The sequence below is a fragment of the Pseudomonas sp. PSE1(2024) genome (assembly GCF_050990555.1).
Lineage (GTDB): Bacteria > Pseudomonadota > Gammaproteobacteria > Pseudomonadales > Pseudomonadaceae > Aquipseudomonas > Aquipseudomonas aphyarum.
In genome coordinates this window covers 3,007,588-3,065,258 of the sequence record NZ_CP158967.1, presented here as the reverse complement: position 1 = coordinate 3,065,258, position 57,671 = coordinate 3,007,588, and the positions used below count along the sequence as shown (strand labels likewise).

47 protein-coding genes (1 of these 47 running past the window's edge) are annotated in these 57,671 nt (G+C 61.3%); 15 read left to right on the top strand and 32 right to left on the bottom strand.

All coding sequences use genetic code 11. The annotated features are described in order from the left end of the window. A protein-coding gene (locus ABTV87_RS13860; protein ID WP_433899776.1) for an autotransporter outer membrane beta-barrel domain-containing protein crosses the window boundary here: on the top strand, positions 1 to 289 show its 3' portion. The gene continues 782 nt to the left of window position 1, outside the view; 289 of the gene's 1,071 nt are visible here — the last part of the coding sequence; its start codon lies off the left edge, out of view; the stop codon is at positions 287 to 289. Between the two features lie 102 nt (positions 290 to 391). On the opposite strand, the gene glgB is transcribed toward ABTV87_RS13860, so the two are convergent. The 3 genes from glgB to ABTV87_RS13845 form a co-directional block, all read right to left on the bottom strand. Continuing rightward, positions 392 to 2,623 (bottom strand): 1,4-alpha-glucan branching protein GlgB, encoded by a 2,232-nt coding sequence (gene glgB, locus ABTV87_RS13855; RefSeq protein WP_433899775.1) that lies wholly within the window; start codon positions 2,621 to 2,623, stop codon positions 392 to 394. A 2-nt stretch (positions 2,624 to 2,625) separates the two neighbouring features. Continuing rightward, positions 2,626 to 5,967, bottom strand: coding sequence for a maltose alpha-D-glucosyltransferase (treS, locus tag ABTV87_RS13850; RefSeq protein WP_433899774.1), 3,342 nt, complete (start codon positions 5,965 to 5,967; stop codon positions 2,626 to 2,628). A 70-nt stretch (positions 5,968 to 6,037) separates the two neighbouring features. Continuing rightward, positions 6,038 to 8,035, bottom strand: a complete 1,998-nt coding sequence (locus tag ABTV87_RS13845; protein ID WP_433899773.1) for an alpha-1,4-glucan--maltose-1-phosphate maltosyltransferase — start codon at positions 8,033 to 8,035, stop codon at positions 6,038 to 6,040. 218 nt (positions 8,036 to 8,253) lie between these two features. Here ABTV87_RS13845 and ABTV87_RS13840 point away from each other — a divergent pair, with 218 nt between their 5' ends. Continuing rightward, positions 8,254 to 8,412, top strand: a complete 159-nt coding sequence (locus tag ABTV87_RS13840; protein ID WP_165369575.1) for a hypothetical protein — start codon at positions 8,254 to 8,256, stop codon at positions 8,410 to 8,412. Here the strand turns inward: ABTV87_RS13840 and ABTV87_RS13835 are convergent, their stop codons facing one another. Continuing rightward, complete coding sequence (locus tag ABTV87_RS13835; RefSeq protein ID WP_127798000.1) at positions 8,413 to 8,949, bottom strand: MgtC/SapB family protein; 537 nt, start codon at positions 8,947 to 8,949, stop codon at positions 8,413 to 8,415. Between the two features lie 122 nt (positions 8,950 to 9,071). On the opposite strand from ABTV87_RS13835, the gene ABTV87_RS13830 reads away from it, so the two are divergent. From ABTV87_RS13830 to mapR, 3 genes are all read left to right on the top strand, one after another. Beyond that, entirely contained in the window at positions 9,072 to 9,320 is a 249-nt protein-coding gene (locus ABTV87_RS13830; RefSeq protein ID WP_433899772.1) for a DUF3203 family protein, read from the top strand. Positions 9,321 to 9,515: 195 nt separating this feature from the next. Further along, positions 9,516 to 10,946 carry a cytochrome c oxidase accessory protein CcoG gene (gene ccoG, locus ABTV87_RS13825; protein ID WP_433899771.1) on the top strand — a complete coding sequence of 477 codons (1,431 nt, stop codon included), beginning with the start codon at positions 9,516 to 9,518 and terminating at the stop codon, positions 10,944 to 10,946. 132 nt (positions 10,947 to 11,078) lie between these two features. Then, on the top strand, positions 11,079 to 12,488 hold the full coding sequence (gene mapR / locus ABTV87_RS13820; RefSeq protein WP_039772397.1) for a GntR family transcriptional regulator MpaR: 1,410 nt from the start codon (positions 11,079 to 11,081) through the stop codon (positions 12,486 to 12,488). Between the two features lie 153 nt (positions 12,489 to 12,641). Here the strand turns inward: mapR and ABTV87_RS13815 are convergent, their stop codons facing one another. Next, the gene (locus tag ABTV87_RS13815) at positions 12,642 to 13,388 is read right to left on the bottom strand and encodes an SDR family oxidoreductase (RefSeq protein WP_258713508.1); all 747 of its coding nucleotides are present in this window, start codon (positions 13,386 to 13,388) and stop codon (positions 12,642 to 12,644) included. An 85-nt stretch (positions 13,389 to 13,473) separates the two neighbouring features. Continuing rightward, positions 13,474 to 15,555 (bottom strand): putative bifunctional diguanylate cyclase/phosphodiesterase, encoded by a 2,082-nt coding sequence (locus ABTV87_RS13810; protein ID WP_258713507.1) that lies wholly within the window; start codon positions 15,553 to 15,555, stop codon positions 13,474 to 13,476. A 536-nt stretch (positions 15,556 to 16,091) separates the two neighbouring features. Between ABTV87_RS13810 and ABTV87_RS13805 the strand changes: the two genes are divergently transcribed. After that, on the top strand, positions 16,092 to 17,735 hold the full coding sequence (locus ABTV87_RS13805; RefSeq protein ID WP_433899770.1) for a hypothetical protein: 1,644 nt from the start codon (positions 16,092 to 16,094) through the stop codon (positions 17,733 to 17,735). A 110-nt stretch (positions 17,736 to 17,845) separates the two neighbouring features. Here ABTV87_RS13805 and ABTV87_RS13800 read toward each other — a convergent pair whose 3' ends face one another. The 5 genes from ABTV87_RS13800 to tpx form a co-directional block, all read right to left on the bottom strand. Continuing rightward, positions 17,846 to 19,321 carry an efflux transporter outer membrane subunit gene (locus tag ABTV87_RS13800; RefSeq protein WP_007955050.1) on the bottom strand — a complete coding sequence of 492 codons (1,476 nt, stop codon included), beginning with the start codon at positions 19,319 to 19,321 and terminating at the stop codon, positions 17,846 to 17,848. Continuing rightward, positions 19,318 to 22,425 (bottom strand): efflux RND transporter permease subunit, encoded by a 3,108-nt coding sequence (locus ABTV87_RS13795; RefSeq protein ID WP_085604095.1) that lies wholly within the window; start codon positions 22,423 to 22,425, stop codon positions 19,318 to 19,320. Before ABTV87_RS13795 ends, ABTV87_RS13800 begins: the two co-directional genes overlap by 4 nt. Further along, positions 22,422 to 25,526 (bottom strand): MdtB/MuxB family multidrug efflux RND transporter permease subunit, encoded by a 3,105-nt coding sequence (locus ABTV87_RS13790; protein ID WP_433899769.1) that lies wholly within the window; start codon positions 25,524 to 25,526, stop codon positions 22,422 to 22,424. The genes ABTV87_RS13795 and ABTV87_RS13790 overlap by 4 nt, the downstream gene beginning before the upstream one ends. Further along, positions 25,523 to 26,830 carry an MdtA/MuxA family multidrug efflux RND transporter periplasmic adaptor subunit gene (locus ABTV87_RS13785; RefSeq protein ID WP_258713505.1) on the bottom strand — a complete coding sequence of 436 codons (1,308 nt, stop codon included), beginning with the start codon at positions 26,828 to 26,830 and terminating at the stop codon, positions 25,523 to 25,525. Before ABTV87_RS13785 ends, ABTV87_RS13790 begins: the two co-directional genes overlap by 4 nt. A 175-nt stretch (positions 26,831 to 27,005) precedes the next feature. Then, positions 27,006 to 27,506, bottom strand: coding sequence for a thiol peroxidase (tpx, locus tag ABTV87_RS13780; RefSeq protein WP_007955056.1), 501 nt, complete (start codon positions 27,504 to 27,506; stop codon positions 27,006 to 27,008). Between the two features lie 270 nt (positions 27,507 to 27,776). On the opposite strand from tpx, the gene ABTV87_RS13775 reads away from it, so the two are divergent. The 3 genes from ABTV87_RS13775 (at position 27,777) to ABTV87_RS13765 (ending at position 30,990) form a co-directional block, all read left to right on the top strand. After that, positions 27,777 to 28,202: a YciI family protein gene (locus tag ABTV87_RS13775; RefSeq protein WP_129974200.1), complete on the top strand. Its 426-nt coding sequence runs from the start codon at positions 27,777 to 27,779 to the stop codon at positions 28,200 to 28,202. A gap of 149 nt (positions 28,203 to 28,351) precedes the next feature. Next, positions 28,352 to 29,998, top strand: a complete 1,647-nt coding sequence (locus ABTV87_RS13770; RefSeq protein ID WP_433899768.1) for a J domain-containing protein — start codon at positions 28,352 to 28,354, stop codon at positions 29,996 to 29,998. Beyond that, a complete protein-coding gene (locus ABTV87_RS13765) occupies positions 29,995 to 30,990 on the top strand; it encodes a DUF3829 domain-containing protein (RefSeq protein ID WP_433899767.1) in 996 nt (331 codons plus the stop codon). Before ABTV87_RS13770 ends, ABTV87_RS13765 begins: the two co-directional genes overlap by 4 nt. A 49-nt stretch (positions 30,991 to 31,039) precedes the next feature. Here the strand turns inward: ABTV87_RS13765 and ABTV87_RS13760 are convergent, their stop codons facing one another. From ABTV87_RS13760 to ABTV87_RS13745, 4 genes are all read right to left on the bottom strand, one after another. Further along, positions 31,040 to 31,711: a DUF3313 domain-containing protein gene (locus ABTV87_RS13760; RefSeq protein WP_064596259.1), complete on the bottom strand. Its 672-nt coding sequence runs from the start codon at positions 31,709 to 31,711 to the stop codon at positions 31,040 to 31,042. A 156-nt stretch (positions 31,712 to 31,867) separates the two neighbouring features. Then, a complete protein-coding gene (locus ABTV87_RS13755; RefSeq protein WP_064381826.1) occupies positions 31,868 to 32,842 on the bottom strand; it encodes a hypothetical protein in 975 nt (324 codons plus the stop codon). A gap of 129 nt (positions 32,843 to 32,971) precedes the next feature. Beyond that, positions 32,972 to 33,451, bottom strand: coding sequence for a DUF934 domain-containing protein (locus ABTV87_RS13750; protein WP_433899766.1), 480 nt, complete (start codon positions 33,449 to 33,451; stop codon positions 32,972 to 32,974). After that, positions 33,448 to 35,121, bottom strand: coding sequence for a nitrite/sulfite reductase (locus tag ABTV87_RS13745; RefSeq protein ID WP_433899765.1), 1,674 nt, complete (start codon positions 35,119 to 35,121; stop codon positions 33,448 to 33,450). Before ABTV87_RS13745 ends, ABTV87_RS13750 begins: the two co-directional genes overlap by 4 nt. A 329-nt stretch (positions 35,122 to 35,450) precedes the next feature. Between ABTV87_RS13745 and ccoN the strand changes: the two genes are divergently transcribed. Further along, positions 35,451 to 36,878 (top strand): cytochrome-c oxidase, cbb3-type subunit I, encoded by a 1,428-nt coding sequence (gene ccoN, locus ABTV87_RS13740; protein WP_433899764.1) that lies wholly within the window; start codon positions 35,451 to 35,453, stop codon positions 36,876 to 36,878. 15 nt (positions 36,879 to 36,893) lie between these two features. Continuing rightward, a complete protein-coding gene (locus tag ABTV87_RS13735; RefSeq protein WP_433899763.1) occupies positions 36,894 to 37,115 on the top strand; it encodes a cbb3-type cytochrome c oxidase subunit 3 in 222 nt (73 codons plus the stop codon). An 85-nt stretch (positions 37,116 to 37,200) separates the two neighbouring features. Here the strand turns inward: ABTV87_RS13735 and ABTV87_RS13730 are convergent, their stop codons facing one another. The 15 genes from ABTV87_RS13730 to ABTV87_RS13660 all read right to left on the bottom strand — a co-directional run bounded on the left by ABTV87_RS13730 (position 37,201) and on the right by ABTV87_RS13660 (position 51,968). After that, the gene (locus ABTV87_RS13730; protein ID WP_433899762.1) at positions 37,201 to 37,692 is read right to left on the bottom strand and encodes a hypothetical protein; all 492 of its coding nucleotides are present in this window, start codon (positions 37,690 to 37,692) and stop codon (positions 37,201 to 37,203) included. Positions 37,693 to 37,807: 115 nt separating this feature from the next. Beyond that, on the bottom strand, positions 37,808 to 38,317 hold the full coding sequence (locus ABTV87_RS13725; protein WP_433899761.1) for a GNAT family N-acetyltransferase: 510 nt from the start codon (positions 38,315 to 38,317) through the stop codon (positions 37,808 to 37,810). 247 nt (positions 38,318 to 38,564) lie between these two features. Beyond that, positions 38,565 to 39,542: a LysR family transcriptional regulator gene (locus ABTV87_RS13720; protein ID WP_433899760.1), complete on the bottom strand. Its 978-nt coding sequence runs from the start codon at positions 39,540 to 39,542 to the stop codon at positions 38,565 to 38,567. A 39-nt stretch (positions 39,543 to 39,581) separates the two neighbouring features. Then, on the bottom strand, positions 39,582 to 40,529 hold the full coding sequence (locus tag ABTV87_RS13715; protein WP_433899759.1) for a peptidylprolyl isomerase: 948 nt from the start codon (positions 40,527 to 40,529) through the stop codon (positions 39,582 to 39,584). Then, on the bottom strand, positions 40,526 to 40,993 hold the full coding sequence (locus ABTV87_RS13710; RefSeq protein WP_007955105.1) for a YbjN domain-containing protein: 468 nt from the start codon (positions 40,991 to 40,993) through the stop codon (positions 40,526 to 40,528). Before ABTV87_RS13710 ends, ABTV87_RS13715 begins: the two co-directional genes overlap by 4 nt. Before the next feature lie 29 nt (positions 40,994 to 41,022). After that, complete coding sequence (locus tag ABTV87_RS13705; RefSeq protein WP_433899758.1) at positions 41,023 to 41,652, bottom strand: DNA repair protein; 630 nt, start codon at positions 41,650 to 41,652, stop codon at positions 41,023 to 41,025. Between the two features lie 16 nt (positions 41,653 to 41,668). Beyond that, positions 41,669 to 43,366 carry a putative porin gene (locus ABTV87_RS13700; RefSeq protein WP_433899757.1) on the bottom strand — a complete coding sequence of 566 codons (1,698 nt, stop codon included), beginning with the start codon at positions 43,364 to 43,366 and terminating at the stop codon, positions 41,669 to 41,671. 39 nt (positions 43,367 to 43,405) lie between these two features. Continuing rightward, positions 43,406 to 44,110 carry an energy transducer TonB family protein gene (locus ABTV87_RS13695; RefSeq protein WP_433899756.1) on the bottom strand — a complete coding sequence of 235 codons (705 nt, stop codon included), beginning with the start codon at positions 44,108 to 44,110 and terminating at the stop codon, positions 43,406 to 43,408. A 3-nt stretch (positions 44,111 to 44,113) separates the two neighbouring features. Beyond that, complete coding sequence (locus ABTV87_RS13690) at positions 44,114 to 44,539, bottom strand: ExbD/TolR family protein (RefSeq protein ID WP_007955109.1); 426 nt, start codon at positions 44,537 to 44,539, stop codon at positions 44,114 to 44,116. Between the two features lie 11 nt (positions 44,540 to 44,550). Then, positions 44,551 to 46,350, bottom strand: coding sequence for a DUF2341 domain-containing protein (locus ABTV87_RS13685; RefSeq protein ID WP_433899755.1), 1,800 nt, complete (start codon positions 46,348 to 46,350; stop codon positions 44,551 to 44,553). A 14-nt stretch (positions 46,351 to 46,364) separates the two neighbouring features. Then, positions 46,365 to 47,960 carry a ShlB/FhaC/HecB family hemolysin secretion/activation protein gene (locus ABTV87_RS13680; RefSeq protein ID WP_433899754.1) on the bottom strand — a complete coding sequence of 532 codons (1,596 nt, stop codon included), beginning with the start codon at positions 47,958 to 47,960 and terminating at the stop codon, positions 46,365 to 46,367. Positions 47,961 to 48,015: 55 nt separating this feature from the next. Beyond that, positions 48,016 to 48,642 carry a transposase gene (locus ABTV87_RS13675; RefSeq protein ID WP_074690888.1) on the bottom strand — a complete coding sequence of 209 codons (627 nt, stop codon included), beginning with the start codon at positions 48,640 to 48,642 and terminating at the stop codon, positions 48,016 to 48,018. A 284-nt stretch (positions 48,643 to 48,926) separates the two neighbouring features. Next, positions 48,927 to 50,135: a DSD1 family PLP-dependent enzyme gene (locus tag ABTV87_RS13670; RefSeq protein WP_433899860.1), complete on the bottom strand. Its 1,209-nt coding sequence runs from the start codon at positions 50,133 to 50,135 to the stop codon at positions 48,927 to 48,929. A 74-nt stretch (positions 50,136 to 50,209) separates the two neighbouring features. Beyond that, the gene (locus ABTV87_RS13665) at positions 50,210 to 51,538 is read right to left on the bottom strand and encodes a D-arabinono-1,4-lactone oxidase (RefSeq protein WP_433899859.1); all 1,329 of its coding nucleotides are present in this window, start codon (positions 51,536 to 51,538) and stop codon (positions 50,210 to 50,212) included. Between the two features lie 76 nt (positions 51,539 to 51,614). After that, entirely contained in the window at positions 51,615 to 51,968 is a 354-nt protein-coding gene (locus ABTV87_RS13660; RefSeq protein ID WP_085604195.1) for a c-type cytochrome, read from the bottom strand. Positions 51,969 to 52,322: 354 nt separating this feature from the next. On the opposite strand from ABTV87_RS13660, the gene ABTV87_RS13655 reads away from it, so the two are divergent. Continuing rightward, a complete protein-coding gene (locus ABTV87_RS13655; protein WP_433899753.1) occupies positions 52,323 to 53,948 on the top strand; it encodes an NADP-dependent glyceraldehyde-3-phosphate dehydrogenase in 1,626 nt (541 codons plus the stop codon). 46 nt (positions 53,949 to 53,994) lie between these two features. Beyond that, positions 53,995 to 55,035, top strand: coding sequence for an FUSC family protein (locus ABTV87_RS13650; protein WP_433899858.1), 1,041 nt, complete (start codon positions 53,995 to 53,997; stop codon positions 55,033 to 55,035). Between the two features lie 3 nt (positions 55,036 to 55,038). On the opposite strand, the gene ABTV87_RS13645 is transcribed toward ABTV87_RS13650, so the two are convergent. Further along, positions 55,039 to 55,932 carry a DMT family transporter gene (locus tag ABTV87_RS13645; RefSeq protein WP_085604204.1) on the bottom strand — a complete coding sequence of 298 codons (894 nt, stop codon included), beginning with the start codon at positions 55,930 to 55,932 and terminating at the stop codon, positions 55,039 to 55,041. A 138-nt stretch (positions 55,933 to 56,070) separates the two neighbouring features. Between ABTV87_RS13645 and ABTV87_RS13640 the strand changes: the two genes are divergently transcribed. Beyond that, positions 56,071 to 56,508, top strand: a complete 438-nt coding sequence (locus ABTV87_RS13640) for an Lrp/AsnC family transcriptional regulator (protein ID WP_007955121.1) — start codon at positions 56,071 to 56,073, stop codon at positions 56,506 to 56,508. Between the two features lie 40 nt (positions 56,509 to 56,548). Next, positions 56,549 to 56,875 (top strand): YceK/YidQ family lipoprotein, encoded by a 327-nt coding sequence (locus ABTV87_RS13635; protein ID WP_433899752.1) that lies wholly within the window; start codon positions 56,549 to 56,551, stop codon positions 56,873 to 56,875. 72 nt (positions 56,876 to 56,947) lie between these two features. Here the strand turns inward: ABTV87_RS13635 and ABTV87_RS13630 are convergent, their stop codons facing one another. Beyond that, positions 56,948 to 57,619, bottom strand: a complete 672-nt coding sequence (locus ABTV87_RS13630) for a Bax inhibitor-1/YccA family protein (protein WP_433899751.1) — start codon at positions 57,617 to 57,619, stop codon at positions 56,948 to 56,950. Between the last annotated feature and the right edge of the window lie 52 nt (positions 57,620 to 57,671).

Genomic DNA, 57,671 nt, shown 5'->3' with positions numbered 1-57,671 from the left:
GGTCGGTGCACGCTTGAAAGGTAGCTACGATCTGAACGGCCTGCCGGTCGAACCCTACGTGCGCACGAACTTGTGGCACACGGTGTACACCGGCAACACGGTGACGCTGGATCAAGTGGACAAGATCAGCAGCAGCCGCAAATCCTCGACCGTTGAAGTCGGACTGGGGCTGGTGGCGAGAATGACGCCGACGGTCAGCCTGTACGTCAGCGCCGATTACAGCAGCGACGTGGATGACAATGACCTGAACGGGTTGATTGGCAGCCTGGGGGTCCGGATGCGGTGGTGAAGACGATATCGCTAGCAGGCTAGCTCCCACGGTAGATTGTCAGCGTCGACTGATTATTTGTGGGAGCCAGCCTGCTGGCGAAAGCAGCGACTCGGTTATGGATCAGGCTTCCGGTTTAAGGATCAACACCGCCAGCGGCGGCAAATTCAGTTCCAGCGACAACGCCTGCCCATGGCTGGCCACCTCTTCGGTGAACGCCCCGCCCCCGTTGCCATAATTGGAACCGGCATAGGTGTCGGCGTCACTGTTGAGCAATTCCTTCCAGCGCCCGGCGAACGGCACACCGACGCGATACGACTGGCGTGGCACCGGGGTGAAGTTGGCCACCACCAGCACCGGCGTTCCGTCCTTGCTCCAGCGCAGCCATGCGTAAACGCTGTTGATCGCATCGTCACCGATCAACCACTGGAAGCCTTGCGGCGCATCGTCCTGCTCGTGCAGCGCCGGCTCTTCGCGGTAGAGCCGGTTGAGGTCGCCGACCAGCTTCTGCACGCCTTTGTGCTCCGAGTATTGCAGCAGATACCAGTCGAGCTGCTGATCGTGATTCCACTCGCGCCACTGGCCGAACTCGCAGCCCATGAACAGCAGCTTCTTGCCCGGATGGGTCCACATGAAACTCAGATAAGCCCGCAGGTTGGCGAATTTCTGCCAACGGTCGCCGGGCATCTTGTCGATCAGCGAATGCTTGCCGTGCACCACTTCGTCGTGGGAAATCGGCAGGATGAAACGCTCGGACCAGGCGTAGACCAGACCGAAACTCAACTCGTTGTGGTGATGGGCGCGGTACACCGGATCCTGCTGGATGTAATGCAGCGAATCATGCATCCAGCCCATGTTCCATTTATAGGCAAACCCGAGACCGCCCTGCTGGGTGCTCTGGCTGACGCCCGGCCACGCCGTGGATTCCTCGGCGATCACCAGCGCGCCCGGTGCTTCCAGCGCCACCACATCGTTCAAGTGCCGCAGGAAGTCGATGGCTTCCAGGTTCTCGCGACCGCCATGGCGGTTCGGCACCCACTCGCCAGCCTTGCGCGAATAGTCGCGATAGAGCATCGACGCCACCGCGTCGACTCGCAGACCGTCTACGTGGAAATGCTTCAACCAGTGCAGCGCCGACGCCAGCATGTAGCCGTGCACTTCGGTGCGGCCGAGGTTGTAGATCAGCGTGTCCCAATCCTGGTGGAAGCCTTCCAGCGGGTTGCCATATTCGTACAGCGCCGTGCCGTCGAACTGCGCCAGACCGTGGGTATCGGTCGGGAAATGCGCCGGCACCCAGTCGAGAATCACACCGATGTCGGCCTGATGGCAGGCGTTGATGAACGCCGCGAATTCATCCGGCGTGCCATAACGGGCGCTCGGGGCGAATTGCGACAGCAACTGATAACCCCAGGAACCGCCGAACGGGTGCTCCATGATCGGCATCAGTTCGATGTGGGTGAAACCCAGCTCCTTCACATACGGAATCAAACGCTCGGCCAGCTCCGGCCAGGTGTACTGGCGGGCCACTTCGCCGAGGTCGTCGAGTTCGCATTGCCAGGACCCGGCGTGCAATTCATAGATCGACAGCGGCGCATTGTGCTGCTGGCGCTCACGACGACCAGTCATCCAGTCCTGATCCTGCCAGTCGATCTGCAACGGCGAGGCGACTTTCGACGCGGTGTCTGGCGGCAGGCTGGTGGCCAGCGCCATCGGGTCGGCCTTGAGCGGCAGGATGCCGTGGGCGCCGAGGATTTCGTATTTGTACAGCTCGCCCGCCTGCAAGCGCGGAATGAACAATTCCCAGACGCCGGACGGATGCCGCAGGCGCATCGGATGTCGCCGGCCGTCCCAGACGTTGAAATCGCCGACCACCGACACCCGCCGGGCATTCGGCGCCCACACGGCAAAGCGCACACCGTCGACGCCATCGACGGTTTTCAGTTGCGCGCCGAGGCAGCTGCTGAGGTCGCGGTGATTGCCTTCGGCGAACAGGTACAAGTCCATTTCCCCGAGCAACTGGCCAAAACTGTAGGGATCTTCCGCGACCTGTTCACCACCGGCCCAGCGGGTGCGCAACAGGTACGGCCGTGAGCCTTCGAAATGCCCGACAAACAACCCCGGCGTTTCGGTGGCCTCCAGCGGACCGAGCTCTTCGCCACTGTTTTTATCGACGACAGAAACACTCAACGCGCCGGGCAGATACGCCCGGATGAACTGCCCGCCGGCGCCATCGCCGTGGGGGCCAAGAATGGAAAACGGGTCGTGATGTTCTGCGCGCACCAAGGCATCAATGTCTTTTGCAGTGGGCAGCAATCTTTCTTTAGCGTGACCCTGTTCCCTGTTCGAGAAACTCATGACTACTCTCCACCAAGATCGGAAAAGGGTTTGAGCCCCGTCAATAACCCATACAGACCGTGCAGCGGCACGGGCAGCCAGGTGGGGCGATTTTCGGCTTCATAGGCCACTTCGTAGGCCGCTTTCTCCAGACCGAACAACGCCAGTGCGGCGTCGGCACCTTCAGGATCTTGCCAGGCATGATCAAGACTAGCTGCCGCTTGGCGATATGCCTGGAGAAATGCTGCCCGGGCTTCACGCAGGTAACGCTCCGTGACCCGCCGACGCGCGGCTTCGGCCTCGGGGCTGTTGTCGACGTTGTGCACATTCAGGGCCATGGCGGCGGCATAGTCGAAGGAACGCAGCACCCCGCTGACGTCCTTGTACGGACTGTGCTTGCCTCGGCGTTCGGCCAGTGGCCGCGCCGGTTCGCCTTCGAAGTCGATCAGGTAGGCGTCGCCCTTGATTACCAGCACTTGTCCCAAATGCAGATCGCCGTGGACGCGGATCCGCAAGCCGCCAGCGGATTGCCTGGCCAGTTCCTGAACGTGGGCGAGGATGGTTTTCTTGTTGTCGAGCAACCGAGCAACAAGCTTCTGATCCGCCCCGTCGAGTTCGCCCTGATGCTGTTTGAGCAGCTTCAGCGCATGCTCGACCTGCGCCGCGACATCCTTGCCGCTGGCCTGCGCATCCTTGGCCGAACTGACCTGCGGCGCGAAGTCCTTGTTGTCGCTCGGCGCTGCCAGCACCTGATGCATTTCCCCCAGACGCTGGCCGAGCATCCCGGCGAAATCCTTCAGTTCACCCAAGGCGTTGTAGTGCTGCGCCTGTTCGGACACGGCATCGGCCAGTTCATCGCGCAGCGCCCGTTCGAGGTTGTTCTGCGTCCATTCCCAGGCATCGCCCTGATTGCTCAGATAACCCTGCGCAATCATCAGCAGGTTGTCTTCGCCCTTCCCGTCGCTGCGAATCACCGAACCGAGCAGTGGAGAGATATTGGCAAATCCGGCAGCGGTCAGGTAAGCGCTCATCTCCAGTTCCGGGTGTACGCCAGAAGCGACTTTGCGGATCAGCTTAAGTACCAGACTGTTGCCGATCACCACCGAGCTGTTGGATTGCTCGGCGGACAGATAGCGCACTTCGGACTCCGCGCCGAGGCCGAGTTTTTCCAGTTGTGGCGTTGCCTCGAATCGGATCTCGCCCTCACTGGATTCCAGCACCGTCCCGCTCTGCATGCCTTGCAACACCGCGCGAATAAACGCTTCAAGACTGAAGGCATCGGTAATCAACCCGACCTGACGAACCCGACGTACCCGCGCCAAGGCCAATTGTTGCGGCAACGCCGGCCCGACCTGATCTTCGGCAATGAAGCCGAACGGCAATTGATAACGGCTGGTCTGCCCACCGCTCTGCACTTCGATTTCGCTGAACAGCACCGGATGCTGGGCATCGCCGAAGCGCACGCCGTAGGCCAGTTTGACCTGGTCGATGGCGGCGTCCTTGCCGGCGAACCAGCGGCGGTTCTGCAGCCAGCTCGGCAGGATCGCCTGCTCGAGGGTGGCGCGGGACGGTGCTTCGAGCAGTTCTTCCATGCGTTTTTTCAGCACCAGCGTGGTGAAGTCCGGCAGGCTCTGCGCCGGCTCGACGTGCCAGCTCGGCATCTGGTTTTCCGCCGCGAGGCCGAACCAATAGAAACCGTAGGGCGGCAGGGTCAGCAGGAAACTCAACTGGCCGATGGGCGGGAACGCGTTACCGCCGAGCATCTCCACCGGCACCATGCCGACGTAGGCCGACAGGTCGAGCTCCACGGCCTGAGCGCTGCGCGACACGTTGGCCACGCACAGAATGGTTTCGTGCTTGCCGTCCGGCCCGGTGTATTCACGGGTGTAGGCCAGCACGCGGCGGTTGGCCGGCGAGAGCATTTTCAGCGTGCCGCGACCGAACGCCTTGGACTGCTTGCGCACGGTCAGCAAGCGTCGGGTCCAGTTCAGCAGCGAATGCGGATCGCCGGCCTGGGTTTCGACGTTGACCGACTGATAGCCGTATTGCGGGTCCATGATCGGCGGCAGTACCAGACTGGCCGGGTCGGCGCGGGAGAATCCGCCGTTGCGGTCGATCGACCATTGCATCGGTGTACGCACGCCGTCGCGGTCGCCGAGGTAGATGTTGTCGCCCATGCCAATTTCATCGCCGTAATACAGGGTCGGCGTGCCGGGCATCGACAGCAGCAGGCTGTTGAGCAGTTCGATACGACGGCGATCGCGTTCCATCAACGGCGCCAGACGTCGGCGAATGCCAAGGTTGATCCGAGCGCGACGGTCGGCGGCGTAGTAGTTCCACAGGTAGTCGCGTTCCTTGTCGGTGACCATTTCCAGCGTCAGTTCATCGTGGTTGCGCAGGAAGATCGCCCATTGGCAGTTGGCCGGGATCTCCGGGGTCTGGCGCAGGATGTCGGTGATCGGGAAGCGATCTTCCTGGGCCAGCGCCATGTACATGCGCGGCATCAGCGGGAAGTGGAACGCCATGTGGCATTCATCGCCATTCACACCCTCGGCGTCTGTGTCGCCGAAGTACAGCTGGGTGTCTTCCGGCCATTGGTTGGCTTCGGCGAGCAGCATGCGATCCGGGTAGTTGGCGTCGATCTCGGCGCGGATCTGCTTGAGGACGTCATGGGTTTCCGGAAGGTTTTCGTTGTTGGTGCCGTCGCGCTCGATCAGATACGGAATCGCGTCCAGCCGCAGGCCGTCGATGCCCATGTCCAGCCAGTAACGCATCACCGACAGCACGGCTTTCATGACCTGCGGGTTGTCGAAGTTGAGGTCCGGCTGGTGCGAATAGAAGCGGTGCCAGAAGTACTGGCCGGCCACCGGATCCCAGGTCCAGTTGGACTTTTCGGTGTCGAGGAAAATGATCCGGGTGCCGTCGTATTTCTGGTCGTCATCCGACCACACGTAGAAATCCCGCGCCGCCGAGCCGGGCTTGGCCTTGCGCGCCCGCTGGAACCACGGGTGCTGATCGGAGGTGTGGTTGATGACCAGCTCGGTGATCACCCGCAGGCCACGTTTGTGCGCCTCGGCAATGAATCGCTTGGCGTCGGCCATTGTCCCGTAATCGCTGTGCACGCCACGGTATTCGGCGATGTCGTAACCGTCGTCGCGACGTGGCGAGGGATAGAACGGCAACAGCCAGATGGTGTTGACGCCGAGTTCGGCGATGTAATCGAGTTTGGCGATCAGGCCGGGAAAGTCGCCGATCCCGTCGTTGTTGGAGTCGAAAAAGGATTTGACGTGAACCTGATAGATAACCGCGTCCTTGTACCAGAGCGGATCCTTGATGAAGGTGGCTGCCTTGGGTTTCTTCGCCATGTGAAACTCCTGTTCAATTCGTTGAAGCCAAACCTGCTACTGATCGTTCCCACGCTCTGCGTGGGAACGATCAAGGGGAAGTAATGCGCCAGATTCCAAACGGCTGATAAGCCGGGTCGATCCGCATGAACTGGTACTTGCCGTGCCAGTCCCAGCGATGGCCATTCATCAGGTCTTCGCCGTGGGTGGTGGCGTCGTCCGGCAGACCCATTTCCCACAGCGGCAGCTCGAAATTCGCTTCCTGAACGTTATGCGGATCGAGGCTGACGGCCACCAGAATGAAGTTGCTGCCGTCCGCGCTGCGCTTGCCGAAATACAGAATGTTGTCGTTCCAGGCGTTGTAGATCTTCAAGCCCAGATGGCTGTGCAGCGCCGGGTTCTGGCGGCGGATGCGGTTGAGCTGGGCGATCTCGGCAATGATGTTGCCGGGCTGGTTGAAGTCGCGGACGCGGATCTCGTATTTCTCGGAATCGAGGTATTCCTCCTTGCCCGGCACCGGCGCCGATTCGCACAGTTCGAACCCCGAATACATGCCCCACAGGCCCGAGCCCATGGTCGCCAGCGCCGCGCGAATCAGAAATCCGGAACGTCCCGATTCATGCAGGAACGCCGGGTTGATGTCCGGCGTGTTGACGAAAAAATTCGGCCGGTAGCACTCGCGCCACGGCGATTCATTGAGTTCGCTGAAATAGGTCGCCAGTTCGGCCTTGGTGTTGCGCCAGGTGAAATAGGTGTAGCTCTGGGTGTAACCGACCTTGCCCAGCCGCGCCATCATCGCCGGGGTGGTGAAGGCCTCGGCTAGGAAGATCACTTCCGGGTACAGCGTGCGCACATCGGCGATCAGCCATTGCCAGAACGGCAGCGGCTTGGTGTGCGGGTTGTCGACGCGAAAGATCTTCACGCCCTCCTGCACCCAGCCGACCACGATGTCGCGCAGCTCGACCCACAGGCTCGGAATCGCTTCCGGCGCATAGAAGTCGACGTTGACGATGTCCTGGTATTTCTTCGGCGGGTTCTCGGCGTATTTGATCGTGCCGTCCGGCCGCCAGTTGAACCAGCCCGGATGCTGCTTGAGCCACGGGTGATCCTGGGAACACTGGATCGCGAAGTCTAGGGCGATTTCCAGACCATGGTCAGCGGCAGCAGCCACCAGCCGGCGGAAGTCCTCGCGGGTGCCGAGTTGCGAGTGAATCGCTTCGTGGCCGCCCTCCTCGCTGCCGATCGCATACGGGCTGCCGGGATCATCCGGGCCGGCGGTCAGGGAATTGTTGCGGCCCTTGCGATGGCTGCGGCCAATCGGGTGAATCGGCGTGAAGTACAACACGTCGAAGCCCATGTCCTGGATCATCGGCAGGCGCGAGTGCACGTCATTGAAGGTGCCGTGGCGGGCGGGATCGTCGGTGATCGAGCGGGGAAACAGTTCGTACCAACTGGCGAATTCCGCCAGTTCGCGCTCGACGTCCACCGGGAATTCCGGGCTGAGGCTCAAGTAGGCGCGGTGATCGGCCTCGGCCATCAGTTGCGCACTGCGCGAGTGCAGAAACAACGCGACCTGCTCGGTTTCGAGCAGGCCGGACAATTCGTGGTGCAGGCCGGCGAGTTGTTCGCTGAGCTGACCTTCGCTGCGCTCGGCGGCCTGTTGCACCATGGTGCGCCCCTCTTGCAGCTCGAGACTGACCGGGACGGCGGCGGTGTGCTTTTTCTCCAGTTCGTACTGAAAGCTGGCGAACTGGTCGATCCACGCCTCGATCAGGAACAGATAGCGGCCCATGCGCTGCGGCTGAAACACCCCGCGCCAGCCGTTGTTGCCCTGATCGCTCATGACTTCGGTCTGCCAGGTCTCATCGCCCTCTTCGCGCCAGCGGATGCGCACCGCCAGCTTGTCGTGACCGTCGGCGAACACCTTGCTGGTGACCACTATTTCCCGGCCGGCAATTGCCTTGACGGCAAACTGTCCGCCGTCGAGGGTCGGCGCGGTGTTTTCAATGACGATGCGCGGCAGCAGCAGAGCCTGCGACAGCGGCATGTGCGGGTTGTAGCTCAGTTCGGAGGGTTTTTCAGCAGTCATTGAGCATCTCTCCTTAACGCCCCAAGGACGCTCGTTTGCCTGTTTGGCGGTCACGACCGGGCCTGCGCCCGGCGATGAACTCTCTCAGGTTCCGAGCGACCGTTGCCGGGAAAAGTTCACAGGGATTTGCCCCGCCACAAAATCGGATCGATTTCGCAGTGAAGTGGTCAACCCACTTAAGCACGTCCCACGCCAAGTGCCACACGGAGGTTCACCCGATGACTATTCCGATTCCCGCTGAAACACCCGATCCGAACATCGATAAACCGACGCTGCCCGAGACCGAGCCGCAGCCGATCCCCGAACAGGAACCGCCTGGCACCACGCCGCCGCCCAAGGAGGAACCGCCGACGACCATGCCGCCGGTGATTGTCTGATCAGCGTGGGTCGTTGTGGTCCTTTTCGATGCGATCCTTATCCAGATGATCGTTTTCGAAGACTCTGACGATCCTCGGCATCACGCTGAAAATCCCCAACGCCAGCAACGTACTGAGTACCGCCGTCGCTTCGCGGCCCAACCCGGCCGCGACGCCGATGGCGGCAGTCATCCACAAACCGGCGGCGGTGGTCAGGCCCTTGACGTGGCCTTCGTCGCCTTCATGATTTTTCAGGATGGTGCCGGCCCCGAGAAAGCCGATCCCGGCAATCACCCCCTGCACCACCCGGCTCATCGCGTCGGCCTGGGAACCGGACAATTGCGGCACCAACACAAACAGCGCCGCACCGAGGGCCACCAGCATGTGCGTTCGCACCCCGGCAGCCTTGCCCTTGTGCTCGCGCTCGAACCCGAGAATCCCGCCCAATATCGCCGCCATCAGCAAGCGCACGGTGATCCGCGTCAGCTGCGATGCATCGCCGATGTCGGCGAATTCGGCTTGCAGGGTTTCCCACACTTCATGCCACCAGGCGTTCATCGTGCAGTCCTTGTGAAGGGGCGATAAAGGGTGGACAGCGGCGACCATTAATCGGTTGCGTAGAACGATCTGCTAAACCGCGCACCCTAACTGTCAGATCCCCTGTGAAAAAGGACAGCCCCATGCCCCTTCGTATCGATGAAAGCAATCCGGATTCCAAAGTCTGTTTTTTCACCGTTGAGAATGGTGAGGAAATCCGGATCTGCGACACGCTGGAAGTCAGGACAGATAGCGAAAAAGCCATGTCGTTCGTCGAAGTGGAAGGACGGCGCATCTACGTCACAGAGGCGGAAGCTGATGCATTGACCGGCGCAGGCGCCCGGGATGGACGCAAACACCTGAAGGCCGACGACAGTGATTCGGTGATTTGACTGACCTCGATCAACAACCGGCGCAGGCGCCTGGGATAGGCATCTGCGCCTTGGCCTGCGGGCTGCTTCAAGTTGTCGCAGGCTTTGTCACAAAACCCATCTGATACGCTTTTTATTGAAATACCTGAGTCTGTTATGCAAACAGATCGGCGCTCATAGTTCCCTGGCCTGATGGAGGCTGATGAGCGAACGACCATGAGCGAACGAATCCCCGTCCGAACCGTAGAAGCATCTCCCCAGATAAAAAAAGTACCGGCGCGCCCAATGAAGGCGAAACACGCCACCAGCGACAACCAGATCTTCACCCGCAGCTTCACCGGCCTGTTCCGCACCTTGCGCATGAGCGGCGCGGGGTTTCTGTTCCTGTTGTTCTTCGGCACGGTGTGGCTGAACTGGGGCGGTCGTCAGGCGGTGCTCTGGGACCTTTCCGAAAGCAAGTTCCATATCTTTGGCGCGACCTTCTGGCCGCAGGATTTCATTCTGCTGTCGGCGCTGCTGATCATCGCTGCATTCGGCCTGTTCGCCATTACCGTGTTCGCCGGCCGGGTCTGGTGTGGTTACACCTGCCCGCAGAGTTCGTGGACGTGGATCTTCATGTGGTGCGAGAAGATCACCGAGGGCGAGCGCAATCAGCGGATCAAGCTGCAAGCGGCGCCCTGGAGCCTGAACAAACTCGCCCGGCGCGCGGCCAAGCACACGCTGTGGCTGGCGATCAGCGTGCTGACCGGTCTGACTTTCGTTGGCTACTTCACCCCGATCCGGCCGCTGGCCGAAGAACTGCTGACCTTGCAGATCGGCGGCGTCAGCCTGTTCTGGGTGCTGTTCTTCACCGCCGCCACCTACATCAATGCCGGCTGGCTGCGTGAGGCGGTGTGCATGCACATGTGCCCGTATGCGCGATTCCAGAGCGTGATGTTCGACAAGGACACGCTGGCGATTTCCTACGACGTGGCCCGTGGCGAAAACCGTGGCCCGCGCAAACGCGAGGTGAAACCGGCCGAAGCCGGACTTGGCGATTGCATCGACTGCCAATTGTGCGTGCAGGTCTGCCCGACGGGCATCGACATCCGCGACGGCTTGCAAATGGAATGCATCGGCTGCGCGGCGTGCATCGACGCCTGCGACTCGATCATGGACAAGATGAATTACGCCCGTGGCCTGATTCGCTATACCTCCGAGCGTGAATTGCAGGGTGGCAAGACACACCTGCTGCGTCCGCGACTGATCGGCTACGTCGCGGTGCTGGTGGTGATGATCGGCGCCCTCGCCCTCGCGTTGGTCGAGCGACCGATGGTGTCGCTGGACGTGACCAAGGACCGTGGCCTGTTCCGTGAAAACGGTCAGGGCCAGATCGAAAACATCTACACCCTCAAGGTCATCAACAAGACCCAGCAGCGCCAGGACTACAACCTGACGTTGGTCGATGGTGAAGGTTTCCAGCTGCAAGGCAAGACCGAACTGAGCCTGGCACCTGGCGAGATCGTCGATGTGCCGGTGTCGGTGGCGATGACCACGGAACGCCCGGCCAGCAGCTCGCAGACCTTGAGCTTCAAGATTGCCGACAGTGATGAGCCAGAGATTTATAGCGTGGCGAAGAGCCGGTTTGTTGCGCCGATGAATCGCTGATCCCTTAGACTGCGGCGCAGCCATTCGCGAGCAAGCTCGCTCCCACAGGGGAATGCGGTCAACTGTGGGAGCGAGCTTGCTCGCGAATGAAGGCGAAACGGTCTTTCAGAATGAAATCAATCCGGACCCAAGATGAAACGCTACGAAAAATTCGCCGACGACATCGCTGAACTGATCCGCTCCGGCGTCCTCGGCCCCGGTCAGCGGGTGCCGTCGGTGCGCTACGCGAGCCAGACTTACGGCGTCAGCCCGTCCACGGTATTCCAGGCCTATTACTTGCTGGAACGCCGAGGCCTGATCCGCGCCCGGCCGCGCTCCGGCTACTTCGTCAACACCCACGCCCCGAGCCCGTTCTCGGAGCCGGTGATCAGCAGCCAGGTCAACGAGTCCACCAAGGTCGACGTCAGCGAGCTGGTGTTCTCTGTGCTCGAGTCGATCAAGGACCCGAGCACCGTGCCGTTCGGCTCGGCGTTCCCCAGCCCGACCCTGTTCCCGCTGCAACGCCTGTCACGTTCACTGGCCAGCGCCGCCCGGGAGATGGACCCGCGCATGGTGGTCACCGACATGTCGCCGGGCAACCCGCAACTGCGGCGGCAGATCGCCCTGCGCTACATGGTCGGCGGCCTGATGCTGCCGATGGAAGAACTGCTGATCACCAACGGCGCCCTCGAGGCCCTGAACCTGTGCCTGCAAGCGGTCACCGAACCCGGCGATCTGGTGGCCATCGAAGCCCCGGCGTTTTACGCCAGCCTGCAAGTGCTCGAACGCCTGAAACTCAAAGCCGTGGAAATCCCCGTGCACCCGCGCGACGGCATCGACCTCGGCGTGCTCGCCCAGACACTCGAGCGGCACCCGATCAAGGCGTGCTGGTGCATGACCAGTTTCCAGAACCCGATGGGCGCGACCATGCCCGAGGCCAAGAAACAGGAACTGGTGGAACTGCTGAAACAGCATCAGGTGCCGCTGATCGAAGACGACGTCTACGCCGAACTCTATTACGGCCAGCAGGCGCCGAAACCGGCCAAGGCCTTCGACACCGAAGGTCTGGTGATGCATTGCGGCTCGTTCGCCAAAAGCCTGGCCCCCGGCTACCGTATCGGCTGGGTCGCCGCCGGGCGCTACGCGCAGAAAATCGAACGGTTGAAACTGATGACCTCGCTGTGCGCTTCGATGCCGGCCCAAGCAGCCATCGCCGACTACCTGCAACACGGCGGCTACGACCGCCATCTGCGCAAACTGCGCTACGCCCTCGAAGAACAGCAAAGCGCCATGCTCGCCGCCATCGCCCGCTACTTCCCTGCACAGACGCGTGTGAGCCAACCGGCCGGCGGTTACTTCCTGTGGCTGGAACTGCCACCGCAAATGGATTCGTTGAAGTTGTTTCAGATGGCGTTGGCACAGGGGATCAGCATTGCGCCGGGGCCGATTTTTTCGCCGACCCAAAGATTCAGGAATTGCATCCGATTGAACTACGGCAGCCCGTGGACCGAGGATGCGGAGAAAGCGATGGAGACGTTGGGGCGGATTGTGCGGTCGTTCTGACAATCACTTTCCGTGTTGATCGTTCCCACGTCGAGGCGTCGAACCGTCCGCGTGGGAATGCCTCAAGGGACGCTCCGCGTTCCAGCTCTCGAATGGGACGCGGAGCGTCCCGGGCTGCATTCCCACGCGGAGCGTGGGAACGATCATAGAGGTTTAACGCCCGCCGCCGAGATCGACAAAAGTCCCCGTCGCATACGAAGCCTTATCCGACAACAACCAGACAATCGCCTCCGCCACCTCATCCGGCCGCCCGCCCCGGGCCATCGGGATTGCCGACTCCAGCTTGCTGACCCGATCCGGGTCGCCGCTCAACGCGTGGAAATCGGTATAGATGTAACCCGGACGCACCGCATTCACCCGAATCCCCTCGCCCGCCACTTCCTTGGACAGACCGATGGTGAACGTATCCAGCGCACCTTTAGACGCGGCGTAATCGACGTACTCATTGGGCGAGCCCAGCCGTGCGGCAACCGAGGACACGTTGACGATGCTCCCGCCCTGCCCGCCATGTTTTGGCGACATGCGCAGGATCGCGTGCTTGGCGCAGAGGATCGGCGCCAGCACGTTGGTTTTCATGATTTTGAGAATGCGGAATTCGGACATTTCGTCGACCCGGGATTTTTGCCCCACGGTGCCGGCGTTGTTGACCAGGGCGGTGACCCGGCCCAGTTCGCTGTCGACCCGGCTGAACAGCGCGATCACTTCGTCTTCGATACTGACGTCGGCGCGCACGGCGATCGCCGTGGCGCCGCGCTCACGGACCTGGTCGAGCACGTGGTGAGCGGCCTGTTCGTCCGTCTGGTAATTGATGCAGATCCGGTAGCCTTGCTCGGCAGCCAACAACGCAGTGGCGGCGCCGATTCCACGACCGCCGCCGGTGATCACAATGACTTTATCCATGCTGGCCTTTCCCCCGATGCACACGTAACAGTCGGGGCAAGAATAACCGTCATTGCAGGGTTTTGCATGACCTGCGATTAGCGGCTCAGCTCACCGCCAATGGTTTGCCGCGCACGATGTCCTGCAGGAAGCGATCCGCCGGCATCGGGTGACCGAGCAGATAACCTTGCAGCGAATCGCAGCCCAGTTGCGTCAGGAAATCCTGCTGCGAATCGGTCTCCACACCTTCAGCCACGATGCGCAGGCCCAGCGCCTGACCGAGGGCGACGATCGCCGAGACGATGGCCGCGTCATCGCTGTCGTGCTCCAGATCGCGGACAAAACCGCGATCGATCTTCAGCTCGTTGGCCGGCAGACGCTTGAGGTACATCAGGCTCGAATAACCGGTGCCGAAGTCGTCGATGGACAGGTCGACGCCCATGTCGGACAGCTCCTGCAACACCGTCATGCTCGCGTCGGCGTCGCTCATGGCGGTAGTTTCGGTGATTTCCAGGGTCAGGCTGTTGGCCGGCAGATGGTGAGTCGCCAGGGCTTTGGCGACGCTGCGCACCAGCCCTGTATGGCAGAACTGCAACGCCGACAGGTTCACCGCGATCCGCCAGTCGGTGTAGCCCAGCACATACCACTCGCGCATCTGCCGGCAGGCTTCGTTGAGCACCCACTCGCCAATCGGAATGATCAGCCCGGTCTTCTCCGCCAGATCGATGAACTTGTCCGGCATCAGCATGCCGTGGGTCGGATGTTCCCAGCGCAACAGCGCCTCGGCACCGACCGGACGACCGTCAGCCGCATGGAATTTGGGTTGGTAATGCAGGCTGAACTCACTGTGTTCCAGCGCTGCGCGCAAGTCCTGCAGTAATTGCAGTTGCTTGCGCGCGTTGCTGTTCATCGAAGCGTCGAAGAAGCTGTAGCCGTTCTTGCCGCCGCCCTTGGCGTGATACATCGCGGCGTCGGCGTTCATCAGCAGTTCCTGGGCGCTCTGGCCGTTGCCCGGGTACAGGGCGATGCCGACGCTGGCGGAAATCTGCAGCTCATGTTCGGCGACCCGGAACGACTGCGCGATCAGGCCGACCTGACGCGCGGCCAGGCTCAATGCATCGTTGGGTTCGGTCAGGCGCACCAGCAGGACAAACTCATCGCCGCCGATCCGCGCCAGCGTGTCGAGACTGCGCAAATCTTCACGCAGACGTATTCCCACTTCGCGCAGCAACTGGTCGCCCATGTGGTGACCGAAAGCGTCATTGACCGGTTTGAAGCCGTCCAGATCGATGAACATCAGCGCAAAACAGCCGCCCTGCTCGTTGACCTTTTTCATCGCCTGATTGATCCGGTCGTCCAGCAGCATGCGGTTCGGCAGGCCGGTCAGGGTGTCGTGCAAAGCCAGTTGGGTGAGTTCGCGGTTGGCCACGGTCAACGAATGGGCCAGATCAGCCGTGCGGGCTTCGAGGCGGGCGTCGAGAATCGAGGTCAGCAGCGCGATGGCCAGCACCGCCAGCGTGGTGATCAGCACCAGATTGTCGAGGCCGTTGCCGTTCAGGCCGCTGAGTGCCGCACCGCAAAAACTGCCATCGGGAAACCGCGCCGCCGCCATGCCGGTGTAGTGCATGCCGACAATCGCCACGCCCATGACAATCGCTGCCCCGGCACGGAACAATCGCACGTAAGGCGACTGCTGACGCAGACGAAAGGCGATCCACAACGCTGCCGCCGAAGCGCCGACGGCGATCAACAGCGAGGCGCCGAACAGTGTCGGATCGTAGTCGATGCCCGGCTGCATGCGCATCGCGGCCATGCCGGTGTAGTGCATGGCGCTGATGCCGGCGCCCATGATCAACGCGCCAAAGGCCAGTTGCCAGGCCGGCAGTTTCGGCTGGCTGACCAGCCACAGCGCAAAACCGCAGGACAGCACGGCGATCAACAATGAGAGCGCCGTGATCGAAATGTCGTAACCGAGGCTGATCGGCAGCTTGAACGCCAGCATGCCAATGAAGTGCATCGACCAGACGCCGATGCCCATGGCAAACGCCCCGCCGGCCGTCCATAAATGCACGGCGCGGCCCTTGGCAGTGGCAATGCGCCCGGTGAGATCGAGCGCGGTGTAGGAAGCGAGGATCGCCACACACAGCGAAATGAAAACCAGCGTGAAGGAATAGCTACCGATGAGCATGAGAATTCTCGTGACCACCCCGCCGTACTGCGTCCGTTCTCAGCGGGGCCAAATGCGCCGATTGTACTGATTGCACAGAAGAACGCACTGACAAAGTAATCAAATGGCCATCAACCCGATGAAACGCTTGTTTGATCGTCTTACAAGGCTCTGGCACGGCAATCGGGATTGAACATCTTTCCGGTGTGAGCAGCAGAACTCGAGCATTTAAGGAAAGCACCGAGCAGGCTCGGAAGTACGTGCCGTGTGCGTTTTTATTCTGATGGAAGCCCCCCGAAGTTAAGACCGTTTATCGGAATGGCCCTGCTACCTGTAAGTTCTGACAGTTGTGCGCGGTCGTCACTGGATATCTGATAACTCATCGGCCCATTACTCGCCCACAGAGGGATCAGTCCATGCCTAGCTCAACGCCCCCTTCGCAATCCACGTTGGTACTGTATCCGGCACGTATTTCACTTGCGACCGCTCCCATAATCGGGGCTCACTACGGTGTACTCCGGGCTATCTACGATTTGATGCCCAAGGGCTGTGAGGTAGTGGTTGACGCGTTTTGGGGGCAACAGCAAGGTGACGAAGTTCGTTTAAACCTGAACGGCCAGACCAATATCGCCCGTGCCACGACTCAGGGAACCAGTGATTCGGTCAAGCTTTACATTCTCCATGGCCTGCTAATTCCAGGCATCGTCAATCGATTGACCTACACCGTGATGCGCGGCAGTTCAAACCAGGGAACCTCTGAGCCACCTGTAGAAATCATTTATAACAAGGAGGGACCCGGTAAACAGGACGTCACACCCGGCGACGGTGCAAATTCTTCTTTGAAGCTGCTGCTGCCGAAAGAAATCACGGACGGTGTCGGTCCGGGATTCACCGGAGCCATCGTGTGTGTGGAATATGCATGGTGCCGTGCGCATGACCGTATTCGGCTCAATTGTAATGGCCATGATGTATTTCACACGGTCACTGAAAATCAGGCCCCGCCTCCACCCGCTCATGGTTCAGCCACTCCCACCCGGATCTGCTTCAAAGTCACCAGCGCCGATTTGAAAGACGATCCTGAGTTCATGTTTTCCTTTACGGTAAATGATCAACTCAAAAATGGTCCGGATTCTGATGCACCATGGTCAGCCGTCGAGAAAGTAGTTGTAGATCAGGCGGGCACACTGCTGGCAGCGCCTATCCCTCGAGAAATCCCCAGTGATACGAGCGATGACAAAACCACCATCAGTTTGAAGAAACTGGGAGCCAACCCGCTATCTCTGATCATTTTGACGCAACACCAACGTTTTGAGGCGGGTGACACAATCAAAGCGAAATACATCACCCGATTAGATGGCGTGCCGGATGAAATAACCGATGCAACTGGCGTTGTGGAAGAGGATGAACTGGGGCAGAAAAAGGCCTGCGTACTCAAGATTCCAAACGAGAAAGTCATCCCCAAAAGTACTGCACTGATGACCTACGAGTTGTTCAGAAATAACGTTTCGCAGGGGACTTCCAGAATCGCATCGGCAATTGTCGAAGCCTTTGTACCGCTGTCCGTTGACACTTCACTACTTCGGCTGAAGGGGTTAAAGGTCGTAGGCTCTTACCTAGGGACACCGAATGGTGTTGACGCAATTGATACCACCGCAACACGACTCCCGGTTGGTGGTGTTGAACCGTACACGTTCGAATCAACCTCCAATGCGTTTCAAGCAGCGGCTGATGGCAAGGTGACTGCCGTGTGGAATGGTACAGGCGAGATCGTCATACGTGACAAGGTTGGCAGTGAAGTCAGATACTCCGCGCATGCTGAGAATATCCATGCACTCCGTGTCTTCCATGGCGGATACCCGTGGACTTACCCGAAATATTCGGCTTGGATCAATCAGAATGGACATTTTGGGCTGACCGCCAACTTACGTGCAGTATTGCAACGGTGCTATTCATACCCATGGATCAAATGGGATCAACCTCAGCATCCCGAAGCCTGGACAGGCGCCGCTGCGGGCGAAGTTTACAATGACACGTCGAAAACTTTTTATACCGCGGACATTAACTCAAGCAAAGACTATGGGCTGGGTTTTTATAAAGTGCCTGCGATACCGGATACGGGATCGATGGGTGCGATGGGTGCGATGGGAATCGAGGAGCAAGATCAGGACATGTCGATTATTCAAGCACCTTTGCCAGAGTAAACCTCAAGGTCAGAGGAGTAACCCAAGCAGCGGTAGACCAATCTTCAATGGTCTACCGCAAAAGGCAGGGTGCCTGCTACATCCTGATAACAGCCCTGAGGGAGGTCAGATCACTGCACGCTATTCGCCGGGGTTTCCAGCTGCCCGTCCCAACCACCGCCCAACGCCGCGATCAACTGCACACTGGCGATCAAACGGCTCTGCAGGATATTCAGGACAGTGCGTTCATTGCTCAGCGCCGTCGCCTGAACCACCACCACATCGAGATAAGCAATCACTCCGGCCTTGTACTGGTTTTCGGTCAGGCGCAACGAATCCCGTGCTGCATCAAGGGCTTCCTGGCGCACGGCCGCTTCGTCTTCGTACACCTTCAACTGCACCAGATAGTTTTCCACTTCGCGGAAGCCATCGAGCACGGTCTGGCGGTATTTGGCCACGGTCTGGTCGTACACCGCTTCGGTGCGGTCGACTTCGGCCGAGCGAATGCCGCCGTCGAACAGCGGCAAGGTCATTTTCGGCCCCACCGACCAGAAGCGGTTCGGCAGGCTGATCAGATTCTGCGAGGTACTGCTGCTGTAGCCGCCGCTCATGCTCAGGCTGAAGTCCGGGTAGTACGCAGCCTTGGCCACGCCGATGTTGGCGTTGGCGGCGATCACCGAACGCTCGGCCGAGGCGATGTCCGGGCGGCGTTCGAGCAATTGCGACGGCAGGCTCAGCGGGATCTGCGGCAGTTTGGGAATGTCCTGGGTTTCGGCAATGTTGAATTCGGCAGGCGGCTGACCAGTCAGCACCGCGATGGCGTTTTCGAACTGCGCCCGTTGCCAGATCAGGTCAACCAGATCGCCCTGAGTGGTTTTCAGCTGGGTCTGCGCCTGCGCCACCGCGTCCCGCCCGGAAACCCCGGCGTTGTACTGGTTCATGGTCATTTTCAGCGAGCGCTCGTAAGCCGCCACGGTCGATTCGAGCAAGCGTTTCTGCTGATCGATCACCCGCAATTGCAGGTAGTTCTGAACCAGCTCGGACTGCTGGCTCAGACGCATCGCCGCCAGATCGGCGTAGCTCGCCTGGGCACTGGCCTCATTGGCTTCCAGGCCACGACGCAATTTGCCCCAGACGTCCGCTTCCCAACTCACGCCCAGTTGCGCGTTGTAAGTGTCACGGATACCGCTGGAGGAACTGCTCAGGCTCGAACTGCTGCTGCCGGTGCCCTGGCTGGAGCGGGTCTTGCCGGCGCTCAGATCGACGCTCGGATAAAACGCCCCCCGTGCGCTGCGCACCAGGGCCTGAGCCTGACGGTACTGCGCTTCGGACTGAGCGACGGTCTGGTTCGAGCTGTTGAGTTTCTCGATCAGCTCGTTGAGCTGACGGTCGCCATACAGCTCCCACCAGGCACCACGCGCCAGGGAATCGCTCGGGTTGGCCTGACGCCAGCCTTCGGCTTCCTTGTACTGGGCGATTTCGGCGGTCTGCGGGCGCTGGTAGTCCGGGCCGACGGCACAGGCACTGAGCATCGCCACGCACAGCGACAGGCTCAGCAGACGCGAGCCGCGAACGGTAGCCAGATTGATAAGCGAACGGTCAGTCATAGCGGAGTTTCCAGAGCGGCATCGGTGCGCACGCCACGCCATTTGTTGAAACGATGGCGCAGCTTGTCGAGATAGAGGTAAACCACAGGCGTGGTGTAAAGGGTCAGCACCTGGCTGAAAACCAGCCCGCCGATGATGGTCAGGCCCAGCGGCTGGCGCATTTCCGCGCCTTCGGCCCGGCTCAGCAGCAACGGCAAGGCGCCAAGGATCGCCGCCAGCGTGGTCATCAGGATCGGCCGCAAGCGTTGCAGACAGGCGCTGCGGATCGATTCCAGCGGCGCCATGCCTTGATGACGTTCAAGTTGCAGCGCCAGGTCGATCATCAGGATCGCGTTCTTCTTCACCACGCCAATCAGCAGGAACAGCCCGAGCAGCGAGATCAGGCTGAACTCGCCGCCCAGCACATAGATCGACAGCAACGCGCCGACCCCGGCCGATGGTAGCGTCGACAGGATCGTCAGCGGGTGAATGTAGCTTTCATACAGCACGCCCAGCACCAGATACACCGCCAGCAGCGCGCCAAGGATCATGAACGGCTGGCTCTTCTGGGTGGCGGCGAACGCATCGGCGGTGCCGGCCATTTTCACAATCACGTCTTCCGGCAGGCCAAGTTTGGCAATCGCCCGCTCGATGGCGGCGCTGCCCTGCTCCACCGTCACACCTTCGGCCATGTCGAAGGAAATGCTCTCGGAGGCGAACTGGCCTTCGTGGCTGACCCGGTCGTCTTCCAGGCTGTTTTCATAATGAGCGAAGGTCGACAACGGAATCCGCGCACCGTCAGCCGTGATCACCTGAACCTGCTTGAGCGTCACCGGATCCTGGGCGTATTTCGGATTGACCTCCATCACCACCTGATACTGGTTGAGGCTGTCGTAGATCGTGGAGATCTGCCGCTGGCTGTAGGCGTTGTTGAGCACCGCCGTAACCATTTCCATATCCACACCCAGGCGCTTGGCCTGATCGCGGTCGACGATCAACGTCACTTGTTGCGCACCCGCGCCTTCGCGGGCGTCAATCGCGGTCAGCTCGGGCAAGGCCCGCAGCGCGGTGACTACTTTCGGGTACCACTCGCGCAAGGCGCCCAGATCACCACTTTGCAGGATGTAGCTGTACTGCGAAGTGGTCTGCTCGCGACCACCGCCGAATTGCAGGTCCTGGTCGGCCATCAGCATCAACTGCGCACCGGCCACCTTGGGCATTTCCTTGCGCAGGCGCTCGATGACTTTCTGCGCCGACAGGTTACGTTCCTTGATCGGTTTCAGGCGTACCAGCATGAACGCGTTGTTGGTGCCGTTGGTGCCACCGATGAACCCGGCGACACTCTCGACCGCTTCGTCCTTGAGCACGGCGCGGCGGAAAATCTCCATTTTCGGCTGCATCACGCTGAACGACAGACCGTCGTCACCGCGCACAAAACCGATCAACTGGCCGGTGTCCTGCTGCGGCATGAAGGTTTTCGGCACCACCACATAGAGAGCGACGTTTACCCCGACGGTGATGATCAGGCTCAGCAACGTCAGGCGACGGTGGCGCAACACCCAGTCGAGGCTGGTGGCGTATTTGCCGACCATCCAGTCGTTGGTGCGGCGGCTCCAGCGTTGCAGGCGGTTTTCCTCGCCCGGCGTATGGGGTTTGAGCCAGCGGGCGCAGAGCATCGGGGTCAGCGTCAGGGAAACCACCAGCGACACCACGATGGCCGCGGCCAGGGTGATGGAAAACTCGCGGAACAGACTTTCGATGATCCCGCCCATGAACAGGATCGACAGGAACACCGCCACCAGCGAGACGTTCATCGACAGCAAAGTAAACCCGACTTCCTTGGCCCCGAGGTACGCGGCCTTCATCGGTTTGACGCCTTCGTCGATGTGCCGGGAAATGTTCTCCAGCACCACGATGGCGTCGTCCACCACCAGCCCGGTGGCGAGAATCAGCGCCATCAGCGACAGGTTGTTCAGCGAGAAGCCGTAGAGGTACATCACCGCAAAGGTGCCGACCAGCGACACCGGCACCGCCAACGTCGGAATCAGGGACGCGCGGAAATTGCCGAGGAACAGGAACACCACTAGGATCACCAGCGCCACGGCGATCAGCAGGGTCATTTCCGCTTCGTGCAGGGTGGCCTTGATCACCGGCGAGCGATCCATCGCCAGGTTGAGTTTGACGCTGGCCGGCAGCACCGCCTGCAACGCCGGCAACTGCGCCTTGATCTCGTTGACCGTCTCGATGATGTTGGCGCCGGCCTGGCGGTTGATCACCAGCAGCACCGCCGCGTCATCGTTGAAGAAACCGCTGTTGTAGCGGTCTTCCACGCCATCGCTGACCTTGGCCACGTCTTTCAGACGCAGGGCCGCGCCGCCGTTGTAGTGGATGATCAGCGATTCGTAATCCTTGGCTTTCTCCAACTGGTCGTTGGCCTGAATCTGCCACAGACGCTGGTCGTCCTCGACCGAACCCTTGGGCCGGCGCACGTTGGCTTCGGCAATGGTCTTGCGCACATCGTCCAGTGCCACGCCGTACTGGTTCAGTGCCTGGGGTTCGAGTTCAATGCGCACCGCCGGCAGGGAGCTGCCGCCAATCTGCACTTCGCCGACGCCCTGCACCTGGGACAGGCTTTGGGACAGGATGGTCGAAGCCAGGTCATAGAGCTGGCCTTTTTCCAGCACGTCCGAGGTCAGCGACAGCACCATGATCGGTGCCTGCGACGGGTTGACCTTCTTGTAGGTCGGCATGCTGCGCATCCCGCTCGGCAGCAGGTTGCGCGAGGCGTTGATCGCCGCCTGCACTTCCCGCGCCGCGCCGTTGATGTCGCGGTCGAGGTCGAATTGCAGAATCACCCGGGTCGAGCCCTGGCTGGAACGGCTGCTCATGGTATTGACGCCGGCAATAGCACCGAACGAGCGCTCCAGCGGCGTGGCCACGGTGGACGCCATGACTTCCGGGCTGGCGCCGGGCAGGCTCGCCTGCACCACGATCACCGGGAAATCCATTTGCGGCAGCGGCGACACCGGCAGCAGACCGAAGCTCACACCGCCCAGCAGCATGATCGCCAGGCTCAGGAGCATAGTCGCCACCGGGCGTTTGATGAAAGGACCGGACAGGTTCATGGATGTTCCACCGGCTCCACGGCCGAAGGAGCACGGCCCCAGCGCCGGCCGAGACGATCGAAGTACAGGTAGATCACCGGCGTGGTGAACAGCGTCAGCACCTGACTCACCAGCAACCCGCCGACCATCACCAGACCCAGCGGCTGACGCAATTCAGCGCCGGAACCGGTAGCCAGCATCAGCGGTACCGCACCGAACAGCGCAGCGAGCGTGGTCATCAGAATCGGCCGGAAGCGCAACAGCGCCGCCTGATAGATCGCCTGCTCCGGCGCCATGCCCTGAGTGCGTTCGGCGTCGAGGGCGAAGTCGATCATCATGATCGCGTTTTTCTTAACAATACCGATCAGCAGAATGATGCCGATGATCGCGATCATGCCCAGGTCATTGCCACTGAGCAGCAACGCCAGCAACGCCCCCACCGCCGCCGACGGCAAGGTCGAGAGGATGGTGATCGGGTGAATGTAGCTCTCGTAAAGCACGCCGAGCACGATGTACATGGTCACCACCGCCGCCAGAATCAGCAGCAAGGTGCTCGACAACGACGCCTGGAACGCTTCGGCCGCGCCCTGGAACTGGGTCTGCACGCCGATCGGCATGCCGATGTCCTTCTGCACCTGCTCGATGATGTCCACCGCATGCCCCAGCGCCACGCCGGGTGCGAGGTTGAACGACATCATCACCGCCGGGAACTGGCCGATGTGGGTGATCGCCAGTTGCGCCTGACGTTCCTCGACGTGGGCCAGACTCGACAACCGTACCTGCCCGCCATCGGTGGTCTTGACGTGAATCTGATCCAGCGCCTGCGGGCCGATCTTCTCCCCGGCCTGAGCCTGAAGCACCACGCGGTACTGGCTGGCCTGGGTGTAGATGGTCGAGATCTGCCGCTGACCGAACGCGTCGTACAGCGCATCGGTGATGTTCGAGACCGACACGCCCAGCCGTGAAGCGGCGTCGCGGTCGATCACCAGGAACACCTGCAATCCCTTGTCCTGCAAGTCGCTGGCAACGTCGGTCAGCTCCGGACGCTGAGCCAGGGCCTCGACCAGACGGCCGCTCCACAGGCTGAGCAATTCGGAATCCGGCGACGACATGCTGAACTGGTACTGGGTGCGGCTGACGCGGTCTTCGATGGTCAGGTCCTGCACCGGCTGCATGAACAGTCGGATGCCGACAAGCTTGTCCAGTTGCGGTTGCAGGCGGGCAATCACTTCGGTCGCCGTCAGATCACGCTGACCATGGGGTTTGAGGTTGATCAGCAGCCGGCCGCTGTTGAGCGTGGCGTTGTCACCGTCGACACCGATGTAGGACGACAGGCTTTCGACCGCCGGATCTTCGAGAATCACCTTGGCCAGCGCCTGCTGACGCTCGCCCATCGCCGCGAAGGAAATCGACTGCGGCGCTTCGGAAATGCCCTGAATCACCCCGGTGTCCTGCACCGGGAAGAAGCCCTTGGGCACCACCATATAAAGGAACACGGTCAGGGCCAGTGTGCCGATGGCCACCAGCAGGGTCAGCGGCTGGTGCTTGAGCACCCACTGCAACTTGCGGCCGTAAGCGGCGATCATCCAGTCGATGAACGCGCCACTGGCACGGTAGAAGCGGCCCTGCTCATGTGCTTCCGGCTCACGCTTGAGCAGACGCGCGCACATCATCGGTGTCAGGGTCAGCGAGACCACCAGGGAAATCAGGATCGCTACTGCCAGAGTGATGGCGAATTCGCGGAATAACCGCCCCACGACGTCGGCCATGAACAGCAACGGAATCAGTACCGCGATCAGCGACAGGGTCAGGGAAATCAGGGTGAAACCGATCTGCTTCGCGCCCTTGAGCGCCGCCTGCATCGGGCTGTCGCCCTCCTCGATGAAACGCGCGATGTTTTCCAGCATCACGATCGCATCGTCGACCACGAAACCGGTGGCGATCGTCAGGGCCATCAAGGTCAGGTTGTTGACCGAGAACCCGGCCAGGTACATCACGCCGAACGTACCGATCAGCGACAGCGGCACAGCCACCGACGGAATGATCGTGGCACTGGCGCGGCGCAGGAACAGGAACGTCACCATCACTACCAGTGCGATGGCGATCAGCAGTTCATGTTGCACGTCGGTGACCGAGGCACGGATGGTCTGGGTGCGGTCGGTCAGCACGACCACATCGAGACCGGCCGGCAGGTTGTCGGTGATGCTCGGCAGCAGTGCCTTGATCCGGTCGACCACCTCGATCACGTTGGCGCCCGGCTGACGCTGGATGTTCAGAAGCACGGCCTGATTCTGGTTGGCCCACGCCGCCAGACGCTCGTTCTCGGCGCCGTCGACGATCTGTGCGACATCCTTGAGCCGCAGCGGCGCGCCGTTGGCGTAGGCCAGGATCAGGTTGGCGTAATCCTTGGGCGAGGTCAGCTGGTCGTTGGCGTCGAGCATCGACACCCGGGTCGGGCCGTCAAAGTTACCCTTGGGCTGGTTGACGTTGGACGCACTGATCAGCGTGCGCACGTCCGACAGGTTCAGGCCGTTGGCTGCAAGCGCCTCCGGGTTGACCTTGATCCGCACCGCCTGACGCTGGCCGCCGGCAATGCTGACCATGCCGACGCCGCTGATCTGGGCGATCTTCTGCGCCATGCGCGTATCGACCAGATCATTGAGTTTGGGCAGCAGCATGGTTTTCGAGGTGATGGCCAGGGTCAGCACCGGGGTGTCCGCCGGGTTGACCTTGTTGTACACCGGCGGCGCCGGCAAGTCGGTCGGCAACAGGTTGGTCGCAGCGTTGATCGCGGCCTGCACCTGCTGTTCGGCGACGTCCATGTTGATGTCGAGGCTGAAACGCAGGGTCAGCACCGACGCACCGCCGGAACTGGTCGAGGCCATTTGCGTCAGTCCCGGCATCTGCCCGAACTGGCGCTCCAGCGGCGCGGTGACGGCGCTGGTCATCACGTCCGGACTGGCGCCCGGATACAGGGTCATGACCCGGATGGTCGGGTAATCGACCTGCGGCAAGGCCGAGACCGGCAGCAGGCGATAGGCGATCAGACCGGCCAGCACGATGGCCAGCATGCTCAGCGTGGTGGCGACCGGACGGAGGATGAACAGACGCGAAATGTTCATGCGCCCTTCTTGGCCTTGTCAGTGACGGTGGCGTCAGGCGCGGTGGCGGCGGACTTGCCTTGCAGGTGTTCGGTCGGGGTGGTCGGCACATCCTTGCTGTCGTTGACCACTTCCACTTCGCTGCCTTCCTTCAGACGGTCAGTGCCTTCCAGCACCACGCGGTCGCCGGCGGCCAGGCCTTCGGTGATCACGGTGTTTTCACCATCGCTGGCGCCGATCTTCAATTGGCGGATGGTGACTTTCTTGTCGCCGTCCAGCGCGTAGACAAAGGTGCCGTTGGTGCCGAACTGAATGGCGGCCGACGGAGCCAGCACCACACCTTTCAGGGTGTCAGCCAGCAAATGAACGTTGACGAACTGGTTGGGGAACAGCGACTGATCGCGGTTCTCGTATCGCGCCTTGAATTTCAGGGTGCCGGTGGTCACGTCGATCTGGTTGTCGAGGCTTTGCAGTACACCGGTGGCTTGCAGTTTGGTGTCGCCACGATCCCAGGCCTCGGCCGGCAGTTTGGCGCCGCTGCGGTAGCGGGCGAGTACGGTTTCCAGGCTGTTTTCCGGCAAGGTGAAGGCGACGCTGATCGGCTGGGTCTGGGTGATGACTGCGAGGAACGTGGTGTCGTTGGCCGCTACGAGGTTGCCAACGTCGAGCTGACGCAGGCCGACGCGACCGGCAATCGGTGCGCGGATCTTGGTGAATTCGAGATTGAGCTTGGCGTCGTTGACCGCCGCTTGATTGGTTTTCACGGTGCCGAGGTATTGGCCGACCAGCGCTTCAGCGGTGTCCAGGGTCTGCTTGGCGATGCTGTCTTCCTTGTAAAGACCGCGATAACGCTCCACATCGACCTGGGCATTCTTCAACTGCGCCTGATTCTGCAGCAAGGTGCCTTCAGCCTGGAGCAAGGCGTTCTGGTACGGGCGCGGGTCGATCTCCGCCAGCAGGTCGCCGGCCTTGACCATCTGCCCTTCCTCGAAATAGATCTTCACCAGCTCGCCGCCGACCCGACTGCGCACATTGATGGTGTTGAGCGCCGTCACCGTGCCCAGCGCCTTGTAGTACAGCGGGAAGTCCCCGGTGACTGCCGGCGCCACGCGCACCGGAATCGGCCCGCCCGCCCCGCCAAAGCCCGGACGCATCATCCCCGAACGGCCGGTATGGCCGGCCTGCGCCTTCTCGCCGCCCTCCTTGTGGGTCGAACCGGCGGGCCAGAATTTCCAGCACAGACCGGCAATGACCAGCAGGACAAGCAGGCTCAACAGCCAGCGACGGGAGTTACGGGAGGAGGATTGCATGGAGTGATTAACCATTGGGCGCGTGGGCTTCTTTTACGGGAGGCTGAACGATAAGCACTGGTGGGGATTTAGCAAAGCAGCTTTACCGGCAATTTACCTTCCACTTACGTTTTAAGGTGTGAGGCAAAACACTGATACACAAATGAAAACGGCCTGGACAGAGCCAGGCCGTTAACAATTGTAAAAGCGCTTACTTGAGAACGGACAGCGCCGCTTCGTAGTTAGGCTCTTCGGCAATTTCCTTGACCAGTTCGCTGTGCAGGACGTTGTCGTTTTCGTCCAGTACAACCACCGCACGGGCGGTCAGGCCTTTCAGCGGGCCGTCAGCGATGGCCACACCGTAGTTCTCGATGAACTCGGCGCCGCGCAGGGTCGACAGGTTTTGTACGTTTTCCAGGCCTTCGGCGCCGCAGAAGCGTGCCTGGGCGAACGGCAGGTCAGCCGAGATGCACAGCACAACAGTGTTGCTGATGTCGTTGGCCTGAGCGTTGAACTTGCGCACGGAGGTGGCGCAGGTCGGGGTGTCGACGCTTGGGAAGATGTTCAGCACTTTGCGCTTGCCGGCGAAGTCTTTCAGGGTGACGTCGGACAGATTGCCGGCTACCAGGGAAAAGGCTGGCGCCTTGGAACCGGCTTGTGGCAGTTGGCCGTTGACTTGAACCGGGTTGCCTTTGAGCGTGACTTGAGCCATGAACGGAGTCCTTCTTAACGTTGTTGGGAAAGCATGCAAGAGGCAGAAGTTAACCACGAAATTGTCCGACGACCTATGCCTGGACTGAAATTGTCATGTGCTGGCACGCAAAACTGGATACACATTCTCCAGTAGCCCCACATCCCCGCCCTCAAAGAGGATGATGCTTGTTAAAGCGCAAGTCTGCGTCTTTTCTTTAACGACCTGTCGATTCAGACCCCGGCCGTTCGACTAAGCCATGAATCCCTCACCTATCTGCGGAGAAACACCATGCGCTTCATGATCATTGTCAAAGCCAGCCACGACTCCGAAGCCGGCGTGATGCCCAGCGAGCAATTGCTGACCGACATGGGCAACTACAACGAACAACTGGCCAAGGCCGGCATCCTGGTTTCTGCCGACGGCCTGCACCCTAGCAGCAAAGGCGCCCGCGTACGTTTCAGTGGTGAAACCCGCAGCGTGATCGACGGCCCGTTTGCCGAGACCAAAGAGCTGATCGCCGGTTACTGGATCTGGGACGTGAAATCCAAAGAGGAAGCCATCGAATGGGTCAAGCGTTGCCCGAATCCCATGCCGGGCACTGAGTCGGAGATCGAGATTCGCCAGGTCTTCAGCCCGGAAGATTTCGGCGCCGAGTTCACCCCGGAACTGCGCGAGCAGGAAGAACGCATCCGCGAACAAGCCAAAAAACACTAAGGCCCCGAATCGGGAGCGTGAGCATTTTCTGCATGGCCGATGACGACTGAGCGAGACACGAGGACTTTTCGACGCGAAACAGGTAGGGTGCGCAACATCACAATGCCACCACTGGATCGCGTCGCGGTTGTTATGGAGTTGTCATCGCAATGAGTTGCTGGACCGTCCTTGGCCTGTCGGCCGACGCCGATGTGCGCACTATCAAACGCCAATATGCCGTCCTGCTCAAACAGACCCGCCCCGACGACGACCCCGAGGGCTTCCAGCGGCTGCGCGATGCCTATGAGCAGGCGCTGGCCTACAAGGAATGGCAGCAGTATCACGAGCAGAATCAGGACGAAGAGCAGGAACAGGGTATTGAAGAGTCCTGGGACCTGACCGGCCTCACCGTGGTCGAGGTCGATGCCCTGCAACTGGCGACCCGTTCGCTGGACGGGCTCAGCGTTGAAGAGCTGAATCATCGCCATGCCGTCACCCTCGAACAGGGTTGCGCGCATTTCTTCGAAGACACGGTGCTGCATCATTGCATTGAACACCCTGAGACTTCGCAGACGCTGGTGGACTGGGCCATCCCGACCTTCTTCTGGTTCAGCGCCTGGCAACGCCTGGAGCTGGACGAAATATCGATTGACCTGTTGCTGGATCAACAACGCGCGCGCATTGCGCAACCGATGCGTGATGCGCTCGAACGGGAAGACGTCGACGGATTTCTCCAGGCCTATGCCCGCTGCGCGGATTTCAACTGGTTGGCGATTCAGCAACATCAGGAATGGTTCAACCGTGCCCTGAGCCATTTGCTGCTGGATGCCCCGGTCTGGTTTCCCGAGATTTTCGAACGGGTGCGCACCGGTCAGGGCTGGCACGGCTGCACCGGAAATCCCTGCCCTGACGGCGAATGGCAACGCCTGCTGGCTCGCCAGAATGCGCCGCTTTTCCTGGCTCACCAGCAACAGCTCGCCCTGGAACCGCCGGTCACCCCCGAACACCGCGCCGCCCGCCTGCTGCTGGGCACCGGCTCGTTCAGCGCCCGCCGCGCACTGGCCCGACGCCTGAGCGAAGACGACTGGGCGCAGTGTCGCAAGTTGAGTTCCGAGCTGTACGCCAATCACCCCAAGGTCTGCGTACAGATGCCCGGCGGCACGGCGTTTTTCTGGCGTGACTGGGAGCTGAGCTTCAATGACTGGCCGACCTACGTGGGCGTGGTATTGGCCTGCCTGATCGGCGCGTTCACCCATTACATTCCGCTGGGCGTGCGGCTCAGCGGGTTGATCAACATCGTCATGATTTCGACTGTGGTGTTCGGCGTGATCGTGGCCGGGCTCAATTGGCTGGTGCACAACCTCGCCCATCGCGTATGGCGGCTGGATGACCGGCTCAGCGCTGCTCTTTGCCCCGGAGTTTTCAAAGACTCGCCGCCGTTCGGCGTGCTGCGTGACCTGGTGCCCGGCGCGTTGATGGTGGCCGGGCTCGGCTGGTTTTTCGGCCCGATTGCCGGCGGGGTGTACGCCGCGACCCTGACGACCTTCGGACTGGTTCGCCGCTGGCAGTCCAGGCCACGGGTATCCTGGGAAGAGAGCCGAACAGCCGTGAAAGTCGGCGTGACGATCCTCGGCATTGTGGTGCTGGCCCTCGTGCTCGGCGTATTCAAAGTGGTCGCCAGCCAAGGCACGGTCAATCGCAATCAGGGTCTGCAACCCTGGACCGAACGCCTGTGCAGCCGCTTGCCGGCCACCACCGCCGAATGCAGCGCACCGGCCACCGTTGAACAGTGGTACGGCAAGGAGGCGCGCCCATGACCACGAGAGTGATGTTTTGCGTCGGTATTTTCCTCGCACTGGTGGTGATGGCTCTGACGAGTGCGACCCGCCCTTTCCTGCAACTCGATCTCTGGCTGGACGGGCGCGATGCACCGGTCACCGCCCAGGCTAATGCGCTGAGCCCGGTGATCGCCTGCGTCAACCGGATCGACGTGCAATGGCGAGCGGCCTATGACCGCTACAGGAATCCTCAACCGCCCTTGCCTCGCGACCAGCGCTGGTTGAAGAGCCTCAAGGATTTCGACGACAGTGACGCGTTCAATGTGCGAGACATTCAGCGCGATGTCTGCGGTCAGGGCCTCACGGAAAAACTCGATCTTCTAGCTTGGCAGCCTGAACTGGTGCGACAGGCGAACGAATACGTCCGGGCGCTGAATCACGTCACGACCACCATTGCACCCACGCGGTTTTACCGAGAAGCGAGCTTCACTTCGGGGTCGCAACAGCCCTCCCCTGGAGAACTGGCTGCGATCGAGCGCGTTTCACAGGAGTACATCGGCGCCTCGACGGCTCTGCGGCAAAGCCTGCTGCCCCTCGACGCCGCGCAACGTCCTGAACAGCTCAAGCTGATCGAGGCGCGTCTGGGCAGGGACATTCATTGGGACTTGCTGGCGTACATGATTCAGGCGCGGGAGACTGTCGACGTGCTCGACGAAGCGATGAAAAACCGCACTCTGACCCCAAAATTGCTGGCCGACACCACCGCGAAGCTGCAACATGCGTGGAACCGTCGCGAACCCTGGCTCGCACCGCGCACGGGTGGATTCCAGAACAAGACCGATGCCGCACGGGATCTGTGGCTGCGCATCGGCGAGCCGGGGCAAGACTATCTCGAAGCGTTGAACACGCTGCACACCGACTGGCAGAACCACTCAGAGCCCCAGCGTTTGAGCGAGGACTACTACGCCGTGACCCGCCGTTACGACGGCTTGCTCAGCCATTACAACCGACTGGCGCGCGCCAGCTTCTGACGCAATGCACACGCCGGATCGCCCTCAGGGACGACCCGGCGTGCCGGTCTTACTTGGCCTTGAGCTTGAGGTAGGACTGATGCAGATCCGCCGCCCAGCCATCGATCACGCTTTTCACGTCATCGGCCTTCATCACCTGCGAATCGTTTTCCAGCGGTTTGCCGGTGCCCTTGCGCACCACCTGCGCCGCCACCTTGTTGGTGCCGCCATCGAGGAACACCGCTTCGGTCGCCAGGGTGGTTTCCTGATCGCGAATACCACTGGCCGTGCTGACCGCTGCGGCTACCAACGCCACCGGAATCACCTCATACGCGTGCAAGCCTTCGGTCTTGCTGCTGACGGCGGTGATGGCCGCGCGTACCACGATCACACCCGGCCCTGGGCCTGAGGCCAGCGGCAGGGATTTGCCCAGCTCACGCTTGAGCGCCTGATCATAGTAGCTGGTGATGCCGTTGAGGGTTTGCTGCGGAATCTTCACGGTGGGTTGCGGTTTGGGATAAAGCTGGGTCGGTTCGACGTAGAAGCTGGTGAATTTGCCGATGTCGACTTTCGGGTCGATCCAGCGCATCACTTCGGCCCCCGACGGGGATTTGGCCTCCCTCAGTTGGCTGTAGTCCTTGAGGAAGCCTGAGTACTCGTCGGGTGCGACGGTTTTGCTGGAGCAACCCACCACGCCCAGCGTGGCAATGCACAGGGTGCTCATCATTACGGCTAGCTTCATGCTGTAACTCCTGTCGGAAGGCCGAATTTATTGCGTCGGGGGAGTTACAGGTATAGCTAAATTCGCGCCGTTTGCGATCAGAAACCCCAACATTGCGCAACGTCGGGTCCGGACCTTTGAAAGGTCCGGACCATCACAGGTGCTCAAGGCTTTCTTCTACCAGCTCGAAGTCTCCCCACTCCTCAACGCCATCTCCCGCCGGCTGTTCGCCCGCATCGCCTTGATCAGCGACACCGTCCCCACCAGCAAAATCGCCGCACCGAACAGAAAATCAATGTTGTACAGCTGGAAATCCTGCACCGGCCCCACCAGCACCGTGCGTACCACGCCAATCCCCACCAGCGTGGCAAGGAAGTCGATCCCCGGCTCATCGCGGTAGAACACCAGCAACAACGGCAGGCACAGCACCAGCAGCATCAACAGCACCACAACCTTGAACGAGCCTTTGCGCTCGACGCTGAACGCGCATTCGTGGGGGCCGTAGGCCTTGTAATCCTCGTCGCGGATCATCGAGTTTTTCTCGTTGATGTAGTCGGCGCGGTTGTATTTCTGGATCGGCGTGAAGGTGTTGGACATCTCCATCAGCGTGGTGATGTTCTTGAAACGCAGGTCGATGCGCTCGCTGCCCTTGAGGTAATACAGCACCGGTTTGTAGCCGTAGCGATAGGTGTCGAAGGGAAATTCGGTGACCCGGCCCTGGACGCTGATCGGCCGCGATTCGAGTTCGGCGAAGGCGCTTTTGTCGGTCGAGGCGAGGTTGCGGCTCAGGGGCAGGACTTTCACCTGTTCGAGGAAGATCGGCGTGACGCCAAACGACCACTGCAACGGTTCCAGGCGCAGACGCAGTTCGTTGCGGCCCAGGTCATAGCGGTTGAAAGTGCGCTCGGAGACCACCACCGCGCCGCTGAGCATGAACTCGCCGCGCAGGTTGTTGGTGATGCGCAGGGTCAGCTGATCCTTGCCCAGCAGCGCCGCTTCGGTGTTCGGCGGCGTGCCGCACCAGGCGGTGCTTTCGCCGACACCGCCGAGCTGACCGCCACGGTTTTCGTTGAACACATAGATGTAACCGGCCCACAGCGTCACCATCAGCAGCAACGCGGTGATGCCCAGAATTTTTTTGCCCGGACTCACTGATCAGACTCCCTTCTTCGTTCCGTCGTCCAGCCGAAAACCCGCTGGCGACGGGGACTCTACCAAAAGGCCACCATCGACCCAAGGAAAAATCCCCGATTCATCAGGGTTCTAAGGGTTTCCCCTGCATCACCTGCGCCGGAACAACGGTCGCGGCTCGATCACCGAGCGCCCGTACAACACGCTCATCCCGGCCAGTCCCTTGAGCGCATCCTCGGCGGATTTGTCTTCACGCACGGCGAAGCTGTCGAAACCGCACTGGCGCATGTGGCTGAGCTGGTCGCGCAGCACATCGCCGACGGCGCGCAACTCGCCTTTCCAGCCGAAACGGCTGCGCAGCAGATAGGCCTGGCTGTAGGCGCGGCCGTCGCGAAAGCTCGGGAAGTCGAGGGCGATCAGCGGCAGCGAGGTCAGCCATGGCAACAGGCTTTCGACGCCGTCGTCAGGGCCGAGCCAGACCGCATGGGTCGAGGGTGATTCGAGCCAGTGGGCCAGCGGCAGAATCAACATCCCGGCGCTGAACTCTGTTTCTGGTGAGCGAATCAGCGTCCACGGATCATCCAGCACGATCCGCGCCCCGCTCGCCTCCATGCGCAAAAGATTTTTCATGCCGGCACCTCCAGCGCCTTCGGATAGACCCGCTCCTTGAACGGCTCGAGTCCGATGCGCGCCACGGTATCGACGAACAGCTCTTCAGCTTCGCGATAACGCACGAAGGTGCCGATGATCCGCTCGATCACCTGCGGCACTTCGGCGGCGCTGAACGACGGGCCGATGACTTTGCCCAGTGCGCTGTTCTTGCCCTGCGCGCCGCCGAGGGTGATCTGGTACCACTCGCTGCCGTTTTTATCGACGCCGAGAATCCCGATGTTGCCGATGTGGTGATGGCCGCAGGCGTTCATGCAGCCGGAGATGTTCAGGCTGATGTCGCCCAGATCATGCAGGTAATCGAGGTTGTCGAAACGCGCCTGAATCGCCTGGGCAATCGGGATCGACTTGGCATTGGCCAGCGCACAGAAGTCGCCGCCGGGGCAGGCAATGATGTCGGTCAGCAGCCCCACGTTGGCGGCGCCCAGCCCCTGCTCTTTCGCCAGTTGCCACAGCGCGAACAGCTCGGACTTGGGCACGTCCGGCAGGACGATGTTCTGCTCGTGGGCGATGCGGATTTCGCCGAAACCGAAGCGCTCGGACCAGTCAGCCACGGCCTGCATCTGCGCATCGGTGACGTCCCCCGGCGGCGAGGCCAGACCCGGTTTGGTCGACAGCACCACGCTGGTGTAGCCCGGCACCTTGTGCGGTTGTACGTTGCGCGCGACCCAACGGGCGAACGCCGGGTTGTCGGCCAGGTGCGTGCCGAAATCCAGATCGGTACCCGCCAGCGTGCGATAGCTCGGCGGCACAAAGGCACTGGCGACCCGCTGGAATTCATCTTCGGTCAGTTGCGCCGGGCCGTCCTTGAGGTGTTGCCATTCTTCTTCGACCTCTTTGGCGAACGCCTCGATGCCCAGCGCCTTGACCAGAATCTTGATCCGCGCCTTGTACTTGTTGTCGCGCCGGCCGTGACGGTTGTAGACCCGCAACACCGCCTCGACGTAGGACAGCAAGTGCTGCCACGGTAGATCGTCGCGAATCTGCAGACCGAGAATCGGCGTGCGTCCCAGACCGCCGCCGACGATCACTCGCAGCAGCATCTGGCCGTCACGGCCGGGGTAAAGGTAGAGGCCGATGTCGTGCATCATGATTGCCGCGCGATCCTGCTTCGCCGAGCAGATGGCGATCTTGAACTTGCGCGGAAGGAAAAGGAACTCCGGGTTGATCGTCGACCATTGCCGCAGGATCTCGGCCAGCGGGCGCGGGTCGATCAGCTCGTCCGCCGCGACCCCGGCGAAGGCTTCGGTGGTGATGTTGCGCACGCAGTTGCCCGAGGTCTGGATCGCATGCATGTTGACCTGCGCCAGACGTTCGAGAATGTCCGGCACCTCGTGCAGCTCGATCCAGTTGAACTGCATGTTCTGCCGGGTGGTGAAGTGGCCGTAGCCACGGTCGTAATCCCGGGCGATGCTCGCCAGGGTGCGCATCTGTTCGGCACTCAGCGTGCCGTAAGGAATGGCCACCCGCAGCATGTAGGCGTGCTTTTGCATGTACAGGCCGTTTTGCAGGCGCAGCGGCAGGAACTCTTCTTCGCTCAACTCCCCGGCCATGAAGCGCTCGACCTGATCGCGAAACTGCGCAACGCGCTCGAACACCAGCGCCCGGTCGTAATCATCGTACTGATACATCGGCCTACTACCTCATCAGGGATTACATGAATTCCTGTGGGAACGGGCGAACCCGAGATAGCGCCAGTTCGTGCCTGGCGCTATCTCGGGTTCGCCCGTTCCCACAGTATTTTCCCTGACTATGGACGAACGGCGCAGTGCACAACAGATTCACCTGATCGCATAAAAACCGTATCAGGGCGCGGCAGATGGCCGCAGGCAGCGCTTTGATCTGATCCGCATAAATGAACATTTCCTGAGCCTGTTTTGTTTCCGGTGGGGTTTCTACAGTGCAGCTCGTGCCAGACCGGGTGGCCTGGCAAGACTTTGCAACCGTGGATGAACTGACCATGAGCACAGCAACAATCGGACAGGCTTATAACTACAAGGTCGTCCGCCAATTCGTCATCGCGACTGTTTTCTGGGGTGTCGTGGGCATGGCGATGGGGGTATGGATCGCCTCGCAACTGGTATGGCCGGACATGAATCTGGACTTGCCGTGGACCACCTTCGGCCGCTTGCGACCGTTGCACACCAGCCTGGTGATTTTCGGTTTCGCCGGCAGCGCGCAATTCGCCGCCAGTTACTACGCGGTGCAGCGCACCTGCCAGGTGCGGCTGTACTCGGACAAACTCGCCGCGTTCACCTTCTGGGGCTGGCAATCGGTGATCGTGATCATGCTGGTCACCCTGCCGATGGGCTACACCACCACCAAGGAATACGCCGAGATCGAATTCTCCGGCGCGGTGTGGATGGCCGTGGTCTGGGTCGCGTACGCCGTGGTGTTTTTCACCACCGTGGTGCAGCGCAAGACCAAGCACATCTACGTCGGCAACTGGTTCTTCGGTGCATTCATTCTGGTGATCGCCATGCTGCACGTGGTCAATCACCTGTCGATCCCGGTGGACTGGTTCAAGTCCTATCCGGTGTATTCCGGCGCCACCGACGCCATGGTGCAGTGGTGGTACGGGCACAACGCGGTGGGTTTCTTCCTGACCACCGGGTTCCTCGGGATGATGTATTACTTCGTGCCCAAGCAAGTGAATCGGCCGGTGTATTCGTACCGGTTGTCGATCGTGCATTTCTGGGCGCTGATCACCCTGTACATCTGGGCCGGCCCGCACCATTTGCACTACACCGCGCTGCCGGACTGGGCGCAGTCGCTGGGCATGGCGATGTCGCTGATCCTGTTGGCGCCGAGCTGGGGCGGCATGATCAACGGGATGATGACCCTCTCCGGCGCGTGGCATAAATTGCGCACCGACCCGATCCTGCGTTTCCTCGTTCTATCGCTGGCGTTCTACGGCATGTCGACCTTCGAAGGCCCGATGATGGCGATCAAGACCGTCAATGCCCTCTCCCACTACACCGACTGGACGATCGGCCACGTACACGCCGGCGCCCTCGGCTGGGTGGCGATGATCACCTTCGGCGCGACCTACCACATGGTGCCCAAGGTCTTCGGCCGCGAACGGATGCACAGCACACCGCTGATCAACCTGCACTTCTGGCTGGCGACCATCGGCACGGTGTTGTACATCGCTTCGATGTGGGTCAACGGGATTACTCAGGGCCTGATGTGGCGGGCGATCAACGAGGACGGCACGCTGACTTATTCGTTCGTCGAGGCGCTGCAGGCCAGCCATCCGGGGTTTGTCGTGCGGTTTGCCGGCGGGGTGTTCTTCCTGACGGGCATGTTGCTGATGGCCTATAACGTGTGGCGCACGGTGCGGGTTGCCGACGTTGCACTCGCCCACCGTGAAGCGCAGATCGCCTGAGGCAGGGAGCCGGTCATGTTCGATGTTTTTTTGAATGTGTTGGGTGTGGTGTTTCTGTGGCTGGCGGTGGAGTACTGCTTGCGGCATGAGACGAGCGAGAGCCTGGATGAGGCTAGTCTGACGCCGTTTGCGGATGATCCGGAGGTGGCTCGGCGGGTCGAAATGGCCACCGGTAAGACCGTGAAAGCGGTGGCGCCGGAGGTGGCGAAGCCGGGGTGGGTCAACCTCGAAATGTGAGCTACTTCCGTTGATGTTGATCGTTCCCACGTCGAGGCGTCGAACCGTCCGCGTGGGAACGATCAGCTAGGGTTGGCTTTTGATCTTAAGTACGGTCGCGTGGGATGAGGCTCTGCAGTTGCTGCGCGAGGAAATTCGCATCGAAGGCAAAGGTATCCGGATCCTTCAACCCATTGGTCTTACGCCACTGCCAATCACCATTGGGCAACCGCACCAACGAAACACTTCCGTACCGTGCCGCCGTCAACCCCATCACCGCCAGCGAAATCTGTCCGCCACTGCCCATCACATCCGGAACGAACTCCACCGGTTTGCCGGCAATCACGATGCTCAGTTTTTCAGTCTTGAAGGTCGAGGTCTCAACCGGTGTGCTCGGCCCGAACGCGACATAATCCTCCCGGCTGACCTCCAGCAACCCCGGCGCCTGCACCGGCTCCAGCCATTGCTGAATCTGCCCGAACAACTCGGTAATCCGTGTAGCCCAGGTCGCCGATTGCGTCTCGAACAATTGCTTCTTGTGCGCTTCGCTATCGGCATAGTAGCGAAGCATTTCGCCCAGTTGCTGTACGTCGTCCATTGCGGTGTTCCTTCAAGGAGCGGTGCTGCGGACGTCGAGCATGGCAGATGCCGATGACGACCGTGCAAGTCATTTGCCTGCACGGTCGCCTCGTCGGCCACTGACGGACAGAAGGTCAGCGTTTGCGCAGGCGCGCCATGCTCAGGGTGTCGACCCATTGCCCGTCACGCACGGCGTAATCGCGAAACAGGCCCTCGGTTTCGAAGCCGAACTTGCGGTAGAGCCCGATGGCCGCCTCGTTGTCGGCGTACACCGAAAGCTCGACCCGGTGCAGGTTCATCCAGTTGTCGGCGATGTCCAGCGCCGCTGCCAACAGCTTCGAACCGATGCCCTTGCCCTGCCACGCCACTGCTACGGCCATGCCGACACTGCCGGCGTGACTGCGGCGAATCCGCGAAAACTGTTCCAGCCCCAGATTGCCGATCACCACCCCCTGATGCAGCGCCACCAGTTGCACCACCCGCTCGTTGTCCGGCGCCAGGCGTTTGCGCCAGACCTCGGTGGTCTGAAACGGCATTTGCAACACCTGCCGGGTCACGGCCGGGTCGTTATAGAGCGCGGTGATGCCCTCGACGTGGGATTCGTTGTAGCGTTCGAGGTGAATGGCGGGGTTGTGCTCAGGCATGAAAGATCCCTCCTGGATCAGTGCGTGGCCGGTCACTGTAAACCGCTTCTTCACGGATTCGCCATGACTGTTTAAAGCCTATACATCCCCTTAGCCTGATTGGCTGATTGTTCCCACGCTCTGCGTGGGAATGCAGCCCGGGACGCTCCGCGTCCCTTTCGGAGCTGGAACGCGGAGCGTCCCTCGAGGCATTCCCACGCGGACGGTTCGACGCCTCGACGTGGGAACGATCTAAAAACCTACGTGGTTACTCAAACCACTCCTGTCGCTCATTGAACGTGCGCTGAATCAACTCCACCAAGGTCTGCACCTCCCCGACCGCCTGCGATTCACTGTTCACCGCCAACCACGCCTGCAACCGCATCGCCTCGTCAAACAACCCCGGCAACGCCACCAATCCGCGATCAAACCGGCTCATGTACATCGGCAGCAAGCCAATGCACGCGCTGCAACGAATCATCTCCAGCATCAGCTCATAGGACTGCATCTGCACCACCCCGGCCAACCGCTGTTCGACCAGTTCATTCCACGGCCGGAAGCTGTCGATCTGCCGATCATGCTGCCATTGCACCAACATGAAATCGGCGAGGTCGTCCGGGCTTTCCGGGCGTGCAGTGACGCGGGAGTAGCGTTTGGCAATGTGCGGCTGGTATTCCAGTTGCGCGAGGCGTTGCGGTTCGCTGGTGGCGAAGGTCGGGCCCGGATGCGGGGTATCGCCGTGGGCGAGCCACAGCACGATGTCGGCACTGACCGCACGCAGGGCCAGTTCGCTGTCGAGGGCGATGATCTCGAGGCGCACGCTGGCGTTGCGGCGCAGCAGTGCGATGAGGTCGCGGCCAAGGATGTCATGCAGGATCGATTCGGCGACGGCCAGCCTTATCAGCGGTTGCTCGATCACCGGAAGTTTGCGTTCGTGAGCCAGGGCGATCAGTTGCGCCTGCAATTGCTGGCCTTCGCGGGTCAGGCTGAGGGCGCTGCCCTGAAAGCTGAACAGCGCGCATTGCAGTTGTTGTTCGAGTTGCGCCAGTTGTTTGCGCAGCAGGGTCGAGCGCACGTTGAGGCTGCGGGCGGCCTGCATGAAGCAGCCGCAACGGGCGCTGACCAGAAAGTATTGGGCGACGTCGCCGTCGAGGGTCGCGGCTTGCGCCAGCCAGGGTTCGTCCTTGTCCCGGGGCCAGCGGAAATCGGCGCTGCTCTGTCGTGCTGCGGGTTCGGTGAATGACATCGATGACTCCCTGTCGATCTTTGTTTTGGTGTGCAGCGCTTAGGGTTTGGTCTCCAGCACCTTGTTGAGCTCGGCCCCGTCGATGCTCAGCGTCGCGGTATTGAGCATGCCGTCCAGATAGGCCTGGGCGATCTGCTCCTGACGCTGTGCCCACAAGGCCTGGGTCAGTTGATCGCGCAACTCGTCGAGGGTCGCGGTGCGGGCTGGTTGTTGTTCGGTGAGTTTGATCACGTGGAAGCCGGCGCTGCTTTGAACAGGATCAGAAACCGCGCCAACCTTGAGCCGTGCCACGGCGCCACGTACTTCCGGCACCAGTTGCTGCAACGGTTGCAGACCGGTATCGCCGCCACGTTCAGCGGTGAGGCGATCCTGGGAAAACTCCTTGGCCAGCGCTGCAAAGTCCGCCGGGCTTGCCTGAGCTTTCTTGCTCAACTCCGCCGCCTGCTTGCGCACAGCCTCAAGATTCTGCGGCTCATTCACCCCGAGGAAAATCTGGCTGACCCGATACAGCGCCGGCGTCTGCCAGTTGGCCTTGCCCGCGTCATACGCCTGCTGCAATTCGGCAGCGCTCGGATAATCCGCCGGCACCTGGCTCACCGACTGCAAATAGTCGCGAAACACGATCTGTTCGGTGGCGGCGCGGGTCTGCCGTACCACGTCTGGGCGCTGCGCCCAGCCTTGAGCATCGGCCTGTTCCAGCACGGCTTTTTCGGCCAGGCGTGAACGAATCCAGCGCTCCAGCGCCTCACGATTGCCACGCAGTTGCTCGCGGGTCTGTGACGGTACGGCGGCCAGCAGCGCCTGCAATTCCTCCGGCGAAACCTGTTGATTACCCAACCGCGCCACCGCAGGCTCATTATTCGCCGCGATCACCGGCGCCGGTTGCTGGGCGGCGACCGGGTCAGTACCCGGCCGCACCACCAGCGCCACGGCCACCACCAACAGCGCCACCGTAGCGGCGCTGATTACCATGGCAGGTTTTGTCACAGCGCGACTTCCTCTTGCTCAACCTTTGGAGCCTGGGCGGCAGCAGCGTTCTGGGTGAAGTCACGCAGATAAACGATGAACTCCTGCAACAGGCGATCCCACAATTCCAGGTTGCCGCGCAGGTAATCGCTGCTGACGCCAGCGGCCACCACCACGTCCATTTCCATCACCAGAAACTCGCCCTGCAACGACAACCGGGCAAACCGGCGGGTCGCGTTCCACTGCTCGGCCACACCGGCCGGCAATTCACCTTGCACACGCAAGGCACAACTGAAAGTGAAGTCGACATAGCTGCCCTGCTCCGCCACCGCCGGGTTGCCGAAACGCACGGCATATCCGATGCCCTGACTGGCGCTGAGCAACTGGACGATGCCGTTCTGTTCGGTCTGGTTGACGCGGTAACCGGCGGCTTGCAGTACGTCGGTCAGGGATTGCGGGGATACGTGGGAGATCAATTGAGTCATTACTTCTTCCTTGTCCATGAGTCTTTTAATCAGTGCGCGATCGCAGCTTGCGGCGCATCGAATTGAGTCTTGTACAGTTCATCGCCAAAGCCCTGAGCCAGTTCATCGAACTTGACCCGGGCGCTGCCGGCGAAGGGCTGGCGGATCTTCATCACCTCGGCCACATCGATGTTTTCGTAGGCGGTGAGAATCTGCTTGGCCACGCCGTACATCTGCTGATTCTTGACCGAACATTGCTGCACTTGTGTGTCACGTTCAGTCAATTGCGCTTGAAGCTTAGACCGTTCTGCCTCTTTGGCACGGGCCATGACCAACAGCTCGTCATAGGCTTTCTTGAACTTGCCGGTCTGCTCGTTACTCGCCGCCACCTGTGCCTGAGCCTGGCTGTGCAGGCTTTGCTGCTGCCCGGCCAGTTGCTCGGCGAGGTCTTTGGCCTTGGCCAGTTCGGCGGTCAATTGCTTGATTTGCGCCTGCGCAGCCTTGGCTTCGTTCTGCGCCGCCAGTTGCGCGGCGCTGGCCTGGGCCTGCTGGCTTTGCAGGGTTTGCAGCTGCTGGGTGGTGCTGCGCAACTGGGTGCGCAGGCGTTCTTCCATGCCTTCGGCGCTCGCCCCGGTGGCGATCAACATCCCGAGCCCAAGCCATAAAAAGCGGATTTTCATAACCCTCTCCCGGCGCTTAGAAGCGCGTGTTGATCTCAAGCTGCATGACGTCGATGTCGAACGGCGCGCCATACACCGCCTCCGAACTCAACCAGCGGCCGGTGGCGTAGACGTTCTTCGCCAGACCGTAATTGCCGCCCAGGAAGTAGCCCTTGGCGTTGGTGCCGCCGAGGTGGAACGACGAGTCGTTGAAGCCGTCCGGCAAGGCATCCGGCTGGATGTACTTGTAGCCGGCGAACAGGTTCCAGTCGCCCTGCTTCTTCAGCTCCAGCGCGTTGCCGAGGGTGAACTGGACCATCCACGCATTGGCGCCGCTTTCGATGTTGCCGTTGCTGTCGAGGTTGTTGACCAGTTGCCCCGCCGAACGCTTGCGCATGTCGCCTTCGTCGTAGCCGAGGTTGTGGATGTAGTTGCCCTGGCTGCGCAGTTTGAAGTCTTCCGGCAGGTCGGCGTCCCACACCACGTTGAGGTCCAGCAGGTTGAACTCGGACGCCAGGCCAACGAATTGCGGTTGCGGCGTGGTGGTCGGGTTGAGCGGGTTCGGCGTGATGTCACGCAGCAGGAACACGCTGTTGCCCTTCTGCATGAATGCCGCGCGGGTGCCGTCGCTGTCGCAGCCGGGCGCGCCGGCCCACGGTTCGCAGGGGCTGGAGCGCTGGCCTTCGATGTCGTCGAAGCGGTAGTAGGCCAGCGCGCCTTTCAAGCGGTTGTTGCTGTTGATCGCCCATTTGGCGCCGATCTGCGCGCCGTACAGCCATTTGTTGTCGCTTTCTTCCTTGTCGAAGCCGTTGCTGGTGGTGGTGTCGTTGGTGTAGTCCACCGGGAACGCGCCGACGGTGCCGAACACGCCCCAGTCGCGGCTGAGCTTGTGGTCGAAAATCGCCGCCACGCCGTCGAAGTTCAGGTCGTTGGAATACAGCATGTCGGTGGACATGAACGGGTTGGCGAAGCGGCCACCGGTCAGGGTCAGCTCATCCGACGGTTTCCAGGTCAGGTAACCCTGATCGAGCCAGATGTCCTTTTTCGAGAAGCCGCCGCCGAGGTTCTGGGTGGTCGACACCGGGTTGTTGTCCGAGCCGGTGCCGATGCGGATGCCGGCGGTCCATTCCGGCGAGATCACTGCTTTCATGCCCAGCCGGGCGCGCAGGCGGAATAGGTTTTCGCGGTCTTCGCGGGTGTTGAGCAACGGCGGCAACGCGGTGCTGCTGTTGGGGTTCACGTCGTACGGGCCGTTGTTGTTGAGCTTGGCGAAGTCGACGATTTCGTTGCTGTTGCTGCCCGAGTAGTAGCGCGATTCGTCACGCAGACGAATGTCGCCGTCGAAGCTGATGCGCGAAGCCCAGTCCGGAAAGGTGTTGGGCGCGGCCCAGTTTTCCTGCTTGGCGGTGGCCATGACTTCGGCCTTGACCTGATCGCGGATCTGGTCGCGCACCGCAGCCGGCACGTATTGCACCCGCACATCGCCCGGTGCGGCGACCGGCCCGGATGCCACAGCGGTAGACGCTGCTGCCTGTTTGGCCTGGGCCGCTTCGTTCTGGGCTTGGGCGATCAGGGCGTCGGCCTTGTCCTGTTTCAGAATGCCCTGCTCGACCAGCAAGCGGATCAGATTGATCGTGGCGTTCTCCGAGGGCGCAGGCGCTGCCGCGGCCTGACCGACCAGGGTCGCGATGACCATGCCGACCGCCAGGGACAATCGATTCACGTTGGAAATCATCTGCACACAACTCCTTTTCATACAGCTTTATGAATTCGGTTAACCCGGACGCCGCCCTTGCAGGGACATGCGCACAGGCAAGGTGATGGAGGCCGGTGGCCGCTCGCTCAAAGCAGGCGCATTGCGCAATGCGGCGAGCACTTGCGTATCGATCTCGGGGTTGCCGCTGGACTTGATCAGCTCGACCCGGGTGATCTCGCCGACGCTGCTCAGCCACACATCGGCCTGCAGCGAAAACGCGAGGTTGCGCAGGTCGGGGTTCTCGCGCAGCAGCTTCTGGAAAGTGAACGCGAGGAACTGGCTGTAGGTGCCGTTGCCCAGTCGCCCACCGCCGGAACCGGCCATGCCTCCGCCCTTGCCCGCGCCGATGTTGAAGGCGTCGCTGCCGCTCTGGGCGTCACCGTCGATTTGCATCGGGTTGGCCAGATCGTCTGCCGGCGATGGCGGTGCTTCTTCTTCGGGCTTGACCTCTTGCGGCTCGGGCGTTGGCTCGGGCTCGACGACTTTTTCCTCGACCGGGGTTTCCGGCTCCGGCGGTTTTTCCGGCGGCGGAGGTGGCGGTGGCGGCAACGGAATGATCGTCGGCACCTTCGGTGCTTCCCGGCGGATGCCGCTCATGTCGTTGGCCCACTGCCACAACAGGAATGCCGCGACGGCGCCCAGCAGCAGCCCGGCGCCCCACTTCACGTAACGCAGTGGCGACTTCTTCACCGGCAAAGGCTCGATTGGCAGTTGTGCAGTCATCACTCAGCCCTGCGTCGGTTTGCCGGTAACGAGACCGACCTGGGACAGTTCGAGCCGGCGCAGCAGATCCAGCACTTCGATGACCTTCTGGTACTGCACCGTGGCGTCGCCGCGCACGATCACCGGGAAGTCCGGGTTCTGGGCCTTCTCGATGCGCAGGCGTTCTTCCAGCTCCGGCAGGGTCACCGGGTAGGCGTCGAGGAACACTTGGCCGCCGTCGTTGACCGAAATCGCCTTGGTCTTGGCCTCGGACAGCGACACGGCGGCGCTGGCCTTGGGCAGGTTGATCTGGATCCCGGAGACCTGCGCGGTGGCGGTGAGGATGAACATCACCAGCACCACCATCAGCACGTCCACCAGTGGCGTGATGTTGATGCTGTCCACCGCTGCATCTTCGTCATCGTCGTGGGAGGCATTTACGGACGCCATGTCTGTGCTCCTCAGGCCGGTACGGAGTGGTTGGCGTGATGACCGCGCTGATGCGCCGCTTCACTGGACTGACCTTCGCCGTGCATCTCCGCCAGACGGGTGATGAACTCGTCGACGAACACGCGCATGTCGGCGCTGACTTCCTTGTTGCGGGTGATCAGGCGGTTGTAGCCAAACAGCGCCGGGATCGCGACGAACAGGCCCATGGCGGTAGCGAGCAAGGCGGCCGCCATGCCCGGCGCGATGGCGTTGATGTTGACGTCGCCGGCCATGGCCGTGCCGAGGAACACCACCATGATCCCCAGCACGGTGCCGAGCAGGCCGATGTACGGGCCGCCGGCGATGGCGTTGGACAGGGTCGAGAGTTTCGAACTCAGCTGCTGGTTTTCCCGGGTGCGCACACCGTCCATCGAGCAACGGATGGCTTCGATGGTTGCGGCGGAAACGGATGAGGTATCGGCGCCCTGCTCGCGGCGGGTGCGGATTTCTTTCACCGCGACCAGGTACAGGCGCCACAGCGACGAGTGCTGTAGACGCTGGGCGAGTTGGGTGTCGTCGGCGAACATTTCCAGGCGGGTGCCGACCTTGGCGAACTGCACGCGGAAGTCTTCGTTGGCGGCGGTGACGCGGCTGAGGGTGCGGTTCTTGTGCAGCATGATGATCCACGACTGGAACATCATCAGCACCAGCACCGCGATGATCACCCAAGCATCCACCGGTACCGCGTTGAGCAGGAAGCCGAGGCTGCCGAAACCGAAGCCGGACTGTTCTTCATCGACGCCATAGGCGACCAGTTTCGACTCGGCGCCTTGAGAGGTGGCATCGGCCAGCAACAAGGGCGCCGGACGGGCGACTTTCGACAGGCGCAGTTCATCGATGGCGCCTACGAACGGTTGGAAAGGACCTTCGTGCAGATCGGCACCGATGGCCATGACCGAGTTGAACGCCGGCATCGCTTGAGCGAGCGCTGCACCTTCGCGACCGTTGATGTACAACGTCACTTTCGCGCCTTCAGCGGTTAGTGCGACGTGCTGCCATTGACCCGGATTCAGTGGCTGCGTAGCGACGGCACGCTGGCCGTCGATTTCCACAAACGGCACGCCCTGGTTCACACCAACCAGCAGGCTGTTGGCGCCTTCGCGGCGGGCCAGGATCAGTTGTTCGCCGTTGGCCTGATCCAGACGCAGCCAGGCACTGAAGGAGAACGCGCTGCCAGCGTTGTGTTGCAACGACGGACTGGCCGGCAGCAGCAATGGCTGGCCGCTGAACTGCAAGGCCCGCCCGACTACGCCGTCGATAGCGGCGCCGGTCGCGCTCTGCGCGGTGTTGCCGTAGGCGGTAGTGTCTTTCGCCGGGGTGCCGGTGGCGCCGTCGAAGTGATAGAGCGCGGTGTAATTCGGATCGAACGTCAGTTGGCCGTTGCCGGTGGCCGGGGCCTTCTGGTTGCCGTAGTACATCCAGATGTCCTGACGCTGACCGCCCTCGACATTCGGTACGTCGACCCAGATCAGCGCCATGCCCATCAACGCGTCGAAGCTTTCGATCTGGTGGTTGAGCACGGTCTTGTCGTCGGCGGCGACGAAGCGCAGGTCCGAGCCGTCCTCTTTCACGCCGTCAAACGTGAAGTTGCCGGTGTGCAGGCGCACCAGCAGCGCGGTGCGGCCCAGGGCCTGATTGATCGCGGCGCCTTGCGGCGTGGTGTCGACGGCGATCTGTTTGCGGTAATGCCAGTCGTCCTGCCACCAGGCCTGAGCCGTGGCCGGGAGCACGAAGCCCAGGCAGATCAACAACGAAAGGAAAAGGCGCTGCATGGAGGTGCTCCTTGTTAGAAAGTGGCCTGAAGGTTGAAGTGCAGGCGCGATTCCTGTTTCGAGGTGTTCGGCCCTTCGAGTAGCGGGTAGCCCCAGTCGAGGCTGCCGGACAGCCATTTGCTCAGGCTGGCGCGGGTGCCGAGGCCGACGCTGGCCAGGGCGTAATTGGCGTCCTGGTCCGGCAGTTCGTCGCGCAGATAGAGTTGCGCGCCTTCGGCGAAGGCGTAGAAGCGCCAGTCCTGCATCCAGCCGCCGACGTACTTGGCCAGCGACGGTGTACGCAGCTCTTCGCTCAGCAGGAAGCCGTCATCGGCGGTGCGTTCGGCCGCCAGATAACCGCGTACCGAAGTCGCGCCGCCGGCGGAGAATTGTTCGTTGGAAACCAGTGGCCCCGACGCCAGCTGGAACGCGGCTTTGCTTGCGCTCTGCCAGTCGCTGTCGAAGGTCCAGGTGAAGTTGGTATCGCCCTTGAGCACGGCGAAACTCGGGTTGGCGCGGTAGCGTTTGTAGTCGAAGTCTTCGTCGGAGCTGCCGTAACCGAAAATGCTGCGAGTGGCCGCGACCAGGCTCAGGCCGAGGCCGAGCTGGCTCTTTTCGCTGTAGCGATAGCCGTTGTAGGCGAAGGTGAACGGCGCGTATTTCAGCGGCACCTTGTCGCTCTCGCCGGACAGGGTCAGGCGTTCGTCGAAGTCCTTGAAGTCGATGCCCGCCGACAGCGAGTTCGACCAGTTACCGCTGGACGGGATCGTGTAGATCGCCGCTACGCCGTAGGAATGGCCCTTGCCGAGCACGTTGCTGCCGCCGATGGTGGCGACGTTGCTGTCGGACTGATAACCGGAGAACTGCACGCTCCAGCGCTCGGTCAACGGCGCGGTGTAGGAGCCGGACCAGACCTTGGCATTGTCTGTCTCTTGCGGTGCGGTGAAGAACGTCAGGTTGACGCTGTGCCCCAACTGCCAAAGGTTGTTGTAGCCGAGGCTGGTGACGGTGCGCAGTTTTTCGGTGTCGGCGCTGTAGTCGTTGTTCAGGCCCACGCTGGCGGTCCACGGGTTCTGGTCTTCGACCTGCAAGTCCACGTCCATGGTGCCGGGGCGCTGACCTTCGCGCACCAGCGGCATCACCTGGCGGCCCGGGGTCTTGTTGAGTTGCGCCAGTTCGCCCTGGACCTTGGCGAAGTCCGGCACCTCGCCTTCCTTCAGCGCCGGGACGTTGTCGCGAATATCCAGCGGCGAATAGTGTTTGGCGCCGACCACCCGCACCCGGCCCACCTTGGTTTCGCTGACTTGCAGGTAGACGATGCCGTCGGCCACCGCCTGCTCCGGCAGTTCGACGAACACCGATTGGTAGCCGCGTTCCTGATAGGCCTTCTGCAAGGCATCCCGCGCGCCTTCGATGTCGCTCAAGGCTTTTTGCGGGCCGAGGAACGGATACACCGCTTCTTCGATCGCCCGCGCGTCGAGCACGGTGTTGCCGCGCACGAAGTATTCGTTGACGTCCACCAGACGCTGCGCCGCTGCGTTCCCGGCCTCATCGGCGAACGCCGGCTGCGCGCCGGCCGTCACCAGCAGCCAGCCCCACAGCGCCAGCCGTGACGTGAAAATCTGATCCACACTACCCCCTGAAATTCGCGATGACCTGTTGGCGCTCATGCGCCTTGCGTGTGCGTCAGTTACTGGCGTTCTTGATTGCTGAAGTGCAGGCCCCGGTGTGCTTGCCCAGCCAGGTGTGCAGCAGCGCGAAGTTCAGCGAGAACTCGGGCATTTGCAGCAGCGCGCCGCAGAACACTTCACCGATGATTTTCTGGATGAGCTGCACCGCACGCGGCTCGTTGAGCAGCGTGGCGATGTCGCGACTGAGGACGTTGAAGCTCCAGACTTTCTGGTTCAGACCCAGGCCGACGAACCAGCGGAACAGCAGGTTGTAATTGAGCTGTTCGTAGAGCTGCTGCTCGCTGGGCACCGAATACAGCAATTGCAGCAGCAGGATGTGCATGACCGTCTGCGGGGCGATCAGCATGCCGGGTTGGGCATTGAGGTCGTGCAGGAGGTCGCGGTGGGCGTCGAGCAAATCGTCGATCTGCGGGCGCAGCAGCACCAGCGAATGCCCCGGCGGAATGTAGCTGGAGACCTCTTTCAAGGCGCCCTGCCAGTCATCCTGCGACACGATCCAGACCCACGGCGCGCCGTAGCGATACACCGAAACCGGCTTCTTGCGCGCGGCTTCGACGATCTTCGACAGGCGTTGATCGAGTTCCTGCATGCCCACTTTCGAGTAGCGTTCCATAGTCCCCATTGCCTCACTCCCGGCGTCCCGCCTCGGCTTGTGAAAAGCGCCCTGTTGGGCCCCTCAAGCGCGTTACATAGGCATGACCGGACTGGCGATGTGCTACCGAACTTTTGTCATAAAAGCTTCATTACAGAAATTGATCGGGATTTGGCAGACAACACAAAACCCTTGTGGGAGCGGGCTTGCTCGCGAAAGCGGTGTGTCTGTCACCTAGAGAGTGACTGACGGGACGCCTTCGCGAGCAAGCCCGCTCCCACAGGGTTATGAGGTGTTTTCAGAAAAACATTCCGTCAGGTGTAGACCGGCCAGGTATCGACAATCTTGCCGCCACGTACCGCCAGCAAATCGCCGAATTGCAGGAGGACGGCCTCGGTCTGGGTCGGGCGCAGGAACACTTGATCCTCCACCGTCAGCCCTACGGCATTCGAGCCATTGACCATCTCCTGATTCGAGCTACGGCCGTAAACGCCATTGCTCTGCAATCCGGGCGGTGATTCGAACTCGGCCATCCAGTTGCCGCCGTAGATGAAAAAGGTCTGCCGCTGGTTGGTGTCCCACCACGAAAACAGCTTCGACTTGTCGTCCAGCGCCGGGATGTTCACCGCCCCGGTGCTTTTCAATACCGGTGTGGCGATGTACGCGGCGGGTTCATGTTCGACCAGCGACGGCAAGTCGTAATGAGTCGGCTTGAGCATCGCCGTCCCCACCGACACTTCACTGCTCAGGTGTTCGTTTTCATGCATGCGATAACTCGGGCTGCCGGCGGTGTTCAGGCACAACCCTTCATGCCACAGCGCCGGATATTGCTGCCGGGTGAAGTCGACGCAGCGCTGATAAATCACCATCACCTTGGCGAACAGTTCTTCGGGCGAACCGAGAATCCCCGGCACGCCCATGCCCACGAACGGGTCATAACCCATGAATCCGGCGAACTCCAGGTGCTGCGGATTGGCGGCGATCAGCGCGAGCATCTGCCCGAGCACGTTCAGATCGCTGACGCCGCCACGGTGCAGGCCGACGTCCAGCTCGATGTTGATCCGCATCCGCGTGCCCAAGCCCTGGGCCAGTGCGAGGTATTGCTGCAAGCGTTCGGGGTTGTCGATCAGCCATTGCAGTTGCTTCGTCGGGTCGAACGGGCCGTTGTGGGTTTGATAGAACAGCTCTGCCGAGCGCACCGGTAAGGGCTTGCCGAGCAGAATGTCAGACTGCGGGAACGTCACCGCATCGTGGTTGAGAAACGGCTGATGAAACGACATCAGCCGCTGCGTCCCAGCCCTTTGGCCGATGTAACTGAGCAGTCCCGGTGACGGCAGCGATTTCTCCACCAGCCGCAACTGCTTGCCCGCGCGTTTGACTGAACGCATAACCACGTCGATGTTGTGGTCCAGGCGATCCAGATCGATCAGCAACACCGGGCGCATCGGGCCTTTGGTCTTGAGCTCGTTGTTCAGCGCCCGGAAGTACTCGCTGTAAGGCCCGCCGCGATCCCCCGGCCGCAGCCATGCGCCAACACCCACCAGCAAAGCGCCAACGCCCAAAGTCCCGAGCACGAAATTACGTCGATTGACCGCCATCAGCTCACCCCCAGAATCGACGACAGATGCCCGTTGAGAAACTTGCCGCTCGGGTCCAGCGCCTGGCGTACCTGAATGAATTCCTGCCAGCGTGGATAGAGCGTTTGCAATGTGCGGGCATTCAGCGTGTGCAACTTGCCCCAGTGCGGGCGGCCGTTGTACTTCCAGAAGATCGGCTCGACGGCGGCGAAGAAGTTGTGGTGGTCCATCTGGTAATGCTGGTGGACCGAGATCGAGCAGCTGTCGCGGCCCTCGAACATGCTCAGCGGAATGTCATCGGCCTTGACGTAGCGGTACTCGATGGGAAACCAGGTGCGCAGGTCCTTGTCGCGGATCAGCTTGAGAATCTCCCGCAGGCAGGCCGGGCCGTGCTCGGCGGGCACCGAATATTCCATTTCGTTGAAGCGCACGGTGCGCACGTTGGCGTAGATGTCGAACGAGTCGCCGACCCGGTCATCGAAACTCGCCAGATGTCGCAGGCTGTTGAGCAGCGAACTGCGCAGGTTCGGAAAATCGCTGCCGTACTTGTCGATCTTCTCGATCAGGGTCACGAACTCGTTGCCGCCCTCTTCTTCGGGCGGGATCGGCGGCGTAGGCGGGTCGGTGGTTTCGTTGAGGGCGATCGACAAGGCGTAGTCGGAATGGGTGACGACGAGCATTTCCCAGTGCTGGTTTTCGCTTGTGTTCTTGTCCAGGTCTTCGAGCAGTTCTTCGGTCTTGGCGATCCACTGGGTTTCCCGCAGGCGATAGGCCGGGCGGTTTTGCAGGCGGATTTTGGTGGCCACGCCGAGTGCGCCGAGTGACACCCGGGCGGCGTTGAATACGTCGGGATGACGCTGGCTGTCGCAGTCCAGCACCTCGCCGCTGGCGGTCACCAGTTGCATCCCGCAGACGTGTGCGGAATAGGACTGAAAGGTTTTGCCGGTGCCGTGGGTCGAGGTGGAAATGGCCCCGGCGAGGGTCTGGTAGTCGATGTCGGCCATGTTCTGCAGCGCCTGGCCGATGTCTTTGAGCGGCGTGCCCATGCGCGACATCGGCGTACCGGCGGCGAATTCGGCTTGCAGGGTTTTCGGGTCGTGGTCGAGCAGACCGTTGAAGTAGCTCAGCGACAGCAACGTGCCGTCGGTGGGCACCAGCGCGCTGAAGGAATGCGCCGAGCCGACCGGGCGAATCTTGCCCGGTGCCTGCTGAATGATCGTCGTCAGTTCGTCCAGGTTCTTCGGCGCCACCCGCGCCGCCGGCAGGCAACTCTGCCCGCCCGACCAGTTGCGCCAGGGAATCAGTCGCGGTGCGCGCATCAACTGACCCAGCGCCGGATTGGAAGCCAGCGCGCTGAACGCGCCGACGATGCTTGCCCGTTGCAACAACTGCCGGCGTGTCAGATCTATCGGCATGCCAGCATCCTTATTGTGGGAGCGGCTGGTCGGCCATGAAGCCGATCAACTGAAGGAATTGTTCTTCCGAGCACTCGACGCACTGGCCCATCGGCGGCATGCCGTTGTAGCCATTGATGGCGTGGTCGAGCAGCGTGTCGGCGCCCTGCTGGATGCGCGGCTCCCAGGCCTTGCGGTCACCGGTCAGCGGCGCATTCGCGGCGGGGTTGGCGTGGCAGAGCTGGCAGCTGTTGGCGTAGATCTGCGCCAGCGCCGGGTCTTTGGGAATGGAGTTGTTGGTGCTGGCCGGGGGTTTGGGGTCTTCGCCGCAGCCAGGCAGCGTCATGGCCAACGCCAGTAATAATGTGAGTCGGATTGCCCGCATAACGGCCTCGCTTATTGTTGTGGTCACACCTTAAGGCAGGCGGGTCGGCGGGTTTGAGGGCATTGCGGGACATTGAGGGGGGCAAACGGGGCCAGCCCATTACCTGAAGACGATCGTTCCCACGCTCCGCGTGGGAATGCAGCCTTGGACGCTCTGCGTCCGCTTGGAACGCGGAGCGTCCCTTGAGGCGTTCCCACGCAGAGCGTGGGAACGATCATGTGTGGATGCCCGCTCTGCTGTGCGGTTTCGCGTGACATTCGCGTGACATTTGCGGGTTTAAATTTCCGCGCATTCAGGCGTATAACCTGTTGAGACTTTTTGATCTGCATGCGGACATCAACACGGGGTAGCGACATGACCACAGCAAACATCCTTGGCAACCTGTTCCCTTCTGTCAGCGACATCCCGGAAAAATACCGCCTCGACGGTCAGGTCGAGCAACGCGAATACCTGGTCGATGGCGAGTTGCGCCGCTGGGACGGCCCGCTCGCCACCGTGCGCAGTCCGGTCTACCTGCACGGCGACAACGGCGATGAACAAGTGATCCTCGGCAGCACGCCGCTGCTGGACGCCGACACCGCCCTCACCGCCCTCGACGCCGCCGTGCGCGCCTACGACCGGGGCCAGGGCCTGTGGCCGACCATGCGCGTGGCCGAACGCATCCAGCACGTCGAAGCCTTCCTTGGGCGCATGCGCCAGCAGCGCGACGCCGTGGTGAAACTGCTGATGTGGGAAATCGGCAAGAACCTCAAGGACTCGGAAAAAGAGTTCGACCGCACCTGCGACTACATCGTCGACACCATCAATGCGCTGAAAGAACTCGACCGCCGCTCCAGCCGTTTCGAGCTGGAACAGGACACACTCGGCCAGATCCGCCGCGTCCCGCTCGGCGTGGCGCTGTGCATGGGGCCTTACAACTATCCGTTGAACGAGACGTTCACCACGTTGATTCCGGCGCTGATCATGGGCAACACCGTGGTGTTCAAGCCGGCCAAGCTCGGCGTGCTGCTGATCCGTCCTTTGCTTGAAGCCTTCCGCGACAGCTTCCCGACCGGCGTGATCAACGTGATCTACGGCAGCGGCCGCGAGACCGTCAGTGCGCTGATGGCCAGCGGCAAGATCGACATCTTCGCGTTCATCGGCACCAACAAGGCCGCCAGCGACCTGAAGAAACTGCACCCGAAACCACACCGCTTGCGTGCCGCCCTGGGTCTGGATGCGAAGAACCCCGGCATCATCCTGCCGGAAGTCGACCTGGACAATGCGGTCAACGAAGCGGTTACAGGTTCGCTGTCGTTCAACGGCCAGCGCTGCACCGCGTTGAAAATCCTGTTCGTGCATGAAGATGTGGTGGACAGTTTCATCGAGAAATTCAACGCCAAACTGGCCAGCCTCAAACCGGGCATGCCGTGGGACAACGGGGTTTCGCTGACGCCGCTGCCGGAGTCGGGCAAGGTCGATTATCTGCATGGGCTGGTGGCTGACGCGCAGAGCAAAGGCGCGCAAGTGGTCAACCCGAATGGCGGCGAAGCGCGGGCTTCGTTCTTCTACCCGGCGGTGCTGTACCCGGTGACGCCGCAGATGCGCGTGTATCAGGAAGAGCAGTTCGGCCCGGTGGTGCCGATTGTGCCGTACCGTCACCTCGATACCGTGATCGACTACGTGCTGGAATCGGATTTCGGCCAGCAACTGAGCATCTTCGGCACCAATCCGGTGGCAGTCGGCCGACTGGTCGACACCTTCGCCAACCAGGTCGGGCGGATCAACCTCAACGCCCAGTGCCAGCGCGGCCCGGACACTTACCCGTTCAACGGGCGCAAGAACTCCGCCGAGGGCACGCTGTCGGTACACGATGCGCTGCGGGTGTTTTCGATCCGCACGCTGGTGGCCACCAAGTTCCAGGAACCCAACAAGGATCTGATCAGCGAAATCATTCGCGGGCGCGATTCGAACTTCATCGCCACCGACTACATCTTCTGAGGAGGAATCAGCGCTGAGCACTTTCAGCCCCCACCGTTGGCCGCCGCTGTTGCGGCGGATCCTGCGGCCGTTGCTCGACCCGTATCGACGTTACCGCCATGCACGCACGATTCACGCGGTGCGGGTGGCGCTGGGGTTGCTGGCGACGATCCTGCTGACCACCGGCATCAATCTGCCCCACGGCGAATGGGCGTCGGTGACCATGCTGGTAGTGATCGGAGGCTTGCAGCACCACGGCAACATCGGCAAGAAAGCCGCCGAACGCGCCACCGGCACCTTGATCGGCGCCGGCGTCGGTTTGTTGATAGTGGCGCAGCAAGCGTGGCTGGGCATGCCGTGGCTGACTTATTTTGCGATGGCGGTGGTGTGCGGATTTTTCTCGTATCACGCCATCGGCAAGGGCGGTTATACCGCCCTGCTCTCGGCCATCACCGTGTTCATCGTCGCCGGGCATGGCGACAACCCGATTACCGACGGGCTGTGGCGCGGGGTCGATATCCTGATCGGTATCGCCTTGGCCCTGGCCTTTTCCTTCGCTCTGCCGCTGTACGCTGTGTACTCGTGGCGCTACAACCTGGCCGACGCGCTGCGAGATTGCGCCACGGTGTACGGGCGGATCATCGGCGGCCAACCGGTGACTGCCGACGAGCATTTGAAATTGATGAACCGGCTGAACGCGGTGATGGTGCAACTGCGTTCGCTGATGCCATCGGTGTCCAAGGAAGTCAAAGTCTCGATGACCGAACTGGACGCGATCCAGCGCAACCTGCGCATGTGCATCAGCACCCTGGAAATCCTCGGCAACATCCGCCCGGACGCCAACGACCCCGACGCCATGGCGCACCTGCAAGCGGCGCTAAAGGCTGAGCACCGGCATATTCGCGTGCAATTGATCGGCATGGCCCGGGCGTTGAAAACCGGGGCGTCCGGTCGATTGGGGCGTCCGGTGGAATTGCCGGACGCCAGCCTCGACACGCCGGTCTACAGCCCGTTGGATGGCTACCGTCTGCTGACCCGGCAACTGGCGGCCAACGTCGGCGAGATGCGCCAGCGCCTTGCGAAGACTGCGCCGCGCTGGAACATCTGAGGTTTACTGCGCGGCCAGGCGCCGCGCCTTGAAGCCCCAACCCTGTTGCATACCCGCAGCGGCCAGCAGAATCGCCGCCACGCCGATCCATTGCAGGGTTTGCAGTTGGTGGCCGAAGGCAAACCAGTCGACGAAAATCGCCGCAATCGGGTAGATGAACGAGAGAGCGCCGGTCAATGCGGTCGGCAATTTCTGGATCGCGCCGTAGAGCAGCACGTACATCAGACCGGTGTGGACGATGCCCAGCGTCACCAGACTGGCCCAGGCACTCGGTGCCTCGGGCATCGCTGAAAAATGCGCGAACGGCGCGAGCAGCAACACCCCGGTGCAGACCTGGATCAGCGCAATCAGATGCGGCGGCGTGCCGGTCAGGCGCTTGATGATCAACGCGGCGATGGCGTAAAGAAACGCCGCCCCCAGCGCCAGCGCGATCCCCGTCAGGTAATCATTGCCGCCCTCGCCCTGCCCGCCGTGGGCACTGACGATGGCCAGCATCCCCATGAAAGAAATCGCCAGCCAGAACAGCTTCTGCAGGGTGATCTTCTCGCCGAGAAACAGCGCCGCCAAACCCACCAGCATGAACGGCTGCACGTTGTACACCGCCGTGCCGATGGCAATCGAGGCCCGTGAATAGGAGGCGAACAGCAGCACCCAGTTGCCGACGATTGCCATCCCGCTGAGCACCGCCAGCAGAAACGTGGTGCGGGTCAGGATGCCCGGCCGCAGGAAACCGAACGCAGCGCAGATCAGCAGCAAGGTGCCGGCGCCGAACACGCAGCGCCAGAACACCACGTCCAGCACCGGTTGCCCGGACACCAGCACAAACCAGCCGATGGTCCCGGATATCAACATGGCGGCGGTCATTTCGAATGAGCCGCGACGGATTGTTTTGTCCATCATCAATCTCCTTAATGTGTGGCAAAAGTATGCCAAGCGCGACCGGGGCTTCTCCAGCGCAAAAAGCAGGCTAAACTCGATTTCTGCCTTTTTTATCAAGGGTGGTTTGCGTCATTCGCCTAATGCGGGAGTTTTTGTATGACCGACGATATCGACCAGATCCTGATCGGGGCCTTGATGGAGGATTCGCGGCGCTCGCTCAAGGCGCTGGCGCAGATCAGCGGGTTGTCCTCGCCGAGCGTGGCCGAGCGTTTGCGCCGGCTGGAAGAACGCGGTGTGCTCAAGGGCTACACCGTGGAGATCGATCCCAAATGCTTCGGTTATCAGTTGCAGGCGATTGTCCGGGTGCGGCCATTGCCGGGGCAGTTGCAGGAAGTCGAGCGGCAGATTATGTCGATTCCGGAGTTCACCGAGTGCGACAAGGTCACCGGCGAGGACTGCTTTATCGCCCGCCTGCATGTGCGCTCGATGGAACAGCTGGATACCCTGCTTGATCGGCTGAATACGCTGGCGGAAACCAATACTGCGATCGTCAAGAAAACCCCGGTGAAACGTCGATTGCCGCCGATGGCCTGAGCGGCGTAAATTGAGTTTTTTCCGGCGAAGGATTGGCGGTATGAAAACTCAGGCAATGATGCTGACGGTGTTGATGCTGTCCGGATGCGGAACGGTGCAGACCGTGGCATTCAGTGACAAGCATTCCACGGAGCAGTTGAAAGCGAACAAGTCCTACTGCGGCGCTGTACCGCGTATCTACAGTGGCGTGACGTACGACTTCTGCATGCTGCACGCCGAAAAACCGGATGACATCGATGCGTTCAACTACAAGAACGCGACGCCGGGTTTGCTGGTCGATGCGGCCGTGTCGGGAGTGCTCGATACGTTGCTGTTGCCTTACACGATCTACAAGCAACAGGCCGATGGCAGCATCGTGATCAATTGATCGCCTGCTCGCTTTTTCGCAGGCAACAAAAAACCCGCTTTCGCGGGTTTTCTGTTTATTGCAGTGCAGCGATCAGTCGTCGCGGCTCATGATGCCGAAGATCTGCAACAGGCTGACGAACAGGTTGTAGATCGATACATACAGGCTGATGGTCGCCATGATGTAGTTGCGCTCGCCGCCGTGGATGATGGCGCTGGTCTGGAACAGGATGCAGACCGACGAGAACAGCACGAAACCTGCGCTGATCGCCAGTTGCAGGCCGCTGATCTGGAAGAACATGCTCGCCAGCGTCGCGCCCAGCAGGACGAAGAAACCGGCGGTGATGAAACTACCGAGGAAGCTCATGTCCTTGCGGGTGATCAGCACATAAGCCGACAGACCACCGAACACCAGTGCGGTCATCGCGAACGCGGAGCTGACCACTTCAGCGCCGCCCTGCATGCCCAGGTAACGGTTGAGGATCGGGCCGAGCAGGAAACCCATGAAACCGGTCAGGGCAAACGCCGACACCAGGCCCCAGGCGGAATCACGAAGCTTGTTGGTGAGGAAGAACAGCCCGTAGAAACCGATCAGCACCACGAAAATATTCGGGTAGCCGACCCGCATCTGCTGGGCCACGAACGCCATCACACCGCTGAATGCGAGGGTGAGCGCCAGTAGACCGTAAGTGTTGCGCAGGACGCGGCTAACCTCTAGCTGCTCAGCCTGCACGCTGTTGTGAACTGCGTAATCCTGTTCGCGCATGGCGACACTCCTGTTGGTTTGAAACGTTCAGTCGCAAAGATCATAACAGACG

Bases quoted from the DNA above. Each gene is read 5' to 3' on its own strand.
- glgB (WP_433899775.1), bottom strand. From the start codon at position 2,623: ATGAGTTTCTCGAACAGGGAACAGGGTCACGCTAAAGAAAGATTGCTG.
- treS (WP_433899774.1), bottom strand. From the start codon at position 5,967: ATGGCGAAGAAACCCAAGGCAGCCACCTTCATCAAGGATCCGCTCTGG.
- ABTV87_RS13845 (WP_433899773.1), bottom strand. From the start codon at position 8,035: ATGACTGCTGAAAAACCCTCCGAACTGAGCTACAACCCGCACATGCCG.
- ABTV87_RS13840 (WP_165369575.1), top strand. From the start codon at position 8,254: ATGACTATTCCGATTCCCGCTGAAACACCCGATCCGAACATCGATAAA.
- ABTV87_RS13835 (WP_127798000.1), bottom strand. From the start codon at position 8,949: ATGAACGCCTGGTGGCATGAAGTGTGGGAAACCCTGCAAGCCGAATTC.
- ABTV87_RS13830 (WP_433899772.1), top strand. From the start codon at position 9,072: ATGCCCCTTCGTATCGATGAAAGCAATCCGGATTCCAAAGTCTGTTTT.
- ccoG (WP_433899771.1), top strand. From the start codon at position 9,516: ATGAGCGAACGAATCCCCGTCCGAACCGTAGAAGCATCTCCCCAGATA.
- mapR (WP_039772397.1), top strand. From the start codon at position 11,079: ATGAAACGCTACGAAAAATTCGCCGACGACATCGCTGAACTGATCCGC.
- ABTV87_RS13815 (WP_258713508.1), bottom strand. From the start codon at position 13,388: ATGGATAAAGTCATTGTGATCACCGGCGGCGGTCGTGGAATCGGCGCC.
- ABTV87_RS13810 (WP_258713507.1), bottom strand. From the start codon at position 15,555: ATGCTCATCGGTAGCTATTCCTTCACGCTGGTTTTCATTTCGCTGTGT.
- ABTV87_RS13800 (WP_007955050.1), bottom strand. From the start codon at position 19,321: ATGACTGACCGTTCGCTTATCAATCTGGCTACCGTTCGCGGCTCGCGT.
- ABTV87_RS13795 (WP_085604095.1), bottom strand. From the start codon at position 22,425: ATGAACCTGTCCGGTCCTTTCATCAAACGCCCGGTGGCGACTATGCTC.
- ABTV87_RS13790 (WP_433899769.1), bottom strand. From the start codon at position 25,526: ATGAACATTTCGCGTCTGTTCATCCTCCGTCCGGTCGCCACCACGCTG.
- ABTV87_RS13785 (WP_258713505.1), bottom strand. From the start codon at position 26,830: ATGGTTAATCACTCCATGCAATCCTCCTCCCGTAACTCCCGTCGCTGG.
- tpx (WP_007955056.1), bottom strand. From the start codon at position 27,506: ATGGCTCAAGTCACGCTCAAAGGCAACCCGGTTCAAGTCAACGGCCAA.
- ABTV87_RS13775 (WP_129974200.1), top strand. From the start codon at position 27,777: ATGCGCTTCATGATCATTGTCAAAGCCAGCCACGACTCCGAAGCCGGC.
- ABTV87_RS13770 (WP_433899768.1), top strand. From the start codon at position 28,352: ATGAGTTGCTGGACCGTCCTTGGCCTGTCGGCCGACGCCGATGTGCGC.
- ABTV87_RS13765 (WP_433899767.1), top strand. From the start codon at position 29,995: ATGACCACGAGAGTGATGTTTTGCGTCGGTATTTTCCTCGCACTGGTG.
- ABTV87_RS13760 (WP_064596259.1), bottom strand. From the start codon at position 31,711: ATGAAGCTAGCCGTAATGATGAGCACCCTGTGCATTGCCACGCTGGGC.
- ABTV87_RS13750 (WP_433899766.1), bottom strand. From the start codon at position 33,451: ATGAAAAATCTTTTGCGCATGGAGGCGAGCGGGGCGCGGATCGTGCTG.
- ABTV87_RS13745 (WP_433899765.1), bottom strand. From the start codon at position 35,121: ATGTATCAGTACGATGATTACGACCGGGCGCTGGTGTTCGAGCGCGTT.
- ccoN (WP_433899764.1), top strand. From the start codon at position 35,451: ATGAGCACAGCAACAATCGGACAGGCTTATAACTACAAGGTCGTCCGC.
- ABTV87_RS13735 (WP_433899763.1), top strand. From the start codon at position 36,894: ATGTTCGATGTTTTTTTGAATGTGTTGGGTGTGGTGTTTCTGTGGCTG.
- ABTV87_RS13730 (WP_433899762.1), bottom strand. From the start codon at position 37,692: ATGGACGACGTACAGCAACTGGGCGAAATGCTTCGCTACTATGCCGAT.
- ABTV87_RS13725 (WP_433899761.1), bottom strand. From the start codon at position 38,317: ATGCCTGAGCACAACCCCGCCATTCACCTCGAACGCTACAACGAATCC.
- ABTV87_RS13720 (WP_433899760.1), bottom strand. From the start codon at position 39,542: ATGTCATTCACCGAACCCGCAGCACGACAGAGCAGCGCCGATTTCCGC.
- ABTV87_RS13710 (WP_007955105.1), bottom strand. From the start codon at position 40,993: ATGACTCAATTGATCTCCCACGTATCCCCGCAATCCCTGACCGACGTA.
- ABTV87_RS13705 (WP_433899758.1), bottom strand. From the start codon at position 41,652: ATGAAAATCCGCTTTTTATGGCTTGGGCTCGGGATGTTGATCGCCACC.
- ABTV87_RS13700 (WP_433899757.1), bottom strand. From the start codon at position 43,366: ATGATTTCCAACGTGAATCGATTGTCCCTGGCGGTCGGCATGGTCATC.
- ABTV87_RS13695 (WP_433899756.1), bottom strand. From the start codon at position 44,110: ATGACTGCACAACTGCCAATCGAGCCTTTGCCGGTGAAGAAGTCGCCA.
- ABTV87_RS13690 (WP_007955109.1), bottom strand. From the start codon at position 44,539: ATGGCGTCCGTAAATGCCTCCCACGACGATGACGAAGATGCAGCGGTG.
- ABTV87_RS13685 (WP_433899755.1), bottom strand. From the start codon at position 46,350: ATGCAGCGCCTTTTCCTTTCGTTGTTGATCTGCCTGGGCTTCGTGCTC.
- ABTV87_RS13675 (WP_074690888.1), bottom strand. From the start codon at position 48,642: ATGGGGACTATGGAACGCTACTCGAAAGTGGGCATGCAGGAACTCGAT.
- ABTV87_RS13660 (WP_085604195.1), bottom strand. From the start codon at position 51,968: ATGCGGGCAATCCGACTCACATTATTACTGGCGTTGGCCATGACGCTG.
- ABTV87_RS13655 (WP_433899753.1), top strand. From the start codon at position 52,323: ATGACCACAGCAAACATCCTTGGCAACCTGTTCCCTTCTGTCAGCGAC.
- ABTV87_RS13645 (WP_085604204.1), bottom strand. From the start codon at position 55,932: ATGGACAAAACAATCCGTCGCGGCTCATTCGAAATGACCGCCGCCATG.
- ABTV87_RS13640 (WP_007955121.1), top strand. From the start codon at position 56,071: ATGACCGACGATATCGACCAGATCCTGATCGGGGCCTTGATGGAGGAT.
- ABTV87_RS13635 (WP_433899752.1), top strand. From the start codon at position 56,549: ATGAAAACTCAGGCAATGATGCTGACGGTGTTGATGCTGTCCGGATGC.
- ABTV87_RS13630 (WP_433899751.1), bottom strand. From the start codon at position 57,619: ATGCGCGAACAGGATTACGCAGTTCACAACAGCGTGCAGGCTGAGCAG.